The following is a 57,671-nucleotide window of genomic DNA, read 5'->3' on the forward strand; positions in this document are numbered from 1 at the left end:
CGCTTTTCCTGCCGAGCAATCGGCAGGAAGAAACTTTCTAATACTTTTTATTTTCTTTATCTCAGTATGTTAAGATAGTATGTAACTGATGTTTATAAGATATAAACAACATTACAATAATTGCCCAAAGCAATTATAACCTCTTAAGGTGGTTATTGCGGCGGGGCTCACCTCTTCCCATCCCGAACAGAGTAGTTAAGCCCGCCTGCGCAGATGGTACTGCAGTTATGTGGGAGAGTATGTCGTCGCCTTTCTTTATTTGAACCCCAGTCTGAAAAGACTGGGGTTCTTTTGTTTATAGATACCACGTGTTCGCCATGCGGGCTCGGTTCGTCGCCTTTCTTTAAAAACCCCAGTCTGAAAAGACTGGGGTTCTAAAAACTCTTTAACGAGTGATCCTTACGATCAAACCCAAAATCATGCTAACCGTCATAAACTCAAAGCTACCCATGCGCAACAAAGCGATTACACGGGATTTCTATGTGAACCACTTGGGTTTTCAAGAATTGGGTAGTGCTGACTTTGACGGGTATTTGATGGTGTAAAAAGACACGATTGAAATTCATTTTTTTGAGTTTATAACCTATCTAAATTTAAATATGCATCTGTCTTAAAGGAGATTAATACAAGTATAAGTTTAATAGAAGAGAATACCAAGACGAACTAGGGGATCAATCCCAAAACCTGTGGAGCGATAAAAATTAAGCATAAATATTTGTTAGTCTAAAAAGGAAAAATTCTATATTTCTAACCGCTCTGAATTGAGATCTAAACGCTTTTATTTTAGCATTGAATGACTTAGCCGATGAATTTGTGCTTCTATTATCAAAATAGTTTAATATTGTTTGGTAGTGATTCATTATTGATCTTGAGATTGTATTGAAAGATTTAAAGGTTTAAACCCTGATTGATTTACTTTTTCATGCCATCTAGCGAGCCTTGAAAGACCAATAATTTTATTGGTTGTTCTCTCAAAGATAGTTCTTAAATCTTGAGCTAAGTCATAGGCTTTTTCAATATAGGGATACAATTCAAACAACAACTTGGCACGTTCTGCTTGATTTTCGGACCATTTTGATTTGTTTTTATATAAGAAATAGCGACTTCTTGCCAATAATTGTTTGGCAGTATCATCATTTGCTAATAGTATAGGGTTGTATTTTTTCTTTGATGATTTTGCTTTTTCTATAGCTTTATTCTGGAGGTCAATTGCTTGCCAACGATACTAGATTCTGATTTCTTGTAAAGCTTCTTAAGCTAACTTTTGAACATGAATTTAGCGAAGCGGTATCTCGAATTCCAAAATTTCAATGAAAATATATGAGTAAACCGGTCGGTTATCCTTGTGGCATTTGGAAAGCACATCTTGGCAATTAATGCCATATTTGCTGCCATGTACAATGTAATTTCCGAGACTTGATTGCGTTGTTTTAGAGAGATTTTTTTGATAATTGCAATAACAGTATTGGCTTTAGTTCCGGCAATCATTGCAACTATAGTTCCGTTCTTTCCTTTTGCTGCTTTATTGGTTAAGATAGTATAGAATTCTGCGTTGGAGAGAGAAGTTTCATCAATCGATAAACGTTTGCCTAAGTTTTTTGGAAAAATAAGCCATTGTTTGGCGTGTGATAGTTCATCCCACGTTTTGAAATCACTTAGGAAATCTTTGTATTGATGTTGCAGATTTTTGATACTAACTCCATAGAAAGAAGTAATGGCTTTACAATCATTAGGCTTCGAATCTATTGATCTCTTTTAAAAAATACGCAAACTTTTTACTGATGACGCTGCTAAACAAATTCACGAAAATAGATACGGTGGGCAAATAGCTTGAGGTGATTATGATATTGATATGATTAGTAGTGTAACTAGTGGCACTTTTGGAGTTAGTAAGGAAATAGACGCTTATAATACACAGTATTAATTTGAGGGTAATATTGAATATTGTACTTGCTAACTTTACCCGCATAAAAGTTAAGAATAAAAGCCTTAATTTTAAATTATGAAAAAGAAAAGGAAAATTTATTTTAATCAACAGTAATAAGTGCCAAAAAATTGAAGTTATTATCTAAAACAGAATGTTACGCCAATAAAAAACACTTCTTATTAAAAATAGTTGCTAATTTGAATTTATAAAACCAATCAAACGCTTATTTTTGCGCTATGGCAAAGAAAAATACAGACAAAGTTGTCTTTCATCAAATAAAAGTCCTTGATGCTGGTGCAAAAGGCGTATCGGTAGCAAAGGCTCCCGATGGTAAAGTAGTTTTTATCCCGAATGTGGTTCCGGGTGACGTGGTTGATGTGCAAACTTTTAAGAAGCGCAAGGCGTATTACGAGGGAAAAGCAGTTCATTTTCATGAATATTCGGAGCATCGTGTTGCACCTATTTGCGAGCATTTTGGTGTTTGTGGCGGTTGTAAATGGCAGAATATGAAATACAGCCAACAATTGCATTACAAACAAAACGAAGTAAAAAATCATTTGCAACGCATTGGAAAAATAGAACTTCCTGAATTTGAGTCAATTCTTGGTTCGGAAAAACAGTTTTTCTACAGAAACAAAATGGAATTTTCATTTTCGAACAGCCGTTGGTTGACCGAAGCGGAAATTGGCAGCACCGAAGATCTAGGAAATAGAAACGCACTTGGTTTTCATATTCCGAAAATGTGGGATAAAATTCTGGACATCAACAAATGTCATTTGCAAGAAGATCCATCGAATGCCATTAGAAACGAAGTAAGAGACTTTGCCAATGCGCATGGACTGACTTTTTTTAATCCAAGAGCACATGAAGGTTTGCTTAGAACGCTGATGTTGAGAACCGCTTCTACTGGTGAAATCATGGTTTTGATCCAGTTTTTCGAAAACGATAAAACCAACAGAGAATTACTTCTGGATCATCTTCACAAGAAATTCCCACAAATCACTTCGTTGCAATACGTTATCAATAATAAAGCCAACGATACTTTATACGACACCGATATTAAATTATATAAAGGAAGAGATTACATCTTGGAAGAAATGGAAGGATTGAAATTCAGTATTAACGCCAAATCTTTTTATCAAACTAATTCTGATCAAGCCTATGAATTGTATAAAATAACGCGCGATTTTGCCGGACTTACCGGAAACGAAATCGTGTACGATTTATACACCGGAACTGGAACAATTGCACAGTTTGTATCTAAGAATGCCAAAAAAGTTATTGGAGTTGAAAGTGTTCCTGAAGCTATTAAAGATGCCAAATTAAATGCGGAACGCAATGAAATTACTAATTGTGAGTTCTTTGTAGGTGATATGAAAGTGGTTTTCAACGATAGTTTTATAGCACAAAATGGACATCCTGATGTGATTATTACTGATCCGCCAAGAGACGGAATGCATAAAGACGTAATTGAACAAATCATGAAGATTGCGCCTGATAAAGTAGTTTATGTCAGTTGTAATTCGGCAACACAAGCGCGTGATTTGGCGTTGATGGATGAGAAATACAAAGTGACCCGGGTACGTCCTGTGGATATGTTTCCACAAACACATCATGTAGAGAATGTTGTACTTTTAGAAAGAAGAAAATAGTGGTCAGTTTTTAGTATTCAGAACTTAAATTACGGAACACTAAAAACGGAACACTAAAAACGGAACACTAAAAACGGCACACTGAACACTGAATAGTATTATATGAAAAAAACATTTTTATTGTTATTGTTTTTCGTTTTCGCTTTCTCCAGTTGTGAGAAAGATGATATTTGTGATGCAAATACCCAAACTACACCAAGATTAGTGATAGAGTTTTATGATTTTTCAAATCCTTCTGTTCTAAAAAATGTAACAAATCTAAAAGTAGTTGGTGAAGGAATGACGGATGGAATTGTTTTTAATGGTCTCCAAACTACCAGTGCAAATAAGATTTCGATTCCATTGAAAACAGCCAAAAGTAGTACCAGTTATAGTTTTACGCTGAACTCTGGAAATCCTAATTCGGCATTGGTTGATGAAGATAATATACAATTTAAGTATACTACACAGGAACTTTTTGTCTCCAGAGCCTGTGGCTACAAAACAATATTCACATTGGATCCAACAAATCCATATACCCATACTGATGCAACAACGGCAAATCAAAAATGGATACAATTTATATCGGTTGAAAGAAGTAACATCGAAAATGAAAATGAAATACACATTAAGATCTTTTTTTAGTTTTGGTCTCCTGTTGTCGTTGACTTTGATGCAAGCGCAAGAGAAAACACCTGTGAAAGAGAGCACGAAAACTACCCAAACAGATGAAATCATTCCCGAAACTCCATTGCAGCGGGTTGGAATCAATACGGAACCAAAAAATAACGATTCGATTCCCATAAAAACAGATCGCTATGGGATACGTGTAGGAGTTGATTTATTCAAACTGACGCGAGCTTTGTATGACCAAAATTATAAGGGAATTGAATTTGTAGCCGACTATCGGTTGACTAAAAAGTATTTTTTAGCGGCCGAAATTGGTAATGAAAATAAAACTACAGCTGATGATCGCGTCAATTTTACCACCAAAGGTTCCTACATAAAAGCCGGTTTTGATTATAATGCTTATGAAAACTGGCTGGATATGGAAAATGTGATTTCTATAGGAATGCGCTACGGTTTTAGCACATTTAATCAGGAATTAAACAGCTATCGCATCTACAATGCAAACCCTTATTTTGGTGAAGTCCCGGAAATTGTATCCGGCAAAAAGTTCAATGGACTATCCGCCAGCTGGATTGAAGTGGTGGCTGGAATAAAAGCTAAAGTATTTGACAACGTATTTATGGGATTCAGCCTTCGATTGAACCGATTAGTAACCAATAAACAACCGGAAAATTTTTCCAACTTATATATTCCTGGATTCAACAGAACTTATGATGGCAGTTTTGGAGTAGGATTCAATTATACGGTGACGTATTTTGTCCCTATTTATAAGAAAAAAGTAGCACCTTTTGCAGTCCCAAAAAAGTAGATAAAAAAATAACCGCTAATTCGCTAATTTTTATTTAGTGCAAAAAATTGGCAAATTAGCGGTCACTATTTTAAAAATAGAATGTCTTAGGATTTCTAAACTATCCTATTTCCTTAATTCCTTTCATCAAAATCCACTTCATGAATAATTTCTCTCCGTCTTTGGTTTTTATCGCATGGAATTTTGGTGATAAAAGTGTTCCTATGACAAATGCGGTTAACGGAATCCATAATCCGGTTAAATTCGTGTAATGTTCCACTACATATCTCGCAGAAATAAATAAGATTGCAAAACATCCCAATTGATATAAGAATGCTCGTATTTGTAATTTAGTCATTTTTTAAGTTTTAAAATTTTTAATTCAAAGGTCGAAAGTAAAAACAGAATACTAGTTTATTCAGCAGTATCAGTTGTTACCTGAAACTTTGTTCTTTTACTGCCTTCATACATTTCGTATTTTACCAAACGGGCTTCTAAGCCGGCATTGAAAAGTTTAATTTTTCTGGAAGGTTTTAGCCCTACATATTTCAAAGCTTCCAAGTTTGCTGTAATCATCCAAGCATTCGTACCAGGATAGTTTTTCTTTAAAGTATCGCCAATGTTTTTATAGAATTCTTCCATGTGAATATCCAATCGCTCATCATACGGCGGATTGAAAACAATATGAAGTTTCCCTTCGGAAGACTTCTCGGTATCAAAAAAGTTTTGTTCGTCAATAGAAATATACTCCTCCAGATTGGTGTTCTTGATATTGTCTTTGGCTTTTTGAACGGCACTTGGTGCTTTATCATAGCCTTTTATGGTGTAATGAAACTCCCTAACGCGTTTTAATAAACTGTCTGAAATACTATCAAACAAATCATTGTCCCAATCGTTCCATTTTTCGAAAGCAAATTCCTTACGGTTGATATTTGCCGGAATATTACAGGCAATCATTGCTGCTTCAGCCAGAAATGTTCCGGAACCACACATTGGATCTAAAAAATCCGTTTGACCGTCCCAACCAGAAAGCAGTAGAATTCCTGCAGCCAAAACCTCGTTTATAGGAGCAATATTGGTAGCAGTTCTATATCCACGTTGGTTCAACGGATTACCTGATGTATCCAGTGCTACTGAAACCTGGTCTTTATCAATATGAATATTGATTCTCAAATCAGGATGTACTTTATCAATGCTAGGTCGTTGCCCAGTTCTCTCTCTGAACTGATCTACAATTGCATCTTTACATTTTTGAGAAACAAATTCCGTGTGATTAAAATATTCTGAATGCACGGTGGTATCAATCACAAAAGTCTGATTAGCACCAATCAATTTAGACCAATTGACTCCCGAAATTCCTTTGTATAAAGCCTGTTCATTATTAGCCTTGAAAAAATAAATTGGCTTTAGGATTTTCAAAGCCGTGCGCAAAGATAAATTCGCTTTGTACATGAACCCTTTATCGCCTTTAAAACTTACCATTCTCACACCTTGCTCTACGTTTTGTGCACCAAGGATTTGCAATTCTTTTGCTAATATTTCTTCAAAACCAAAAAAGGTTTTGGCAATCATTTTATAATTATTTTCCATTTGCGCCCTTTACCCCTCAAAGGGGAAATTGTTATCGTTATATTCGGCAAAAATACACTAAATTTGCATCAATCGAATTAATTGAAAAAGAATAAATGTCTGCAGCACAAAATCCGCCAACTGAAAACCAACTGAAATCAACTGAAAACTGGTATACTTCCTGGTTTGACACTCCGTATTATCACATTCTGTACAAAGACCGAAACTATAGAGAAGCACAGATTTTCATGGATAATTTGACGCATTATCTCAACTTGCCTGAAAAAGCTAATGTATTGGATTTAGCCTGTGGCAAAGGCAGACACTCTATTTATTTGAATCAATTAGGTTTTACGGTTTTGGGTGCGGATTTATCAGAAAACAGCATTGCCGAAGCTACTAAAAATGCAAATGAAACCCTTCATTTCAAAGTACATGATATGCGGGAACCTTTTGATGAAAAATACGATGCCATTTTTAATTTATTTACTAGTTTTGGTTATTTCGAAAATGACCAAGATAACCTGACTACGCTAATCGCAATCAAAGAAAGCCTATCGGAATATGGATTTGCTGTGATTGACTTTATGAACGTCACCCAAGTTATCGAAACACTGGTTCCCGAAGAAACTAAAACGGTCGAAGGAATCGATTTTCACATGAACCGTTATCTGAAAGAAGGATATCTGTATAAAGAAATTAAATTTGAAGACAAAGGACAAAAGTTTCACTTTACCGAAAAAGTTAAAGCATTAAACCTAAAAGATTTTGAGATGTTAATGGAAGAAGCCGGTATTTATTTGTTAGATATTTTTGGCGATTACAAATTAAAAAAATTCCATAAAACAGATAGTGAACGACTAATCATGATTTTCAAATAGTTGTTGGGTTAATTGGTTAATCGTTTATAAGGTTAATCAAAAAAATAAACCGGAAGAAAATCAACAAATAAACGATTCAACAAAGAATATGAATTACCTTTTACCTTTACTTTCCGTACTTATAGGATATAGTATCGCCTTGGTTTTAAAACCAAAAAATAAAACCAATCTAAAATTACTATTGGCCTTTAGTGGTTCGTTTCTGCTTTCCTTGACCGTAATGCATTTGTTGCCAGAAGTTTATGAAAGTGTAAATCCAACTATCGGACTCTTTATTATGCTTGGAATATTGTTCCAAATTATATTGGAATTTTTCTCAAAAGGTGCTGAGCACGGACACGTACACGGATATGAAACCATGACCCAAATCCCGTGGTTATTGTTTATCAGTCTTTGCATTCATGCCTTTCTGGAAGGATTCCCGGTAAGCCATCATCATGATTTAGCGGTAGGAATTGCCATTCATCATTTGCCTATAGCCATTATTTTGACTACTTTTTTCATCAATTCAAACCTGAATAAAAAGGCTATCTTTTTCTTCATGATCACTTTTGCAGTCATGACGCCGTTGGGAACTGTTCTGTCGGATTATTTGCCCATATTAAACGATTATTATACTGAAATCACAGCCATTGTAATTGGGATATTATTCCATATCTCTTCCACCATTATTTTTGAAAGTAGTGAAGGACACAAGTTTAACATCGCCAAAGTTTCCATGATCGTGATAGGAATTGCGCTGGCGTATTTTATATAATTTTACAATTTGGGCGTGACCGCAAGGGTCGGGCTATATGTTGCAATCTTTTTTATTCCGCTGTCGCTACATAAAAAAGGATTTCCACTTCTATCCCTCACGCAAGAAATAAATGTACGGGCACCTCGCGAGTTGTCCCTTCAAAAAAAATAAATATGGAATTCAAAAAAACCACCGAGCAATCCTCAAAATACGATCATTTAGAAAAAATGTCGGTTCAGGAATTGCTTTCTAATATCAATCAGGAAGACAAAACCGTTCCGCTTGCCGTAGAAAAAGCCTTGCCACAAATAGAAACTTTAGTGACTGAAATTGTTACCAAAATGAAACTCGGCGGACGATTATTCTACATTGGCGCAGGAACATCCGGTCGTATCGGGATTCTTGATGCATCGGAATGTCCACCAACTTTTGGAGTTCCTTTCAATTTAGTAATCGGGATTATTGCTGGTGGAGATACCGCAATCCGCAAAGCCGTAGAAAATGCCGAAGACAACACAACTCAGGCTTGGATAGACTTAAAAGCTTTCGAGCTAAATGAAGATGATGTAGTTATAGGAATAGCAGCTTCCGGAACAACACCTTATGTTATTGGAGGATTGCAAACTTGCAACGAAAATAATATTACTACAGGAAGTATTTCTTGCAATGCAGGAAGTCCGCTTTCGCAAACCGCAAAATTCCCTATAGAAGTAGTTGTTGGGCCCGAATTTGTAACTGGAAGTTCCCGTATGAAAGCAGGTACGGCACAGAAACTGGTACTCAACATGATCTCAACAGCCACTATGATTCAGCTGGGAAAAGTAAAAGGCAACAAAATGGTCGACATGCAACTGAGCAACAGCAAACTCATAGATCGTGGCATAAAAATGATACTGGGAGAAATTTCTGTTTCCTATAAAGAAGCTGCCGAATTATTAAAAAAACACGGAAGTGTGCGAAAAGCAGTTGATAATTACAAAAAGTAACACTTGTTTTTCAACATATCGATTACCTTTGAAGAGTAAACCTATAAACAAGAAAAATGGCAACCAACAAAGAACTTTTATCTAAAGGAATTAAATATTTGGCAGGTGCTTTGCCTTTGCTGTTTATTGGTCCAATTGTCATTACTAATGCTTTTATGAATCAACACAATGTTTGGCACTATTTAGTTTTAGCAATAGGTATCATTACCTGCATCAGTGCAATGTATTTGATGTATTTGGGACTAAAAACAATTATGAAAAGTTTATTTAATGACTAATGGAAAACCTAATTCACGTTCAAAAAACATTCGAAAAAGTTATTTACGTCGATAAAAAAGTGAATAACAGAGAATTTGAGGATTGCGTTTTTAGAAACTGCGATTTATCCAATAGTGATTTTTCTTATAGCAGTTTCATGGATTGCGAGTTTATTGATTGTAATCTGGCTATGACTAAATTATCCGGAGCAAGCTTAAAAGGGATACAATTCAAAAACTGTAAATTACTTGGAATTCAATTTGAAGAATGTGATGATTTCTTGTTTAATGTCAGTTTTCAGGAATGTGTTTTGGATTATTCTTCGTTTGCCAATAAAAAAATGCCAAAGACAAAATTCATTTCCTGTTCGTTAAGAGAAGTAGGTTTTGTTGGGACCAATCTTACGAGTTCCGTTTTTGACAATAGCAATCTGGATGGTGCTGTTTTTAATAATACGCAATTAGCTGGAGCCGATTTTTCAAAAGCAACTGATTTTAAAATTGATCCCGAATTCAATCCGATGAAAAAAGCAAAATTTTCGACACAAGGGATTATTGGTCTTTTGGATAAATACGATATTAAAATACAATAATCTACTACCCCAGATGGAAGTGGAAACCCCGAAAGGCTTAAAGCTACTTTTTCATGGATAAAAAGAGCGACTAAAGGAAGCTCCTTTTTTGTCAATAGAAAAAAAGATTTTAGACTTAGGAGTTGCAACGCACAGCTGGATTAGGTACTAAAAAAATTAAATAATTTTAAAATGAAAAAAATAATATTCCTTCTTCCAATGCTATTGCTTTTGTCTTGTTATGATAAAGAGCGCAACTGTAAAGATTTCAAAACCGGAAAATTCAAATTTGAATATGACGTAGACGGTGTTACGAAAACGGCTTTTTTTGAGCGCAACGACAGTATTGAAATTGAGACTTTTGAAGGAAAAACGGATACAGCTTCCATTCGTTGGATCAGTGATTGCGAATATGTACTGCAAAAACTGCATCCTAAAAACATGGCTGAAGAAAAAGCTATTGGTATGAAAATTTTGACTACATCAAAAAAATCGTATACCTTTGAGTTTGGAATGGTTGGTTCTGATGCCAAACAAAGAGGAACAGTAACAAAGATTTCGGATTAAATATTTTAAATCAAACAATTATAACTACATAAAATGGAAGTATTTTTAAATCCTGATGCTTGGGTAGCACTGTTAACATTGACGTTTCTAGAAATCATACTGGGTATTGATAATATCATCTTTATCTCGATTGTTACAGGAAAATTACCCGTTGAAAAACGAAAAAAAGCGACGCAAATTGGTTTGTTTCTAGCCATGTTCATGCGAATTGCGCTGTTATTTGGGATTACACTTCTTATTGCAATGAAAGAACCGTGGTTTAGTGTGGATTGGGGTTGGTTCTCTGCTCATTTTAACGGGCAAGCGATGATATTATTGGCCGGTGGTATATTTCTGATTTACAAAAGTACCAAGGAAATTCACGAAAAAGTAGACCATAAAGGAGAAGAAGAAAAAAATTTAAAAACTTCGGCGGCAAAATCATTTGCTAACGTTATTGTCCAGATTTTGTTGATTGACCTTATTTTCTCCGTAGACAGTATTTTGACTGCTGTAGGCATGACTAACGGACTGGAAGGTGCATTGTATATTATGATTACGGCTGTTTTAATTTCTGTTGGGGTTATGATGCTGTTTGCGGTGCCGGTTGGAACGTTTGTAAACAACAATCCATCTATACAGATTTTAGGTTTGGCATTTTTAATTCTGATTGGTTTTATGCTGATCACGGAGAGTATGCACTTATCCGAAGCAGTATTGGTAGGCCAATCTGTAGGAGTGGTTCCTAAAGCTTATTTGTATTTTGCAATTGCCTTTTCATTGGCTGTCGAGTTTCTAAACATGAAAATGAGAAAGAAAAAATAATTATTTATAAAAAAAAATGCTCCAAATCGGAGCATTTTTTTTATTCTAAACTTAATATTATCTGACCGTCATCATCGCGCTGTATGCCTGAATCGTCAGCATTAGTTTCCCCTTTTACTTCCAATTCTTCCGCAATAATTTCCTCCGGTGCTTCATAAGGCAAAGAGTCCAGCAGGTTTACTTGTTTTAACTTATCAGCGGTTAATTGATTCCCTAGTGCTTTAAATCCTTTGAGTGCAATAAACGACTCTATATCTACAGTTATATTTTCTTTTTGAACGCCTTTCACTTTTGTGAAAACTAATTCAGCTACTGGACGATACTCTGTTGATACAATTTCAAGATGTGAATTAGCATGTTCTGTAATAAAACTTTCCTCTTTGTTTTCGGTTTCCACCAAAAAGCGTTTGATGTAGTAACGTTCTTTTTCACCATCATAATAAATGGCTGAAATTGGTTTTTTTGGAATCCATTTTTCTAAAACGATCATATCTTCATCGAAATGTGTAGATAATTCTGGTGTAATTACCTTTACTTTTCCGGATTGCGAAAGGATCAAAATTTTATCATTAGGTCTAAATTCGCCTAACAGTTCTCCTCTTCCATCCACATTAAGTCTTTGTACGGTTTCATCAAACCATACTTTTCGAGGCAATAATGTTGAAATTCCTTTTTCTTTTAATTCAATTTTCTTGATTGGATATTTAGTGACTAAATTTCCTTTCGAACCTCTTCCTTTTATAGCTAAACTCGCAAAATCAATGTCGAATTTTAGTTTTTTGACAGTTCCCACCTGACGCAACATAATGGTAATTACTTCTGCCTCTCCGTTTGGATTACAGGAGAAATACACCACTTGTGATCCTGTACTTTCATTCGTCAGATCATACGCTTTGTCTCTAGTCACACCTGAAACATTGAATCGTTTTATATAAGAAGGTCCTGATTTTCCGTCACGGTAAATCGTATTGTAAATGGTCCGTTTATCACTTTTGTCAAAAATGGCAATATGAATGATATCTTTTCCCACAAAGGTTTTCGCATCTACCTTGGTAATTATCATTTTTCCGTCACGCAGAAAAACAATTACATCGTCAATATCAGAACAGTCTGTAACATATTCGTCTTTTTTTAAACTCGTTCCTACAAAACCTTCTTCTCTGTTTACGTACAATTTAGTATTTCTAAGGACTACCTTCGTGGCTTCGATATCATCAAAAACACGAAGCTCAGTTTGGCGTTCTCTCCCTTTACCATATTTCTCTTTTAATCGTGTGAAATAGGCTATAGCAAAATCAATCAGATGTTCTAAATCGTGTTTCACTTGTTCAATATCTCCTTCCAGCGCTTGAATTTTATCTTGAGCCTTGTTGCTGTCAAATTTAGAAATACGCATGATTCGGATGTCCAATAAACGCAGAATATCGTCTTCGGTAACGGCGCGCTTCAGGTGTTTAATGTAGGGTTTCAGTCCATCATCTACCGCTTTAATGACGCCTTCCTTAGTGGTCTGTTCTTCAATATCACGATAAATTTTATTTTCGATAAATATACGTTCCAAAGAAAGAAAATGCCATTGCTCCTCTAATTCACTCAACTGGATTTCGAGTTCGCTTTTCAGTAATTGGACCGTTCTGTTGGTCGAAATTTTCAACATCGCAGAGACTCCAATAAACAGCGGTTTGTTGTCTTCAATCACACAGCCTAATGGTGCCACCGAAGTTTCACAGGCCGTAAAGGCAAACAATGCATCAATGGTTTTATCAGGAGAAACACCCGGAAAAAGATGAATTAATATTTCGACCTCAGCAGCGGTGTTATCTTCAATTTTCTTGATTTTGATTTTCCCTTTTTCATTGGCTTTCAAAATACTGTCAATCAAAGTCGTCGTATTGGTCGAAAACGGAATCTGGGTAATTACCAAAGTATTTTTATCTAGCTGACTAATTCTGGCTCGCACACGGATACGTCCACCACGCAATCCATCGTTATAATTGGATACATCTGCAATTCCCTGTGTCAAGAAATCAGGATATAAAGTAAACGGTTTTCCCTTTAATATTTTTATCGATGAATCGATTAATTCATTAAAATTATGAGGCAATACTTTCGTAGAAAGACCTACTGCGATTCCCTCGGCTCCGGAAGCTAATAATAATGGGAATTTAACTGGCAGGTTATTGGGTTCTGCCCGTCTTCCGTCATAGGACACACCCCAATCGGTAATTTTTGGAGAGTACAACACTTCTAAAGCAAATTTAGACAAACGTGCTTCAATGTAACGCGAAGCCGCAGCACCATCACCTGTCAGAATATTTCCCCAGTTACCTTGACAATCAATCAGTAATTCTTTTTGCCCTATTTGCACCATCGCATCACCGATACTCTGATCTCCGTGAGGATGATATTGCATGGTGTGCCCAACAACATTGGCCACTTTATTGTAACGACCATCATCCAGCTCCTTCAAAGAGTGCATGATACGGCGTTGCACCGGTTTAAAACCATCTTCAATAGCCGGTACGGCACGCTCTAATATTACATACGAGGCATAATCCAGAAACCAGTCCTTATACATTCCCGTAACTTTGGTAATGGTATCGTTGCCGTCTTCTTGATTGTCGTAAAAATGCTGGCCTTTCGAGGTTTTTTCTTCAGATTGATTTTCATTAATCGAATTATCTTCTTCCTGACCTTCTGGTAATATGTTATCGTCTTCTTCGTCTTTCATTATCTTGATTCCGAAATTAATTGTATTAAATCTTATCTGCTTAGCAGAATTGTTTTGTATTTGCTAGCAAAAATTTGCTCATTCTTTTCAGGTAAAGTATATTCTAAAACCAAATCACTTTTGTTTTGGCACAGTACAATTCCTATGGTTTTATTTTCATCTTCAAAACGCATTTCTCGGTCATCTTAATTGACATACATTTGCATTTGTCACAAATCTTGGTGTTTTAATTCTCCTATTTTTAAATCAATCAGTATAAAACATTTAAGAATCCTGAAATTTTTTGATAATTTAATTTATTTAAATCTACAGACACTGTCTGCGCTTTTTGAGATTTGAATTCCGCAGTCAGTGATTGCGAATTTCGAATTTCTAAAATCCGGGTCAATGAATCGGATTTTGAATAAGTTATGTAAAATTGTTTTATTTGTTCTAAATTCCGAATCGAAAACCCTTTTCCAAACTGAATAGTCAACTGTTCAGAAAGTCCTTTTAGTAGTTGCTTTCCGCATTCAGCTCGTTCTTTTCCGCTTTGCTCTTCTTCAACAATCATTCTTCCCATTTCAAAATAGGTGTAAACCATTGTTGAATTTACGGTACGTAAAACCTGTTGACGGGTATTTTGCAACAGCGTGACCACTTGAGAAAATAAAATTTTATTTTGAGAATTATTTGGAATTGTATTTTCTTCGTCTTTCATTAAATATATTCTATTGAATAGTAGTTAATTATATTTTTTGTCTTAAAATGCTAAAACGAATATTTTTCTTTACAAATATGCTCTTCTTTTGTGACACTATTTCCATTTTTATCCAACTCTTTTTTTACAACTGTTTCACATTCCTTGTGATCATTGCTCTTTATAATAAAAAAAGTAGCTGAAAAACTGATCACAAATAGTAGGGCAATAAGAATAAGTATTCTTTTTGTAGGCATTTTATAATTATTTAAATTTTCTCAATCACATCTAATTCCACCTTCAAATTCTTGATGATAAATTCCTGTCTGTCCGGCGTATTCTTGCCCATATAGAACGACAATAATTGCTCAATCGAAGTGTTTTTATCCATCATAATGGGTTCTAAACGAATGCTTTCGCCTATGAAATTTTTGAACTCATCCGGTGAAATTTCACCTAGTCCTTTGAATCGGGTAATTTCTGGTTTTGGTTTTAATTTTTCAATAGCATTTCTTCGTTCCTCATCAGAGTAACAATAAATGGTTTCTTTCTTGTTTCTAACCCTGAAAAGTGGCGTTTGCAAAATGTATAAATGCCCTTCTTTTATCAATTCAGGGAAAAACTGCAGGAAAAAAGTAATCAATAACAAGCGAATATGCATTCCATCAACATCCGCATCTGTAGCAATTACGATGTTGTTATACCGCAATTTTTCTAAGCCATCTTCAATATCCAGTGCCGCTTGCAGCAAATTGAACTCTTCATTTTCATATACAATTTTCTTGCTCATTCCATAGGAATTCAAAGGCTTACCACGCAAACTAAAAACGGCTTGCGTATTTACATTGCGCGATTTAGTAATGGATCCGGATGCAGAATCTCCTTCGGTAATAAAAAGCGTGCTTTCCAGATTTTTAGGGTTTTTAGTATCTGGGAGATGCGCCCTACAATCTCTTAATTTTTTATTGTGCAGATTTGCTTTTTTGGCACGATCTGTCGCTAATTTTCGTATTCCGGACAATTCTTTGCGCTCTCTTTCGGCTTGAATAATTTTTCGTAATAATGCTTCTGCGGTTGGTGGATTTTTATGCAAGTAATTGTCCAATTTGGTTTTCACAAAATCGTTTACAAAAGTACGCACGGAAGGCATTCCCGGTTCGGATCCCATGTCAGTTGAACCCAATTTAGTTTTGGTTTGCGACTCAAAAACCGGCTCCATTACTTTGATGCTGATCGCTGTAACGATTGATTTTCGAACATCAGAAGCTTCAAAACTCTTGTTGTAAAACTCCCTGATGGTTTTAACAATTGCTTCCCGGTAGGCTGCTAAATGTGTTCCGCCTTGAGTCGTGTTTTGTCCGTTTACAAACGAATGGTATTCTTCGCTGTATTGGGTTTTGCTGTGCGTCAAAGCAATTTCGATATCCTCACCCTTCAAGTGAATGATAGGATATTCTAAATCCTCAGCATGAATAGTTTCTTCTAATAAATCTTTCAGACCATTTTCTGAAAAATATTTTTCACCGTTGAAAAGAATTGTCAAACCATTGTTTAAGTAACAATAATTTTTGAGCATTTTGATTACATATTCATACCGATATTTGTAATTTTTGAAAATTGCTTCATCTGGAATAAAAGTAACTTTGGTTCCTTTTCGCTTGGTGGTTTCGATAATATCTTCTTCAAGGACAAGGTTTCCTGCTGAGAATTCTGCTGCTTTTTGTTTTTCATCCCTAACGGATTCTACTCTAAAATAATTGGACAACGCATTGACTGCTTTTGTCCCTACTCCGTTCAGACCAACTGATTTTTTAAACGCAAGTGAATCATATTTTCCGCCGGTATTCATTTTGGAAACTACATCAATCACTTTTCCCAAAGGAATTCCACGTCCATAATCCCTGACCGTAACGGTTTTATCTTTGATAGTGACCTCGATTGTTTTTCCAGCACCCATAACAAATTCATCGATACAGTTATCGAGTACTTCTTTCAGCAGAATATAAATTCCGTCATCTGAAGAGGAGCCGTCGCCTAATTTTCCGATGTACATTCCGGGACGCATGCGAATATGTTCTTTCCAGTCGAGTGACCGAATGTTGTCTTCGGTATATTGATTTTGATCGGACATTGTAGGTTTTGTGGATTTGGTGCTAATGTAGTGTAATTCGATAAAATTTAAAACAGGAAGTCATCAAAGTTATTAAGAATGATATTGACAACCGATTTAGAATTAACGATTTTAGATTGCAGATTTCAAATTGAAATTGATTTTTGATATTCGAATTTAAAAAATCTTGATAATCTCTTTCAACTGATTGTCTAATTCAGCATTAGAAATCTTATTATTTATCACATCAAAATTAGCCTCAAAACTAGGCAATGAAAAAGTCGCTTTTATGTTTCCGCCATAAAAGGGGAAAGCGTTATTTGCAATTCCCAAAACGCTTGCTCCGCCTCTGGCTCCGGGAGAAGTAGCCATCAATAACATGGGTTTTTCCTGAAAAACCTTCGCATTTATTCTGGTACACCAGTCAAAAACATTTTTGAAAGCGGCAGAATAATTTCCGTTATTTTCCGCCATGGATACCACTAGAATATCAGCAGTGGCAATTTTAGCCAGAAATGATTTTGCTAATTCATGCTGACCAATTTCTTTTTCTATATCGACGGTAAATATCGGCATTTGGAAATCATTTAAATCCAGCACCTCAACTACTGCATTTTCAAAAAGATTCGCTGCGTAAGTCGCTAATTTTTTGTTGATCGAGTTTTTGCTGGGGCTTGCGCCAAAAGCGATTATTTTCATGATACTTTATTTTGACTAAAAGTACTAAAAATTGGTTCAGCTCCAAAATAATTAGCCACAGATTGACCCATTTTGAAAACAAAGATGAAACTATGAAATATGATATTTGCAAAATCAATTTTACCCCAGAGTGAAATGGAAAGCATTTTTCTGATCAATCTCATTTTTTTCTTGACAAAAAGAGTAACCAGCGGAAGCTCCTTTTTTTGTCTTAGAAAAAAGAGATTGTTGGAGAAATATTACTTCATTAAACTTTTATTTTAATTGGAGTTCAGTGAACTTCGTTTGAAGTGGAAAGCTGGATTGGGTACAAAAAAGTCGAAAGCTAATACTAACTTTCGACTTTATGACTTTGGACATTATGACTTATTTACACGTTGAATCTAAAATGCATCACATCACCATCTTTTACGATGTATTCTTTTCCTTCTACTTTGAATTTCCCGGCTTCTTTACATTTAGCTTCGGAACCGTAATGTACAAAATCCTCGTATGCAATCACTTCGGCGCGGATAAATCCTTTTTCGAAATCAGTGTGAATTACTCCTGCAGCTTGTGGCGCAGTTGCCCCAACATCTATAGTCCAAGCCCGAACTTCCTTAACGCCTGCGGTAAAATAAGTTTGTTGCTTCAATAATTTATAAGCTGCACGTATCAAGACTGAGGCTCCGGGTTCGCTTAAACCCATATCTTCCAGAAAAACCTGACGCTCTTCGTAGCTTTCTAATTCGGTAATATCAGCTTCAGCACCAACCGAAAGAATAATTACTTCCGCATCTTCATCTTTGACCAATTCCCGAACCTGATCCACATATTTGTTTCCATTTACTGCTGAGTTTTCATCAACATTACAGACGTATAAAACTGGTTTTGCTGTAATTAACTGAAACGCTTCCATCAAAACCTCTTCATCATTGTTTTGAGGAATTACTATTCTTGCTGATTTTGCCTGAAGCAATGTTTCTTTGATTCGGTCTAAAAGAGCTTTTTCGGTTTGTGCTTCTTTATTTCCCGTTTTAGCGGCACGATTTACTTTTTCTAAGCGTTTTTCAACATTCTCCAAATCCTTCAATTGCAGCTCGATGTCTATGGTTTCTTTGTCGCGGATAGGATTTACATTTCCGTCAACGTGAACAATGTTATCGTTATCAAAACAACGCAAAACATGGATGATCGCATTACATTCTCTAATGTTTCCAAGGAATTGATTTCCTAAACCTTCCCCTTTACTAGCTCCTTTTACTAATCCTGCAATATCAACGATATCGACAGTTGCCATTTGCACGCGTTCTGGTTTTACTAATTCTTCCAGTTTTTCCATTCTGGAATCCGGAACATTTACAACACCTATATTGGGTTCGATGGTGCAAAAAGGAAAGTTGGCACTTTGCGCTTTTGCATTGGATAAACAATTGAATAATGTTGATTTTCCAACATTTGGTAATCCTACAATTCCTGCTTTCATATGTAGATAATATTTATTTTTAATGGAGTATAGTATCGTCATTTTTGCTGTTTTTGAACAGATTTCATCACGATTTTGTAATGCTTTTTTTGAATGACACGCTAAACGTAAAATTTAGTAGCTACCGCTAAAAGTATGCAAAGATAAGATTTTAAAAATGTTTAAATAAGTAAAATTTCAGATTAAACGTATCTGAAATATTTTTTATAAAAAAACGAAAAATTTACTAATATTTTGTTAAAAAAAATTATATTGCGATCGATTTAAAACCAAACCAAAAATCAAACAAAACTTATTATGAGAAAATTTGCATTATTATTATTTCTATTAAACATCTCGTTTCTTTTTGCACAAAAAGAAGTCTCGGGTGTTGTAAAAGAAAACACCGGGAATGCTTTGCCTGGTGTAAACATTGTTGAAAAGGGAACTCAAAATGGGGTTTCTACTGATATGAATGGAGCATACAAGATAAAAGTTAAAGACGGGGCTACTTTAGTTTTTAGCTATGTAGGTTTTGCTAAATTAGAAAAAGCAGTTACAAGTGCTGTGCTGAATGTTGTCTTATCAGAAGAAGGCGGACAAAATCTAAATGAAGTTGTAGTTACTGGAAGCAGAACTGCGCCAAGAAGTAATACCACATCAGCATTACCTATTGATGTTATTTCTGCAAAGGATTTAGCCTCAACAGGGCAAGCTTCTTTTGACAAAGCTTTACAATACAAGATTCCATCGTTCAACACCGTTCAGACTCCGGTAAATGATGCAACTTCATTATTAGATCCTTATGAGATTAGAAACATGGGACCGAGTAGAACGTTAATCCTTATCAACGGGAAACGTAAAAATTTAAGTTCTTTACTTTATGTACAAACCTCTCCGGGACGTGGTGAAACAGGTGCTGACATCTCTGCTATTCCTACTGATGCAATCGAAAGAGTGGAAATACTTCGTGATGGTGCATCGGCTCAATACGGTTCTGATGCAATTGCTGGGGTAATGAATATTATCTTAAAAAAAGGAACACGTGACGGATCAGTAACAGTAAGAAGTGGAATGACTTCTGCTGGTGACGGCGAAATGCTAGGTGTAAGTTTAAATAATGGAACAACGGTAGGAGAAAAAGGATTTATAAATTATACTATTGATTTTTCGAAAGTTAATTTATCTAACAGACCAGGGACTGTAGATGCCGCTGGTGAAGCAGCAGATTTTGGGGCTTCTCTATCAGACGTTCAGGCATTTTTAGCTAAAAAACCAGATGCAGGGAATATTAATGGTTCACCTGAAACTGCTGCTGCAAAATTCTTAGTAAATGGTGGAAGTGAATTAAGCGAAACATCTCAATTGTATTACAATGCCGCTTATGTTTACAAAAAAGTAAATTCATTTGCTAACTACAGAACTCCATATTGGAGAACATTAGCATCTGCACCTTATTTGAAAGACTTATTTGGTGACGGTACTGCAGCTTCTTACCAAGGATATGTTCCTACTTTTGAAGGGGATTTAAATGACTATAACGGAACATTAGGTTACAAATCAACTAAAAATGACTGGAATACTGACGCGAGTATTACTGTAGGTGGTAACACCCAATCATATTCTGTAAACAACTCACAGAATAGATCTAACATTGTAGATGGAAATGGTGCTCAAGTTTACAGAGAAAACAGCCCAATATCATTCAAACCAGGAGGGACTGCTTTCAATCATATTGTAGGAAACTTAGATGTCTCTAAAATATTATCTGACAAAGTTAGTATTGGTTTTGGATCTGAGATGAGAACAGAAACTTTCGAAGTAATTGAAGGGGATAAAGCATCTTGGGACGGAATTGGAGCTGACTCATTTGCAGGTAATCGACCTGAAAATTCAGGATCATGGAATCGTTATAATTTAGGAGCTTATTTTGACCTTGCTTATGATGTGACCAAAGATTTCTTAATCAATGGTACTGTTCGTTATGAAGATTATAGCGATTTCGGTGGTGCAACAGTTTGGAAATTAAGTTCTAGATATAAATTTTTAGATGACAAAATTACATTAAGAGGGTCTATTTCTACTGGATTTAGAGCACCTACATTACACCAAATTTACACGCAAAAATCACAATACTCATTCGTTGCGGGACAAGGAATTCAAGTTAGTGGAATTATAAATAACGTTTCACCACAAGCACGTAAATTAGGAATTGATCCGCTAGATGCTGAGAAATCAACAAATATCACTATCGGAATTGGAGCAAAACCAACGAAAAATTTTAATTTCACATTAGATTACTATAACATTAAAGTAGAAGATAGAATTGTTTTAGGAGACAGACAGGATACTGAATTTGGTAATGTAGCTTGGTTTGAGAATTCATTTGACTCTAGAACTTCAGGTTTAGATGTAGTTTCTAATTACAATAACATTATATTAGGATCTGGTAAACTTGGATTCAATTTATCTGGAAACGTAACTTTTCAAAATGAGCGAATTTCTCCAGTTGCTAGTAATAACTTTGGAGCAACGTTAGATGCATTAACGTTTACTTCAAGACCAAATACAAAATGGATCTTAGGAGCGAATTACGAAGTTGGAAAATTTGGTTTCTCCCTTAATAACACTTACTTTGGGAAATCTATTTTCAAACAAGATGGTATGGACGCTAACTTAAGAACTGAATTTACTCCAAAAATCGTTACTGATTTAGGTATTAATTTCACAGCGACTGATAAATTAACTTTATCTTTAAACGTGAATAACTTATTAAACGTGCTTCCTGAATGGAATTTCAAAGCAGAAAACGCTGCAGGAAGAGCTATTTTAAACGATCCAGCTCAAGTAAAAAATCAGTCTAATTTGGTTACTTTCAACCAACGTTACTCTCAAATGACGTATGATGGATACCACTTTAGCCAATTAGGAACAATGTTTAATTTATCATTAAACTATAAATTCTAATTTAAGTATTTAATTAATTATAAAGGGCTGTCAATCGACAGCCCTTTTTGGTACTAATAATTAATAGAACAAAGGATTATTTTTGTTTTATTAAATTGATTTTTAGGTATTTAATTCACGTTTATGTAGTTGCACGATAGCTCAAAAAAATCAATTTTAGGGCCTTTCATCAAGTGAAAAATATTTTTTTGTCTGCTCCTTAAAAAGAGGTAGTTCCACAGGGTTCTCCTTTTTGAAATATAAACAAAAAAGGCTACTCATGTATCCGATTTAGAAAGATTAGAGAAACTATTTTCTTTGACAATCATTGCTTTTGTATGGTGTTATAAAATTGGTGACTATTTAGATGAAAACATCCAAATAATAATAAAAAAACATGGAAGAAGAGTAGTAAACGTTTTTAAATATGGATTTGATTACTTGTCAAAATTTATTTTAACAGGATTTAAGTTTTTAGAAAACAATCTGTTTTACTTTTTGTCATGTACTTAACTAAATGATCCTAAAAAAACGGCGTTTAAAGGAACTGTAAACGCCGTTTGATTTTATATAAAAGAGATTAGTTATCGAATTGCGTTTATATATTCCTCGATTTTACCGGTACCATTTTCAGTTAAATGCTGAATGAAAGCGCTTCCTATAATTGCTCCTTTGGCAAATTGAGTGGCTTGATTAAAGGTTTCCTTGTTATTGATGCCAAAACCTATTACTTGAGGGTTTTTCAGATTCATCTTGGCAATGCGTTTGAAATAGTCTTCTTGAACGCTTCCAAAACCGGATTGTGATCCTGTAACGCTCGCGGAACTTACCATGTAAATAAATGCATCAGATACACTGTCAATAAAGTTGATGCGCTCGTCAGAAGTTTGTGGTGTAATTAAGAATATATTTTTCAATCCGTATTTCTCGAAAGTTAATTTATATTCATCTGCATATACGTCAACGGGAAGATCGGGAATGATTAACCCGTCAATGCCAATCTCCGCACATTTCTGGCAGAAATTCTCGATTCCGTATTGCAACATTGGGTTGAAATATCCCATAATCACTAAAGGAATAGATACTGTTTTACGAATGTCTTTTAATTGGTCAAACAAAACTTGTGTCGTCATTCCGTTGTGCAATGCTTGTGTGGAACTGGCTTGAATCGTTGGTCCATCAGCCAATGGATCACTGAACGGCAATCCTATTTCAATCATATCCACCCCGCTTTTTTCTAAATCCTGGATGATTTGTACGGTATCGTTAAGGTTGGGATATCCTGCCGAGAAATAGATGGAAAGGATCTTCTTAGTGTCTTGTAGTTTTTGATTTATTCGGTTCATTGTCGTATTTTTTTATTCTATTTTAGGATCTTTTTTACCTTGGAGTTTTAATTGGAATGTTTAGATAGCGGCGCTGTACGCCCAAGCTTTTTGGTCGGATTGCAAATGCACTTCAACACGTTTGTAATGCAATCCTTCGTACAAATCCGTTTGGCGAAGTTCTTGTGAAGAAACGGAATACACCATTCCGTTGATGGTGTCTTCCGGTTTTTGGGTTTCGGTAATAATGGGGTAGTGCACTAATCCAAATTCTTCTTCAATTTGGATTTCTTTTATGATGTAACCAATTAGTGTTTGAGGAGTTCCCTCAAGAATACGCCCAAAAAGATCTTTTTGTATGTCCACATTTTGTAAGCTGCTGTAAGCGAATAATTTTTCCATAGTTTCTATTTTTAAAATGTGAATTGAACGTCATTTTTATGTTGTTGGGTTTGCGTTAAGGATTACTTCACTAAACTCTTATTTTTTATTGAAGTTCAGTGAACTTCGTTTGCAGTGAAAATCCTTTTTCGTCTCGTTTTTTAACGAGATAAAAAAGAGTGCAACGAAAATCCTGACCTCGCAGTAACGTTAGTGGAAGCGAGGGAACGCCCCGAAATAATTTCGGGATAAACCCTAAAAAAATGAGGGTCAAATCAACTATAATTTAAAATAATCAATATAAGTATTCAAATCCTTATCGCCACGACCGGAAAGATTGATGACAACAATATCATCTGCTTTGAATTTCATTTGGTCGAGAACGGCAAAGGCATGCGCACTTTCGATAGCGGGGATCAGTCCTTCCATTTGGGATAATTTTAACCCCCATTGCATGGCTTGATCATCCGTTATGGAGATGAATTGTGCTCTGCCAGTAGCGAATAAATTAGCGTGCATAGGACCTACGCCTGGATAATCCAATCCTGCCGAGATGGAATATGGCTCGGTGATTTGACCATCAGGAGTTTGCATCAACAAGGTTTTACTACCGTGAATAACGCCTACTTTCCCTAATGCCGATGTAGCAGCACTTTCGCCTGAATCGACTCCTAATCCTGCTGCTTCGACCGCAATAATAGTCACGTCTTCATTATCCAGAAAATGATAATAGGCTCCGGCAGCATTGCTACCACCACCTACACAGGCAATCACATAGTCAGGGTTTTCACGACCTTCTTTTTCCAATAATTGTTCTTTAATTTCCTTAGAAATAACACTTTGGAAACGCGCCACCATATCCGGATAAGGGTGTGGTCCTACGACGGATCCAATGATATAATAGGTGTCTACAGGATTGTTAATCCAGTCGCGAATGGCTTCGTTTGTGGCATCTTTTAAGGTTTTTGATCCTGAAAGCGCCGGACGCACTTCGGCACCCAACATTTTCATACGAGCTACATTTGGCGCTTGACGTTTGATGTCAATTTCACCCATATACACGATGCATTCCAGTCCCATTAACGCACAAACAGTTGCTGTTGCTACGCCATGTTGCCCGGCACCGGTTTCGGCAATGATACGTTTTTTACCCAAACGTTTGGCTAATAAAATTTGTCCAATGGTGTTGTTCACTTTATGCGCGCCAGTATGACATAAATCTTCTCTTTTTAGGTAGATTTTAGTGTTGTATTGTTCTGATAACCGTTTTGCAAAATAAAGAGGCGTAGGGCGACCAACATACTCTTTAAGCAAGGCATCAAATTCAGCCTGAAATTCAGGCTCAGCTGTAATTTTTAAATAATTTTGACGTAATTCTTCCACATTTGGATATAACATTTCAGGAATGAAGGCGCCTCCAAATTCTCCGTAATAGCCTTTTTCGTTAACGTTGTATGACATAGTTTTATTTTTTTATTTTATTATCTGTAGAGACGTACTGCAGTGCGTCTTTACACAATTGTATGTTTTTTAAACCGGGTTCTATCTCAAATTTACTGTTTACATCAATGGTGTAAAGCGGTAAATTGGTTTTCGAAATTTCATTTATAGCGCTCATTTCATCAATTCCGATTCCACCACTCAAGAAAAACGGTTTGCTTGAGGGATACTTTTCTAATACTTTCCAATTGAATGTGGTTCCGTTGCCTCCGGGTAATTTTCCTTTGGTATCAAAAAGAAAATAATCACAAACGGTTTCAAACGGTTTTAGTTCCTCAAAATCAAAAGAATCATCAACAGAGAATACTTTTATAATATCAATTTTACGATCAATTTTATTTTTTAATTCCTGGCAAAAGGCAACGGATTCGTGACCGTGCAATTGAATGGCCTGCAAATCGTGTTTATTGGTTTTCGCCAAAATAACTTCGGTCCTTTCATTGACAAAAACGCCTACTTTTTTAATTGATTTTGGTAAATTTGGAATCACACCATCAAAATATCGAGCCGATTTCTCCCAGAATATAAATCCCATATAATCGGGTAGAAGCGACCCTATTTCGATTATATTATCGGGATATTTCATGCCGCAAATTTTTATCCCCACCCCAGCCCACCTCGAAGAGGAGGGAGCCGAAGCGTCTTGATGGTCTGTTTGTTTTTTCATTTCCAGTTTTTTTTTTAATTCAATCCTTTTAGAGTTTTGAACCTTAACAGGGTTGTTTTATAGTTGGCTGATAAATTCGGTTGCAGCTTTACCTGCATTAGCAGTTTTCATAAAGTTTTCTCCAATCAGGAATCCTTTATATCCGAATGGTTTTAATTCCTTAATCGCTTCAACTGATGAAATCCCACTTTCGGAAATTTTTACAAAATCATTTGGGATTTGCGCTGCTAATTGCTTGCTGAAATCCAAACTCACTTCGAATGTTTTTAGATTGCGATTGTTTACACCAATCATATCTAAGGTAGGCATAATCGATTTTTCCAGTTCCTCTTGATTGTGTACCTCCAGTAAAACTTCTAGTCCTAAACTTTTGGCAAATTCAGACAAGGATTTGATTTCTTCTCTGGTTAAAATTGCTGCGATAAGTAGAATTAAATCGGCTCCGTATGCTTTGGCTTCCAATATTTGATAGTCATCAACAATGAATTCTTTTCTCAATAATGGTATATTTACTGTGGCTCTTGCCAAAAGTAAATCGTCTAAAGAACCACCAAAATATTTTCCATCTGTCAATACTGAAATTCCGCAAGCCCCAGCATTTTCATAGCCTTTGGTTACTTCTTCAACAGTAAAACTATAATTTATTGCTGCTTTGGAAGGCGAACGGCGTTTGTGCTCCGCAATAATTCCGGATGTACTGTTTCGTAAATTATCACTCAAAGAAATAGTTTTTTTTTCAAAGAAAACGGAAGCTTCCAATTGTGTAACAGGTATGATAGATTTCTTGAGAATGACTTCTCTTTTTTTGTCAACTATGATTTTATCTAAAATATTCATTTATTTTTTTGTTTAAAGTTTTCTTTGTTCAAGGTTTAAAGTTGTTCGAAATGCAAACAACTTTAAACCTTGAACTTCAAACTATTTTTATTTACTTAAATCTTTCAATTTCTTCAAAGCTACAAGTCCTTTACCGGATAATAAACTTTCTTTCGCTATTTGAAATCCTTCTAAAGGAGAACATTTTGTAACAGTCGCAATTGCCATGGCCGCATTGGCACAAATCACATTATTTTGTGCTTCAGTTCCTTTTCCGGAAATGATATCAGTAAACATTTGAGCAGATTGCTCTATAGTTTTCCCTCCTTCGATTTCGCTTTGCAGCAAAAGGCGAACACCAAAATCTTCCGGATTTATCATGCCTTCCATGGAGCTGGTAATCGTTTTTGTAGGTCCCGTCAAGGACACTTCATCATAGCCGTCAAGCGAATGCAGGATGGTAAAGTTCACATCAGTATTTTGATATAAATACGCATACATTCTGGCCATTTCTAAATTGAAAACACCAACCAATTGATTTTTTGGGAACGATGGATTTACCATTGGTCCTAACATATTGAAAAAAGTTTTTACCCCTAATTCTTTTCGAATAGGTCCCACATTTTTCATAGCGGGGTGAAATAAGGGCGCATGTAATATACAAATCCCTGCTTTATCGATGCATTTTTCCAGAAAATCAGCATCGTTGCTGAATTTGATTCCCAGTTTTTCCATAACATTACTCGAGCCAGAAATAGAGGATACTCCGTAATTACCATGTTTAGCTACTCTTATTCCGGCTCCGGCAACTACAAAAGAAGCCAGAGTTGAAATATTGAATGTGTCTTTCCCGTCACCACCAGTGCCACATAAATCAATGGTATTGTAGGCGGATAAATCCACACGAATGCACAGTTCTAATAATGCTTCACGAAAACCGGCTAACTCTTCAATGCTGATGCTTCGCATCATATACACGGTAAGGAAAGCAGCTATCTGACTGGTGTTGTAACTTCCGTAGGAGATATTAACTAATACGTTTTTTGCTTCTTCTTTCGAAAGCATTTCGTGGTTGATTAATCGGTTTAATATATTTTTCATTTTTATATATGTCTTAAAGTTTAAAGTCTTAAAGTCTTAAAGTCTTTCGACTTTGTGATATTTGACTTTATGACTAATTTTTAACCCAATTCTCCAATATCTTTTTCCCATTTGGAGTCAACACACTTTCGGGATGAAATTGTACACCACGGACATCGTATGTTTTGTGGCGCAATGACATTACCTGCCCGTTTTCATCAAAGGAAGTTGCCTCTAGAACATCCGGTAAATTGGCATTAACTACCCAAGAATGGTACCGCCCTACTTCAAATTCCTTTCCTAACCCTTCAAATAAAAGCTCATCATCAACAACAGTTTTTACATTAGTGGCCACACCGTGGTAGACTTTTTCTAAATTAGAAAGTGACCCACCGTAGACTTCACCTATTGCTTGTTGGCCTAAACATACCCCAAAAATACTTTTTGTAGGGCCATATTTTTGAATCACTGCTTTGAGTAACCCCGCTTCATCCGGAATTCCGGGTCCCGGCGAAAGAAGAATTTTATCGAAAACGGCAATTTCATCAATATCAAATTCATCGTTTCTATAAACGGTTACTTCGCAATCTAAATCTTCCAGATAATGCACTAAATTGTAAGTGAAACTATCGTAATTATCTATAACTAGTATTTTTTTCATTTTCCTCCCCCAACCCCTCCGAAGGAGGGGAGTACCTATTGGGGTAAATAGGTTTTTTAATTGTTATTTTTATTTACAACTTCATAAGTTGCTAATTTTTTTACATTTGGCTCCCTTTCCTTCCCTTCCCTTCGGGGAGGGTTGGGGAGGGGATTTATATTGTTTCTGCTAAATCCAAAGCGGCATTTAAGGCCCTCAATTTATTATATACTTCCTGCATTTCGCTTTCTTCATCTGAACTGGCTACAATTCCGGCGCCGGCTTGAGAATGCAATTGATGGTTTTTACTAAGGAAAGTCCGAATCATAATCGCATGATTAAAATTGCCTTCAAAATCCATAAAACCTATAGCACCACCATAAAAATTACGATTTGTTTTTTCATACTCCTCAATCAGTTGCATGGCTCTGTGTTTGGGAGCGCCACTCAATGTTCCAGCTGGAAAAGTATCGGCTACAACCTGCATTGTAGAAGCTTTTTCATGTAAATGTCCGGTTACTTTTGAAACTAAGTGAATGACATGTGAGAAAAACTGCACCTCCCTGTATTTCTCTACATTCACATTATGACCGTTGCGGCTCAAATCATTTCGGGCTAAATCCACCAACATCACATGTTCACTATTTTCTTTTTTATCAATGGATAGCTCTTTGGCAAGAATGGCATCTTTTTCATCATCTCCCGTTCTTTTAAAAGTTCCTGCAATAGGATGAATTTCAGCTTTACGGTCTTTAACAATAATTTGGGCTTCGGGCGAAGAACCAAATATTTTGAAATCACCGTAATCAAAAAAGAATAAATAAGGCGAAGGATTAATGCTTCTCAATGCTCTATATACATTGAATTCATCGCCCTTGAACCCTTGTGTAAATCGTCTGGACAAAACCAATTGGAACACATCACCTCTAAAGCAATGTTTTTTGGCTAAAGCCACATTATGTTTGAATTCTTCGTCGGTTAAATTTGAAAATCCGTCTCCTTGTTTCGAAAATTTATAAGAAGCAATATTTCGGGATTGTAATAATTGTTCAATTTCTGAAATGTTGTTTTTACCATCTAAACTATGACAAAAAATATAGGCCTCATTCTTGAAATGATTAATAGCAATTATGTTTTGGTACACGGCATAATACACATCAGGAATGGTATTGCTATTTTCTTTTTTGGCAATAGACACTTTTTCAAAGTAACGAACAGCATCGTACGAAATATATCCAAAAAGTCCATTATTGATGAATTTAAAATCGTTTTTCTCGGATTTGAATTGACCTGAAAATTCTTGAATTACTTGCGGGATATTGGTGTTGGCATCAATTTCAATTTTCTCAAAACTCCCATCAGGAAATGTTTTGTAGATGATTTCATTTTCTATTTTTATGGAAGCAATCGGATTACAACAAATATAGGAGAAACTGTTGTCATTACCATGATAGTCGCTGCTTTCCAGTAGTAAACTATTTGGGAATTTATCACGAATTTTGAGATATACGCTGACAGGAGTTATCGTATCTGCCAGGATTTGTTTGTATTTGGTATTTAATATCAAAGTTTTCATTATGTTTTTATTATTTGATAGCAACAGGATGTATCCTGTGCGTTCTAATTTATAATTTGAAACAAAAAAAGGCCTGTCGTGATGACAAGCCTTTTATATTTATAGTTTTAATAATACTATAGGAGCTTAGTTCACGACGACTGACGTAAATTGTACCACCACCAAGTATTGTTTAAAATTGTTTTCATGTTACAAAGATAGAAATGAAATTTGATTTTTCAAAAACATTAGGCGTTAAATAAGTTGAAAGGTAAAGTTTTTTTGTTAAATAAATATGCAGGCTAGAATTATTAAAAATAAAACCCCAACAATTGCTTGTTGGGGTTTGAAAACAAAATGTACTGAAATTTAGAATTTCAAAGCAACAGCTAAAGTAAATTCGTCTGAGATTGCTTTGTCTCCAAGGTTGTCAAAGAAACTTCCGGAACCGTATTTGATATCATATTTTGTTCTATCAATTATTACAGTACTTGAAGCTGTATTTGCGGTTGTGGTTAAATCAAAAGTAACTGGTTTCGTAATTCCTTTAATTGTTAAATCTCCAGTTACTGTATACACATTAGGCGCTTTAGTTACTAGTTTTTTGAATACTAGAGTTGCTGTTGCAAATTTTTCAGTTCCAAAAAAATCTTCTGATTTCAAGTGGCCTTCTAATTTTTCTTTGCCTTGACCTGCTTTTAAATCTGTTGCCAAAAGTGAGCTCATGTCTACGTTGAAGGTACCGCCAACTAATTTTTTTCCTTTAAAAACTAATGCGCCATCTTTCAGGTTGATTGTTCCTTCATGTTGTCCCGTTACTTTTTTTCCTGTCCAGTTGATGGTGCTTTTTGCAACATCAACTTTTTTAGTTTGGGCTGTTACAGATACCGCAGATAAAACTACTACTAATGCTAATGCGATTGATTTGAATTTTTTCATGTGTTTGAGTGTTTAAATTTGAATTTGATTAATAATTATAATGTGATAAATAATTCTTCGTTTGATTTTCTAACTTTTTTGTTGTGTTGTGTTGCATCTTCCTCGTGTCTGTAGCCAATAGTTGCTATTAAAGTGGCATTTAATCCTAATTTGTCCAGACCTAATATTTCATTAACCTCGGCGGGAACAAAACCTTCCATAGGTGTAGCATCAATTTTAAGTTCAGCAGCGGCGTTCAATAAATTTCCTAAAGCTAAATACGTTTGTTTTGCCGTCCAGATATTTCGCATTTCTTCGGAAAGAGACGTAATGTTTTTGATTACCAGCTCTTGATATCCCTTCATACTTTCTAAAGGAATTTGTCTGGTTTCACTGGTGTTTTTAAAATAATTATCGATTCCAGTTGTGCCAAAGTTAATTTCATTAGCAAAGATAATTAAGTGTGATGCCTCTACAATTTGTGATTGTCCCCAGGCCGATGGTCTAATTTTAGCTCTTAATTCAGGATTTTCAACAATTATGACTTTGTAAGGTTGCAATCCGTAGGAAGAAGAACTTAAACGGATTGCTTCTTTTAGAATGTTTAAATCTTCATTGGATATTTTCTTGGTGGCGTCAAATTTTTTGGTGGCGTATCTCCAATTTTGGTGATCTAAAAAGGTGTTCATATTGTATATACTATTTATTGGTTTCTGTATTTTTCTAATAATTGATTTAATTGAATGATTTCCTCTGCACTCAAATTTTTTGAGAAAAACCGTTCGTGCGCTATAACTTTAGGATCTAATACTGCTAGAACATCTAATCCTTTTTGTGTAATCAGAACTTCTATTTTACGTCTGTTTTCAGGACACACTTTTCGAGTGACAAACTCTTTCAATAGTAGTTTGTCAACTAATCGGGTGGTGTTGCTGGTCTTGGCTAACATTCGCTCCTGAATAGCCCACATATTTGCAGGATTTCCTTTTTGCCCTCTTAATATTCGAAGTACATTGTATTGTTCTCCTGATATTTCGTGAGGTTTTAATAATTCATTAAAGTTTTCTGTAATTACATTTTGTGTGTACAACACATTAAGGATAATTTTTTTTGAATTATCCATTGGTATAGTTGTTTTTAAAATTTCTTCAATTTTCATATTTGTATATATGTAATTTGTTGGTACAAATGTAACACTTTTTATAGTTGTATATACAAATGTTGATTTTTTTTGTTAATTATTTTTTAAGTGCTATACAGGATACTGGTTTGTGCAAATAAAAATAAGGCAAACACTAGCCGCACCCAGCGCATAATATGCCAATTTGTAAATAATGTTTTCATTTTTTGTCTCTAAAAAAGGAATCTGAATTTAGTTCTTTATTTTTTTGATAGCGTACTTTTCGTCATAAGCAGTCACTTCCTGTAATGTTTCGGTTGTAATTTCCTTTTTACTCACAAGTAGTACATCGGCAAAATTACTGCTGATGCTTACATTTAAAACACCGTTAATTGCCAGTAGTTTTTCTATAAGTTTTTCCATACAGTCGCTATCTGTAATGCCTTCCAGCTCATATAAATTCACAACAACCTGACTGTTTTTTTTTAATTCGATAAACAACTCTGAATTTGCTCTTGGTGCAATTGAATCTTTAGACACATCTATTTTCAAAAAGTCAAAAGCACCTTTGAAAATCAGTTCATATTCTTCTTTGTTTCCGCCAAAAGGAGGTCCGGATTCAAACGTTCTATTGAATAATAATCCCGCCAGAATTCCTTCTTCAGCCAAGAGTTGATGCATTTTCCAAACGTATTTCTGGCGCATTGTAGGAGGCAAAGCGCAGAAAAAAGTTTGCTCAATAATCAAATCATACTTTCCCTGATATGCAAAGAAATCGCCTAAAACAATCTTAATAGAAGGGTTGTTTTTAAATTTTTCTTTTAAAGCTCTAACAGGTGTTGGAGCAATATCAATAACGGTAACATTTGTAAATCCATGCTCCAGAAGATATTCCGCTTCGTAGCTGTTGCCACAACCGGGAATCAAAACACGACTGTTTTTAGTAGTTATAGTATTGATATACCTTTGTAAGGGCGGAGATACTTGGCCTAAATCCCAACCGGTTGTTTTGGTTTTGTATTGTGTTTCCCAATAGGCTTGGTCCAGCGGTTCGTTGTTAGAAATGACACAACATTTTAGATGCTCCATAATTTTTTTTTTTTGAAATAGCCATTACTTTGAAACAGCCGTTGTCATTGAAATTATTTTTATTTCAAAATTTTGCTTTGGCAAACGAAATCTGTTTTAGGAGCAGTCGTTTTTGCAATAGCATTAAAACCGCCTTCAATTTCAGTAAAATTTCTAAAACCCCGCGCTTCCAGTATTGAAGCCGCAATCATACTGCGGTATCCACCGGCACAATGCAGGTAAAAATGGGCTTTAGGATTTATGTCTTTGATCCATTCATTAATAGCTGCTAATGGCTTGCTGTAGGACTCCTCAACATGCTCTGCGGAGTATTCACTTTCTTTCCGAATGTCGATTACTTTGCTTTGGCCAATTTTTACTTCCTTGGCAAATTGTTCTGCAGTAATTCTATGTACGGTATCCATTTCTTTTCCTGCTTTTGCCCAGGTATCAAAACCACCAGCCAGATGCCCCATTAAGTTGTCAAAACCCACACGGCTCAAACGCGTAACGGTTTCTTCCTCTTGTCCCGGTTCACAAACAATCAGGATGGGTTGTTGCACATTGGCAATTAAAGTGCCTACCCAAGGAGCAAAATCACCATCGATACCAATGTTTATGGATTGCGGAATAAATCCTTTGGCAAATTCCCCATTTTTCCGAGTGTCCAATAATAAAGCTCCGGTTTCTTCAGCGGCTACTTCAAATTCAGAAGGGGAAAGCGCACGCATTCCCAGATTCAAAACGTTTTCAAAACTTTCATATCCTTTTTTGTTCATTGCCACATTCATACCAAAATAAGCTGGCGGAGGCAATAAACCTTCCGTGACTTCATGAACAAATTCAGCTTCCGTCATATTCGCACGCAACGCATAATTGGTCGCTTTTTGGTCGCCAATGGTCGAAACGGTTTCCTTGCTCATGTTTTTTCCACAGGCACTTCCTGCACCGTGAGCAGGATATACGATGACGTCGTCTGCCAAGGTCATAATCTTTGTTCGTAAAGAATGAAATAAAGTTGTGGCCAGCTGTTCCTGGGTCATGTGTGCCGCTTTTTGGGCTAAATCCGGTCTTCCCACATCACCAATGAACAAGGTGTCACCGGAGAAAATGGCATGGTTTTTTCCGTTTTCGTTTATCAATAAAAAAGTGGTGCTTTCCATGGTATGTCCCGGCGTGTGTAGTACTTTTATTTTGATGTTTCCAATGCTGAATTCCTGTCCGTCATTTGCAGAAATGCATTCAAATTCACATGTTGCATTTGGGCCATAAACAATAGGAGCACCAGTTTGACGGCTTAAATCTATGTGACCGGAAACAAAATCAGCGTGAAAATGAGTTTCAAAAATGTATTTTAATTGCACACCATCTCGTTCTAATCGATCCAGATAGGGCTGGGTTTCCCGTAACGGGTCAATAATGGCTGCTTCTCCATTTGATGTGATATAATAGGCGCCTTGTGCTAAACATCCGGTATATATTTGTTCGATTTGCATGATTGCGTTTTTTTAATTTATGGTATAAATGTACTTCTGTTTTTTAGGATAAACGGTAACAATTGCTACATTCTGTTTATTTAATTCAGGAGAAATTCTTTGATAATAATATACATTCCCATAGCTAACACAAACCAACCAAAAGCCGGTTTTAGTTTTGCGCCATCGATTTTTTTAGATAAATAGGTACCAATGAACAGTCCCAGGATGGCAATTGCCGAAATGGTAAAAAGTAGTCTGAAATTGATGCTGATACCGTTTAACACATCGCCGCCAAAACCAATTAACGAAGTAATAAAGATAATCAATAAAGAGGTGCCAATAGCTTGTTTCATAGGTAAATTTGCAAAGAAAAGCAATGCTGGAATAATCAAAAAACCACCACCGGCACCTAGAAAACCAGTGAGAAAACCTACTAATAGTCCAATGAGGGCTATCTTGCTGAAATTGTCTTTTTGAAGAGTTTTTTTTGGTATTGCCTTTTTGATCATCGATACGGATGTGGCTATCATAAGACACGCAAACACAATGAGAATCAAAAGATTTTTTGACACTTCAAAATGGTGTAGTGTAAAAATAACGGACGGAATTTTTGGTAACACAATTTCTCGTACAAAAAGTAAAGAGAGGAGAGAAGGAATCGCAAAGGCAAGTGCTGGTTTTATTTTTAAATTACCAAGTTTGTACTGGCTGTAGCTCCCAATCATAGCTGTTATTCCGACTATAAATAACGAATAACTGGTGGCTAGTTCCGGATTGATATTAAAGAGATATACCAGTATGGGAACGGCAAGTATGGATCCGCCACCGCCAATTAAACCCAAAGAAAGACCAATAATAATAGAAGCAAAATAGCCTAAATATTCCATCGTAACATTTTTTTGAAGCTCTGATTTTAAAAATAGTTGCACAAAAGCACCGCTTCAGGGCGTAAATTTTATTTTAACAGTTCAATGTTATTGCGGTGTAAGGCCACAATGCCGCGTTGCTCCATTTTTTTTAACAAACGCGAAATTACTTCTCTTGAGGTATTGAGCTCTGATGCGATTTCCTGATGGGAGAGTTTCAATTCTTTACAACCACACACATCGGCATGGCGTTTTAGATAAAATTCCAATCGCTCATCCATCGCCCGGAAAGCAATGCTGTCAATGACTTCGAGAATCTCCTCAAAACGACTTCTGTAGGTATCAATTACAAATTCATACCAGCTGCGGTGTTGCATCATCCACTTGTCCATCAAGAGTAAGGGCAAGAGGATTAGTTCGACATCTTCAACGACTTTAGCCATGATTTGGCTTTTTTCATTTTTGGTGGCACATATCATGGAAATGGCACAAGCCTGACCGGGTTGCAAATAATACATGAAAAACTCTCCTCCATTTTCATCTTCGCGATAGACCTTAATTTTTCCACGGATTACCAATACAGTATTTTTTATGTACTGTCCGGTGCGCATGATGACATCACCAGTTTTGAAGGATTGGATCGCAGCATTTGCATCCACATCTTTGACTAGTTCAGTAGAAAAGGAAGGAAATATTTTTTTTATGGAATCAAGCATTTTTATTTTTTTTCTATATTCTGCCTTGTAAAAGTAGTGTAAATAACTCAAAAAACAGACCGTTTTTCAGACTATAACAGTGTACAAATCTTTGATTTATGGCTTGTTGTCTATGGATTTAATAGACTATTTTTAATAAGAATTCAAGCCTTGGTTTTAGTTTATTGATGTTTAATGTTTTGCGAAAACGATTTTTCAATAAAAATATCTAATTAACAATTGTTACGTTTATTGTTTGGTAAAAACGTTGTATTTTTACAAAAAACATCATTATGAATTTAACACAAGAAGATTGGATTTCTCAATTTGAAGCGGATGAAAATGCAGTAATTCTAGACGTGAGAACCGAAGATGAATTTAGCGAAGGCTATATTGCCAATGCCATCAATATTGACATTCACAGCGGCCAGGATTTTGTAACTGAAATAGAAGCTTTGGACAAAAACAAAAAGTATTATGTGTATTGTCGATCCGGAATGCGAAGTGCAAAAGCATGCGAAATAATGAATCAGCTTGGTTTTGAAAATGCCTACAACTTAATAGGCGGAATTATAGAATGGGATGGAGAAGTAGTAGCTCCATAAAACGCAAAGAGGGTAATACCTCTTTTTAGTATTTAAATTACAGGTTTTACTACTTTTTGTGTGGGTTTAATTAGAAATCACACTACTTAGGGAATCCCTTTTTTGCCATTAAGCTTAATTAACGTAATGTTTTAATGCTGGTATTATTAAGTCTTTATTTTGCAAATCAGTATAGAGTGCAATGCATACCGATTTCGTGGCAGAGCCAAATTATAAATATAATATCTATTTTTATGAATGTAATACCAGAAGAATTTCAAATTAGCACTTTATTAAATCAAGATACGTACTTAATTGATGGAGAATTAAAAAAATGGAACGGTCAGACAACTCCTGTTTTTTCAACAATTTCGTCTACGGATGAATATGGTCCAACTATTTTAGGCTCTATCCCGTCTATGGGGGGAACGGAAGCTCTAGAAGCGGTAAATGCAGCCAATGCAGCGTATAATAACGGTCAAGGATTATGGCCTACGATGAAAGTGGCGGATCGGATAAAGTGTATGGAAAACTTTGTTACTCAAATGAAAACGACCCGAAAAGAAGTAGTTAAACTATTGATGTGGGAAATAGGAAAATCATTGAGTGATTCTGAAAAAGAATTTGACAGAACTGTAGAATATATATATGATACTATTGACAGTTTAAAAGAATTGAACAGCCGTAGTGCTCATTTTTCTAAAGTTCAGGGAGTAAACGCTATGGTTCGTAGAGGACCGCTTGGAGTTGTTTTATGCCTTGGGCCTTATAATTATCCGTTGAATGAGACTTTTTCGTTACTCATTCCGGCATTGATCATGGGGAACCCGGTAATTTTTAAACCGGCAAAACATGGTGTGCTGTTGATCTCCCCTTTATTAGAAGCTTTTAGAAGCAGTTTCCCAAAAGGAGCCATCAATATTGTATACGGTCGCGGACGTGAAGTGGCTTCGCCAATAATGAAATCCGGTAAAGTAGCTATTTTGGCTTTGATAGGAAACAGTACCTCAGCGATTGCATTACAAGACCAGCATCCTAATAAAAACAGATTGCGTTTGATCCTAGGTTTAGAGGCGAAAAACCCTGCGATAGTTCTTCCGGATGCTGATTTAGACTTGGCCATCCAAGAGTGTATTGCCGGTTCTTTATCGTTCAATGGACAGCGTTGTACGGCTTTGAAAGTATTGTATGTGCATGAGTCTATTGCTGAGGAGTTCAATACGCGTTTTGCTGCCAAAGTGGATGCCTTAGTTTTTGGAAATCCGTGGGATGCCTCCGTGTTTCTGACGCCTTTACCAGAAAAAGAAAAACCAGCTTATATTCAGGAATTGATTGATGATGCTACTAGTAAAGGAGCTGCTATAATTAATGAAAAGGGAGGACAACATTATTCTAATTACATCTTTCCAGCGGTTTTATTTCCAGTAAATAAAGAAATGCGTGTGTATCACGAAGAGCAATTTGGTCCTGTGGTGCCTATTATTTCTTTCAAAGACATTCAGGAACCTTTGAATGATATGGCCGAATCGAATTATGGGCAACAAGTAAGTTTGTTTGGAAAAGACATTAAAACTATTGCACCACTTATTGATGCTTTGGTGAATTTAGTGTGCAGAGTAAACCTGAATAGTTCTTGCCAAAGAGGTCCGGATGTTCTCCCGTTTACAGGACGAAAAGATTCAGCAGTAGGAACATTGAGTATTCATGATGCGCTGCGCTCGTTCTCAATTAGAACCTTTGTAGCATCTAAAGACAATGCCTATAACAATGCTATTTTACAGGAATTATTGAGCAGTAAAGAATCTAATTTTATTAATACCGATTATATTTTATAATCTTTTATAATCAAAAAAAGCCGTTTTTTTTTGGACTTAACATTCCTCTTTGAAATATATTTTAGAATTTTAAACGACATATTTCAAAACATCGCGTGCTAATAGCGCCATAAAATAGTAGAGTCTATAGAATTAATACCCGATGGACAAATCCTTATTTAGGTGAAATTATCTAAAAAGTTTAAAAAGAAACTTTATCTTTATACTCTTGTTGAGGTGTAATTATTAACTAAATATTTACTTACATGAAAAATCTAATCCTTTTTTGTTTACTGTTAGCTTGCTTTGGGTTCGAAAGTTGTAAAAAAAATAAAAATCTGAACGCTACAGATGCTGCCCGAACCCAAGCTGAAAAGCCAATAAATGTTCAGTGTTATAAAGCTTTGTTTGAAAAAGATACCATTGATTTAGAAATCAGCACTTTGCAAAACGGAAAAATTACAGGAAACATGGTGATGAAGATTTTTAACATGCCCAAAAAAACTGGAAAAATCAACGGCGAATTCCGAGGCGATACATTATTTGCTGACTACTCGTTTATTCAAGGAACTTATGATAAAATAACGTATAAAAATCCATTGGCAATGTTAAAGAAAGGGAACGAACTCATTTTAGGTAATGGAAAAATCGAAACTTATTTAGGAGCTTCTTATTTTGTGAAAGGAGTACCTATAGATTTTGATAATGTGAAATATAAATTTATAAGTGTTGATTGTGTTGGTGAAAAATAATTAATTCAACAGCGTAAAAAGTATTTCTTGAAATATCAAAAGGGCAATTCCTGCAAACAAGATTTAAATAATATAAGTATCTCTTAATCAAAGTGGTAAAGAGATACTTATGTTATGTTATTTTTGTAAGGATATAAGTTTTTCGGCAATTTTTAGAAGATCTGTTTCGTTTATTTCAGGTAATGGTGCCAAAGGATACAATTGTTGTCCGGGACGTGCCGTAAAGGCTCCTCTCCAACCTGCCCAAATTGCACCTGCAATATCCCAACCATGAGCTGCAACCATCAAACATTCGTTGGGTTTAACTCCCATTTTTTGCGCTGCCCAATTATACACAGCAGTATCTGGTTTGTATTTGCCTACTTCTTCAACACTTAAAATTTGATCAAAAAATGCCGTTAAGCCCGCATTTTTAAATTGAGTTTCAACGCCTTTGGTTGATGAATTTGTTAAGGCAACTAATGTATAACCAGCATTTCTTAATGCTGCTAACGCTTCTTTTACTTCGGGATGAGGTGGTAAAGAGGTTATACTGCTTACGGCTACTTTAGCTTCCGCTTCTGTTAAAAGAATACCTTGATTCGCAGCTACCATTCTTAAAGCAGCAGCTCCAATAGTACCAAAATCTGTATACTGACCACCAACTGTTGTTACTAAAGAATAGTGCAACATGGTAGTAAACCAAAGGGCAGTTAAATCTTCTCGATTTCCTAAGGCTTGACCAATACTTTTTTTTATGGCTCCTAAATCCAATAAGGTTTCATTTACATCAAAGAATACTACTTTTGGTGCTGTCATAATTTTTAATTTAGTTTTATATGGGCTTTCATTTTGTTCGATAATAAAAGAAGCCAAATGGATCACTTTTTAATCGAAATTATATTTTTTTGTCGGGTTTTATCTGATCAATAGTAAGTAACAATCATTGTGTAATGGCATGTTTTAAAATTAGACAAAAGGAAGTAATAAATTGATTTTAAAATACTATTTTTAAGTATTTCTTTGAGAGATCTTTTGTTTTAGTTCTTCTTTTTTGAACCACTTATGATTCTAGAAATCAATCCTTGTTGGTTCGTGAATTCAGAAAAGAAAATACTCGCCAAGTGAATTACGATGAAGGTCAATAAATAATAAATGGATAGGACATGTATATCTTCCATTGATTCCTTTCTGTTTTCTGGACCCAAAACAATGATTAAACCGGTGATTAGTGAAATTGCCACGCAAGCATAAAAAACTAAATACGTCCAATAGTGAATTTTTTCTTTAAATGCTAATCCTTTGGAAAAGGGATTGGAGAATTTCATCTGTCCAAAAAAGGGAAGCGCCAATCGGATGCTGTACAGCCCTACTAACGCATAACCAATATATATGTGCCAATCCCACATGGGTTTTCTTATTTTTTTAGCAAGCAAAATAAGCTGATCCTGGGATAGGGATTGATCTGTGGTTGAAAGATATTCTTGCATGATCAGTGCGACATTATTTTTGTTCATCCAGGTCATTCTAAGAAATATAGTAATAAGCATTAGCGTCATGCAAATGGCTATTGACCAGTGCATGATTCGGTAAATGGTGGAGTAATTTCTGGATTTCATGATTTATCAGAATTGGGTTGTTATGGTTTAGGAGTCAGTTTTAATTGCGATACAATTTCAGAAAGAATTTAGTTTAAATTAATTCAGAGTACACGGATATAATGAAAGGCGATGAAGAATGGTTTTAGAAAAACAGCAACGATACTATCCTATTTTTACCAGCCAATAAATCGTTCTTTCTTTAAAGTGCTGTAAAATGATCACTTTTAGGAAAAATACTCAAGGCTTCAATCGCAATTTCTGGAGTAGGAGAGGCTAGTTTGCGAAGTTTGAGATCCATCCAAGCGCCATCAACTGTTATAGTTGCACATAATTTGTTGTCCTCATTTATAAACTCATGCACAATGGACCAACGGGAAGCATCCGCATTTACTTTTGAAGTTTTGGTGCGCAAAAAAATTTTGTCAGAAAGCTTTATTTCTTTTCTAAAAACACATTCTTCCCTAAAAAGAATAGGGCCAAAGCCTTGCAACTGCATCACCTTAATGGTCAAACCAAGACTTTCCAGAATTTCGATACGATGTTGTGCGCCAAAGTCATAATAGGCACTGTGCCGTACATGAAAATTAGGGTCAAGATCTGACCAGCGAAAAGATAATTCTTTACTAAATGAAGTCATTGTTTTTTTTTATAGATGTTTCCAAGATTTGATACCAAGGAAGTACTGTGTTTTTTTGAAACTCAAAAGTACGACAAAAAGCAAGTAGGAAGCTAATGAAATTATAAATTAGATCCATTTGTTGGAGTATATTTTTAGCACTACTAAAAATATTGAATAGCGAAGCCTAATTTATAAAGAATTCTATTAAATAAAAAAGCCCTTCAGAAAATCCAAAGGGCTGATGCTTGCTGCGTAATTTATTTTTTTGATTCTTCTACAGAAACTTTTCTAAACTCTTTTAATAGTTTTTCTAGTTCCAAAGTTGATTTACGAGCTCTTGGTCCAGCAGCTTTGACACCTTTCTCAGTTAGTGACTCAGATTCTGTTTTGAATGTTTCGAATTCAGCGTTGATTTTTGCAACTAAATCTTTCATAATAGTACTGTATTAAATTAAGGCGCTAAAATAGAATTTTGATTTTTAGATTGGGATGTTTTGAGTTTTAAATTAACATTAGAAAACCATTATTTTATTGTATGTGTCAGAAATATCTTTTTTTATAAATACTGAATAAAATTACGTCCGCTTTTTTTAATTATTCAATAAATAAGAAGTGAAATCTCAGTATTCCTGAGATCAAGAATGACAACTTCGGTTATAATGACAACTTCTCTGTGATGTCATATTGTCAGATTTTTTTACGCCAATTTTAACATAAACTGACAATTCATTAGTCCCTTTTGTATTGGCACAAAGATTGACTTATCGACTTCGAGTCATTAAAACTAGTATACAATAAAATTAAATATATTTAAAATGGGTAAAATAATCGGAATTGATTTAGGTACGACCAACTCTTGTGTTTCTGTAATGGAAGGTAATGAAGCTGTTGTTATTCCTAATGCAGAAGGAAAAAGAACAACACCATCTATCATCGCTTTTGTTGAAGGTGGAGAGATTAAAGTAGGAGATCCTGCTAAAAGACAAGCGGTAACTAATCCAACTAAGACTATTGCTTCTATCAAACGTTTCATGGGACATTCTTTCGGCGAAATTACAGCTGAAGCAAAAAGAGTTTCGTACAAAGTAGTAAAAGGAGACAACAATACACCACGTGTGGATATTGATGGCCGTTTATACTCTGCACAAGAATTGTCAGCAATGACACTTCAAAAAATGAAAAAAACAGCAGAAGACTATTTAGGTCAAACTGTTACTGAAGCAGTTATTACTGTTCCTGCTTACTTTAATGATGCACAACGTCAAGCTACGAAAGAAGCGGGTGAAATTGCAGGTCTTAAAGTAATGCGTATCATTAACGAACCTACAGCTGCAGCTCTTGCTTACGGTTTGGATAAAAAAGGTAAAGATCAAAAAATTGCTGTTTACGATTTAGGTGGTGGTACTTTTGATATTTCGGTTCTTGAATTAGGAGACGGAGTTTTTGAAGTATTGTCTACAAATGGAGATACTCACTTAGGTGGAGACGATTTTGACCACGAAATTATTGACTGGTTAGCTGCTGATTTCTTAACGGAAGAAGGGATTGACTTACGTCTTGACCCAATGTCATTACAACGTTTGAAAGAAGCTGCGGAGAAAGCAAAAATTGAATTGTCTTCTTCTGCTGAAACTGAAATCAACTTGCCTTACGTAACCGCTACAGCTTCAGGACCAAAACACTTAGTGAAAAAATTGACAAGAGCTAAATTTGAGCAATTGACTGATTCATTAGTAAAACGTTCTATGGCACCAGTGGCTAAAGCGCTAAAAGATGCAGGTTTATCTGTTTCTGATATTGACGAAGTGATTCTTGTAGGAGGTTCTACTCGTATGCCAAGAATTGCTGAAGAGGTTGAAAAATTCTTTGGTAAAAAAGCGTCTAAAGGAGTTAACCCTGATGAAGTTGTAGCCATTGGAGCAGCTATTCAAGGTGGAGTTCTTTCTGGAGATGTAAAAGATGTATTGTTACTTGACGTTACACCTTTGTCTTTAGGTATCGAAACTATGGGTGGTGTTATGACAACTCTTATTGAGTCTAATACAACTATCCCAACTAAAAAATCTCAAGTTTTCTCTACAGCAGCAGATTCTCAACCAACAGTTGAACTACACGTTCTTCAAGGAGCAAGAGCTATGGCTGCTGATAACAAAACGATTGGTCGTTTTAACTTAGACGGTATTCCACCAGCACCGAGAGGGGTTCCACAAATTGAAGTAACTTTTGATATTGATGCTAATGGTATCATCAAAGTTTCTGCAACGGACAAAGGAACAGGAAAATCTCACGATATTCGTATCGAAGCTTCTTCTGGATTAACATCTGAAGAAATCGAAAGAATGAAACAAGATGCTGAAGCTAACGCAGAATCTGACAAAATCGCTAGATCAAGAGCTGAAAAATTGAACGAAGCAGATGGAATGATTTTTCAAACTGAAACACAATTGAAAGAACTTGGTGCTAAATTATCTGATGATAATAAAGTAGCTGTAGAATACGCATTGACTGAATTGAGAATGGCGCACCAATCTCAAGATATTCCTGCAATTCAAACGGCTCTTGACAATATCAATGCGGCATGGAAAAAAGCAACTGAAGCAATGTATGCTGAAGGAGAACAAGGTCAAGCAGCATCTAAACCAGAAGGTGAAGCAGCTCAAGGTGACAATGTTGAAGACGTTGAATTTGAAGAAGTAAAATAATTATTTCTCGTAGAGACGCGATTTATTGCGTCTCTATTATTGATTTAGAAAACCGTTCGCCTTTGGTGAACGGTTTTTTTATGGACATTGATTTTAATTTTATTCTCCTTTTTACCACGAAACATTCTTGTGATAACTAAAGTATGAGGAAATGTTATGGCAGCCAAAAAAGAAAAAAATAAAGTATTGAATAGTTGTTCTTCTTTAAATGTAAAATACAAAAGTGCCATTTCTACTAGTGAAACCAACCAATAAACGCCTGCTACAGGGCAATATGCAATAAAATTGCTTACGAAACAAGAACCATTTGAAAACTTTATTTGGTTAATTATAGAAGGAATACTGTGCCACAAGACAAAATAAATGGCAAAACCCCAGATCAGACTCGAGAATTTAAAAAGGATAGCAAATAGTACTAAATAAAAGAGTTCTAGGCGTTTTTTTTGATTTCCAATACAAATAAACACTGATAGCTATAAATAAGGAACCTGAAATCTGTAAGGATAGCCAAATGTATAGAATAGGAATACTGATTTTTGTGATGTTTAATATAATGTTTTGTACCTCCTCAGAGTGAAAAGTAAACAGCAACACTAAAATAAAGAATCCATAAGAGAATTGGAATAGTACTTTGGCGAGGTTGTATTTACCGATTGTGTAGCGCTATGGGACTTCATTTTCGGACTTGCTTATTTTGAATTGTGTATGAAATCAGGTTAGGAGAAGCTTCAAAATTAGCTGTTGCTACAGGTGGAGAAATTCAAAAAGCACACAGAATATTGTGCTGGTTTGTACTTGTAGGCTGGTCAATATATCCATTAGGATACATGAAACAAAAAACCCGACCTATTTTTTAAATAAGTCGGGTATTTAATTCTATCATTATTGTTATTTATCACGTATAGACGTACTGCCGTGCGTTTCTACAAGATACATTACATTAAAGTCACATTTAACAAAAAAAGGGAAAATGTTGTTTGAATATTTTCCCTTTTTAATTTATTATTTAGGATCTAAAGCTTCTCCTATTCTGGAAATTAAATCGAGAACATGGTATTTGCTCATTCGATCTGACATTCTAGAAGTAGATAATTTCAATTCATTTTTTAAACTATTCAGTTGACCTCTAGCAATAGATGGTAAATCCGTTTGCGCCAGATTGACTTTTCTGGTGGTGAAACCATAAGTAACTCCTACCGGAACAGATCTAACGCTTGCCGTACCTGGTTTTAGTAATTCAATCATCTTGTCTACATACAATTTTTGGATGTTTCTGCGGTAGATGTCAATAGAATTTTTATTTTTCAGTTCAGAGAAAATTCCTTTGTTCAAATCGGTTATTAATTCATCTACAGAATAGTTGTCTTTACTCACCGAGGAGGTTTCTAAAAGGCGTACCATTCGGTCTCCGGCTAATAAGCTGTTTAAGGTGGCATCCTGCATTCCTTTGATTGCTTCGACACCATTTTCCGGGTTAATTTTTGAAAGAATATCTTGATTCAACAACCATTTTGGCGTGGTGAATAACTGGGTATTCAAGAATGCTACAGCATCTTTCTGGATGCTTTTTGGTACTACTTCAAATTGATTGCCAGTCATGTCATACGTTTTTGGACTATCATATATTCCACCTACATTTTTAGTTACATGACCCATATACCTTCTAAACTGACCGGTAAGTGCGCCATAAAGTTCGTCCAGTTCAGTATAACTTTCACCATCTTCTTTAGACCATTCTAGTAAATTGGGTAAAATTCTTTTTAGATTTTTAATACCATATTCAGAGGCTCTCATAGCATTGTCACCAATATCTTCCGTTTGATATCTTGGATCATAGGGACTGGTTTCAGACCCAAACCATAAACGACGGTTCTTGTAGGCTTCCTTAGTCATTTCATTCAAAAAAGCTTTCTCTTCTGCTTCCGTTTTCGTGTCTTCAAAGTAAGAGTATCCCCACTTAATAGCCCATTTGTCATAGTCTCCAATTCTAGGAAATAAACTAGTCACACCATCTTCTGGTTGTGCAACATAATTAAAACGCGCATAATCCATTATAGATGAAGTATGTCCGTTTTGCTCTTGGTAGTCTTTATCTCTTAGTTTTTCAACAGGAGTGGCAGAGCTGGCTCCCATATTGTGGCGCAAGCCTAATGTATGTCCTACTTCATGCGAAGACACGAAACGAATGAGTTCTCCCATTAATTTATCGTCAAATTTCTTAGCTCTAGCCGCCGGATCTACAGCCGCAGTTTGAATCAAATACCAATTTCTCAAAAGACTCATGATATTGTGGTACCAACCAATGTGGCTCTCCAGAATCTCACCACTTCTTGGATCATGAACATTTGGTCCATACGCGTTTTGAATTTCAGCAGCGAAATATCTCAATACAGAAAAACGAGCATCTTCTAAACTCATAGTTGGATCGTTCTCTGGCCAATATTCTCCACGAATGGCATTTTTCCAACCTGCATTTTCAAAGGCAATTTGCCAATCATCAATTCCTTGTTTGATGAATTTTTTCCATTTTTCTGGTGTAGCCGGGTCAATGTAATATACAATAGGTTTCAAAGGCTCTATCAATTCTCCATTTTTTTGTTTTTGAGCATCTTCGGCAGATTTAGGTTCTAAACGCCATCTGACAGCAAATACTTTGGTGTCGGACTTTTGGGATTCTTCCTCAAAAACACCGTATTGATTGGCAAAATATCCTACACGTGCATCAAATTCTCTTTTGCGCATGGGAGTTTTTGGCAATAAAATCATGGATGTATTTATTTCCACAGTGAGTACACCAGCATCTAGAGCCGAAGGTAAATCAACTCCAATTTTTGGCGTTGGTGTTGTATTGATTTTTGGTGGTGTAGTGGTAAATGTTTTTACACTTCTTATTTCAGTATTGATAGGAAAACTACTTATTTTTGAAATAAATGATTTGTCTTTTTGAAATGTTTGAATGTTTAATAATTGTTTCTTAATTGGATCTAATGAAAAAGTTTGAACATCAGCATCGAATGTTGTAGATAAATCGACAACATAGCCCGTTATTTTTCCGGAATCATCTTTTTTGTATGCAAGTACATCATAATTACCAATAATTGGATCCGAAGTGGAGTTTTTAACTGCTTTAGCCATTGGTTTGTCTTCATCTGGAGACATAATGACATAAGTGATTGATCTCAACAATATATTGTTGTTCAGTCCTTTTTCCCAACGAACGACTTGTCTGTTGATTTCTTCTCCGCCAAAAATTCCTCCTCCGGCAGGAGTCTTAGAATATCGGGTTATGGTCATCATTTCACTCCCTAATAGAGAATCAGGAATTTCAAAAAGATACTTATTGTCTATTTTATGAACATCAATTAATCCTTTTTGAGTAACGGCACTAGTATCAATTACTTTTTTATAGGGTTTAGGTTCTTTTTTGGCATCAGCTACTTTGGTGTCAACTGCTGTAACGGCATTTTTATCTGCTTTTTTCTTTTTCTTACTTTGGGCAAATGTTCCCTGGACGGAAAAAAACAGCAGACATACAATAATTAGGGTTAGTTTTTTTTTTAGCATTTAGTTAAATGTTTTATAAAGGTTAAGGATTAGCTTTTGTAAATAAGTAGTTTTTTTTTCTTTTTTACAATCGAAATCCAAATCTATTGATATATTTTTAAAAACAGACCAATAATGTACAAAAATCGAATAATTAACATTTATTAAATAATAAGATTTTTTAATATCACAATATGTTTTTTCTCATGAATGGATGTGTTTTTTCGCCTTATCTTTGTTTTATAATGAATAAATCAAAAATATTTTTTTCCTTTTCAGCAGCTGTAAAAGTAGTGAGGAGTGATTTTTTTTTAAAATATTTTCGTAATATTACGATACAAATGACGCTGTATGAGAAAAATTAAATATAAGAAAAGTAGAAAACTACAACCCAACAATTTAGAATATACCGGGATTCATAAGGACTATAAATCGGAAATACAATTGTTTGTTTATGATGATTTAATGCTGTCAGAGTATGATGATTTCAAAGTTTCGGATTTTGATAAATATATTGATCTGCAAAAAAATAATTGGCTTAATCTACACGGTCTAAGTAATATTGAATACATAAAATCTATTGGGAATTATTTCAAAATAGATACCTTCATTTTAGCTGATATTTTAAATACTACACGAAGAACTAAAGTTGAAGAATTGTCAGATGTTTTGTTTTTTAATATAAAATCATTACTTCCGACAGGAAATTCTGATAATATAAGTGTAGAGCAGATTAGTTTTTTGATCAAAGATGGGATCTTAATTTCCTTTCAGGAAAAGCGTAGTGACTTTTTTACGCATATTCGCGAACGTCTTCGGACGCATTCCGGCATTGTAAGAAGCAAAAGAACGGATTACTTGTTGTACATTCTTTTAGATGCCATTATGGAAAATTTTTACATCACCATAGAAAACGAAGAAGATAAAGTAGAGGAACTCATCAACCTTTCAAAACAAAGTACCAACCCAATTATCTTAGAAAAAATTGAAAAACACAGGGATAATTTCAATTTTTTGAAGCGCTCTATAGTTCCGCTTCGAGATTCTTTGTACAATATAAAGAGCATCAAAGATGATAATGTATTTAATGCGATAGAAAAAGAGAATTTTAGCTTTTTTGCACGATTGCATCAAAAGAGCCTGGAACTTTTAGAACAAATAGAATCGGATATGGGGTCATTAGAAAGTGCTTCTAATTTTTTTTTCTCGGCACAAACACATAAGATGAATGAGATTATGAAAACACTGACTATTGTTTCAGCAATCTTTATTCCGCTTACATTTATTGTAGGTGTGTATGGAATGAATTTTGAAAATTTACCGGAACTTAAATACCAATATGGCTATCATACCGTTATGGGAGCTATGTTTTTGATCGTAATAGGGATGATTATATATTTTAAAAAACGCCAGTGGTTTTAATATAAAAAGGGTATTACAAAAAAATATTAAATAACAATATGACCTCCAATTTGTTTTGGAATGAATACAAATATCAAAAAATGAGTAAAGCCATTTATATTGCAACAACGGAACAAAATAGCGGGAAGTAAATTATAACTTTGGGCTTGATGAGCATATTGATTGGTAAAACTGCAAAAGGGGGTTGTTTCAGGCCATTGTTGAGGATTTCGAAGAAGGTGGATTGACAATCACATAGAAACAGTCATTGGCCAATCAGGTATTTGAATTATTGAAGAATTAAGAAAATTCGCCGTTCACAAAAAAGTGTCTGTATTCAGACGCTTTTTTTATGCCTTTTATTTAAGAAATCTATCTATATTTGGAGATAAAAATGCCGCGTTTTGAAAGTAAAAATTACAATAATAATCCTTTTATCTTTAATTTCATCCCAACTTTTTGCTCAGGAGCTACTTCCTTTTGTGGAAAATTATAACAAATCAGATTATAAAGGCGACAACCAGATTTGGAATGTAGCCCAAGGAAATGATGACGCAATGTACTTTGCTAATAATTATTATTTGTTGCGATATGATGGTGTGAAATGGGAGAAATACACACTGCCCAACAAAACGATTATCCGTTCGATACTGGTAGATGGTGACAGGATTTATTCGGGTTCTTATAAAGAATTCGGGTATTGGTACAGAAAAAAAGGGAAGATGTTGTATGTCTCACTTTCTGATAAAACGAAGGTTTTCGAAGATAGTGATAATGAAGAAATTTGGAAGATATTTAAGTTCAAAGGAAAAATTTATTTTCAATCATTTAATGGGATTTTTCTGTATGATGGAAAAGCAATCAAGAAGGAAAAGTTCTCTTTTTTGATTTCTTATTGTTTCGTAGTAGACGATCAGTTGCTCGTTGCTTCAGTAGAAAACGGAATCTATAAAATGAATAATTCCACTTTTGAAAAAATTCAAAGATGGTCTATATTAGAAAATAATGTGATTCATGCTATAGGAAAGTTCCAAAACAAAACCTATATTTTTACTAAAAAAAATGGGGTTTACATTGATGATAAAGGCGTTTTGAGTACTTGGAAAAACCCTTTAAACACTATTTTGAAAACGGCTAATATCAATGCAGCTGCGTTTATAAAAAACAATAAATTAGTTATTGGAACTGCCAGTAAAGGGGTTTATCTGTTTGATTTAAAAACCAATTCCTATAAAAACATTAATAGAAATAATGTCCTGATGAACAACTCGATTTTGAGTATGGGGTTGGACAAAGAAAATGATTTATGGCTTGGCTTGGATAATGGAATTGCCCATGTTGAGGTCAATTCGCCAATATCTATTTTCTATGATAACTCGGGCGTTTTAGGCTCTGTATATTCTGTCGCTACTATAGACAAAGGTTATCTGATGGCGTCCAATCATGGTATTTTTAAATTAGAAGGCAATCAATTTTCTATAGTTCCCAATACTGAAGGGCAGGCATGGAATATCAGTAAAATTAATAACAAATACCTGATAGGTCACAACGAAGGCACTTTTGTTTACGAGAAAGGATTGTTCTATAAATTAAGTGCTGTACACGGGGGGTGGAATGTAGCAAAAAGCAGTATCAATAATTCGTATTTGCAAGCAACATATAGCGGCGTAATTATTTATAATGATATTGATGATTTGAATCAAAAGAAAAGTATAAAAGGATTAGTAAAACCAATTAAATATGTAGCTCAAAATAGGAAAAATGAAATATGGGCAGCCGATAACAACAGAGGTTTGTACCGCATTCTGTATAATGATGCCTATGAAACTACTGCGATTGAAAATGTTACCCAACGCAGCAAAATTAGTAATGATTTTGGCGTGAAAATATTTGAATTCCGAAATGAAATTCTTTTTCTGATAAATAAGTCTTGGTATACCTATAATTCAATCACGAATCAACTCGAGAAAGATAAATTATTCAATTCTAATTTCAAAAATATTTCTAATATTGCCACTATTGACGAAAATCATTTTATAGTACTTCAGAGTGGTCTTTTGTATCATATTTATGCCAATGCAAATAAATTTGTCTGGAATGTTATTCAGGAAAAATATTACTCAGGAAAGATTATCAATGACAATTTGAAAATTTTTAAAAATAAAGAAAGTTATTTATTAAATCTTGACGATGGTTTTATTTCACTTCAGTTAAAACAAGAAAAAAAACAAAATACGAATATAAAAATAGAAGCTTTTAGTGAAGATAGTTTGATTCACAATAAATCGCGGATAAATTATAATTCAGAGTTGAAGATACATGTAATATCTGGAAAATTTGGAGCGGCAAAGCCAAATTTATTTTATAAAACCACTAACACGTCTCGTTTTATACCTATCAAGGAGGGATTGATTGTTTTGAATAACCTTAGTAGTGGCGACCATAGTGTTACTATTTACGGGAATGATGGACTGAATTATACTACAATTTCTAATTTTCAATTCATTGTGGCTAAGCCTTGGTATTTTTCTTTTTGGATGATCTCGTTGTATCTTATTGTGATAAGCACAATATTATACCTATATTATAAGTGGAATAAAATACGATATGTTCAAAAATTAGAGTTTCGTGATGAGGAGTTAAAACATCAAAATAAAATTCTGGAAATGGAATTAAAAGCCCAAAACAAGTTGAATATTCAAGAATATGAAAAGCACATTTTGGAACTTGAATTGCAAACAAAGTCATCTGAGGTTGCCGGTAAGTCACTTTCTATAGCAAAGCAAAGTGAAATGATAGAACGTATTCAAGGTATTTTAGACTCTGAATCGGACTTTAATAAACTAAAAAGTGACATCAAAAAAGCCATAAAAATAAATGCCGTGAATAAACATGAATGGGAGACTTTTGAGAACAACCTAAATCAGATTCACAATGAATTTATTGTCAAGCTAGCAAAGAAATATCCCAACCTTACCTCTAAGGATATTAAACTTTGTATTTACTTAAAAATGAATCTTTCTTCTAAAGAAATTGCTCCAATGATGAACATTTCATTTAGAGGAGTTGAGTTGCAACGGTATCGCCTAAGAAAAAAATTAAATCTTAATCAGGAAGAAAACCTTTCTAAATTTTTGTTAAACATATAAATACCTTCTATTTTTATAGATACTATATTTAATGTATTGTTTTTTTAGAAACCACAATACATCATTACTACATCATATACATCTATTGCAATACCCGTTTTCCTTATTAACAGCTTTCAATCATTGATTTGTTTCGCTACTTTTATTTTTTGATGTATTTATGTAGTAACTCTGTTGTACTAACTATAACGTTGTAATTATCTAATTTGGCTCAACTAACTTTAACAAATTATTAATATATGAGAAATATTATTTTTAGCTTTTTAGCACTTATTTTACTACCGGCATACATGTCTGGACAAGTAATTAAGGGAAAAGTAGCAGATAAAAATGGCATCGGAATTCCAGGTGGTATTATAGTTGCAGTTGATTCTAAAACGAATGCAATTACTGATTTTGATGGGAATTTTGAAATTAGAGCTGTAATAGGTGAAATTTTACAAATTTCTATGTTAGGTTTTGAACCAACTTCTACTGTAGCTACATCAAACCTGATGCGTATTGTACTTCAAGAAGATCAGGATACACAATTAGATGAAGTCGTTGTTATAGGGTACGGAACTCGAAAAATTATTGATAATACTTCCTCAATAATTTCGCTGAAAGCAGAAGAAATTTCTAAAACTAAAGTACTCAATGCTTCACAAGCAATTCAAGGTAAAGCTGCGGGTGTTCAGGTAATTTCTTCTGATTTACCGGGAAGCACTCCTTCCGTAATTATTAGGGGTTTGGGTACTGCATTAGGCGGACGTACTCCTTTATATCTTGTAGATGGTATGCCTACGGAGAATATCAATAACATTAATACGAATGACATTACCTCATACGAAATTTTAAAAGATGCTTCTGCATTAGCAATTTATGGAACTAGAGCTGCAAACGGTGTAATCATTATTACAACCAAAAAAGGCAAAGGAGACAAAGTTACAGTAGAATTTGAAAGCTTCACAGGTTTTAGAGAGCCTTTGAAAAAAGTAAAAATGGCAGGAAGTAATAAGTACTCTCATTTTTCGAATTCTGCTTTGCAAACCACTACTTTTTCACAAGATCAACCCATTAACACCGATTGGTTTGATGCGATTACCAGAACAGGTTCATATACTCAAAATAACGTTTCGGTTTCTGGTGCAACGGAGAATATTAAATACTTCTTCAGTTTAGGAAATTATCAGGAAAAAGCAATTCTTAACGGATTGGATTACAGTCGGACCACTTTTAGAAACAATAATGAAATTAAAATTTCTAAAAAAGTAACTTTAAATCAAAATTTTAGTTTTGGTTCAGCAAATTCTACTCCAAAACCATTAAGCGCTTTTACTAACGCTTACAAACAATCACCAATCGTTCCAGTTCGTTTTTCAAATGGTCAATATGGAGTTTCTTATGTTGGTACTAACGGCTTTGCCGGGACTGCCGGTTCTTCTTTTAATAACGTAGGAAATCCTGTAGCACAATTAAACTATTTTGATGAAGAGCAAAGAAGCATAACCTTACAAGGGGGTTTGAAATTAGATTATGATATTTTGAAATCATTAAAATTTACTTCTCAATTTAACGGGGAATATTATTCTTGGAAAAATTACAATTTCGAAGACACTAAAACAATTTGGCAATCCAATAATAATCCGGGACAATTAAGCAGTATTACTTATCCAGCGGATAAAAATATTAATTTATTGACTAAAGGTAGAAATCAATATTTCAATTGGAATCTGTCTAACTACCTGACTTACAATAAAGTTTTTGCAGAAATTCATGATATTGAACTAACAGCTGGTATCGAGACCTCGGTTAGGGGTGCTAGAGAGCAATTGACTGTTGCCAGAAAAAATGTAAATGCAAATTCAAATTACTGGTCACTAGCGGGTGTTGATTATGTAGGAACAGTTGTTAATTACAGAGATGAGGTTTTTAATGAAAATAAAATAGCTTCTTATTTTGGTCGTTTTCAATACAAATTAATGGATAAATACCTATTTTCAGGTACAATCAGACGGGATGGTTCATCAAATTTTGGTAAAGATTACCGTTGGGGAACCTTTCCAGCCTTTGGTTTAGGATGGGTTATTACCAAAGAGGAATTTATGGCCAATGCAACAGGAATAGACTTATTGAAATTAAGAGGTGGTTGGGGTAAATTAGGAAACCAAAATGTTCCTCTTAACAACCAAGCATATAGTTCTGGTCTTACTTATTATTTAGGAGGTTCCCTATTGAATGAAGGAACTACTATCAATTCACAAGTAGATCCAAGTTTATCATGGGAAATCACCGAAGAAACTTCTGCAGGATTAGATTTTGAATTATTGACTAACAGATTGAAAGGATCATTTGATGTGTACGATAAAACGACTACAAATGTAATTTTAAACACAAGACCTTATATTACTTCTGGAATCAGCAATTCTTCACCGGCACATGTGGGAGAAGTTTCTAATAAAGGATATGAGATTGCTTTGCGTTGGGACGATAAACTAACGGATAATTTGAGTTACTGGGTTGGAGGAAATTTTTCTAACAACAAAAATGAATTGACAGGTTTAAAAGATGCTACACTTGCCCCAATTACAGGTGGAGATTTAGGAAATGGACAATGGACAAAACTATTAGACAATACTTCTGTAGGAAAACCATTGGGTAGTTTTTATATTTATGAATATGCGGGTTTTGATGCTACAAATGGTAAAATGTTATACTACACTGCAGCAGGAGCCAAAGTGACTCAAGATGCTTTAAATGCTAATGCAGATAAAAAGTACGTTGGTTCTATTTTACCTAATTCAACATACGGAGTTACTTTAGGGATGAACTATAAAAACTTTGATTTCTCAGTGGACGGATACGGTACCTCTGGAGCAAAAGTGTATAACGGTAAAAAAGCACAACGTTTTACAGGAGAAAATATCGAAGATTCACTGGCAACAGATTTTTGGACAGTAAACAATACTACTGCCTCAAATCCTGGACCGTTTAATCAAGTTCCGGTAGCGTCAACTTATTATTTAGAATCGGGGGATTTCTTTAGAATCAATAATATTACTCTAGGATACAAAATTCCTTTGAAAGGAGAATTTTTAACTTCTTGTAGAGTATATGTAAATGCAATAAATCCACTTATTACTCAAAAATTCTCAGGTTTCTCCCCTGAATTAAATGGTAATGGAGATCCTTATGGAACGCAAGGTATTGAGTTGGATGCATATCCAACATTAAGATCAGTAGTTATTGGTGCTAATTTAAAATTTTAATACAATGAAAAAGATATATATATCAATTTTTGCGCTATCCGCATACTTTTTCTCGGGATGTTCAAACGACTATTTAGAGGTAGATCAAACAGAATCTATTTCTACAAAAGACATAGAATTATTCAATAATGATGCAGGAGCTGCCACTTTTGTAACTGCCATCTACAGTAAGTTTTTAGATTGGAACATGACTTCCTTTTCTTGGATTGGGTTGTCAAGTATTGCCTCTGATGATGCTGACAAAGGATCGTCTCCAGGAGATACTGGTTCCGATAAAGATTTAATGGATGCCTTAACCTATAATGCCTCAACGCCATCAACAAGTGAGGTTTTTGCAGCTAATTATGAAGGAATTAACAGATGCAATCAAGCATTAAGTATTATTCCTCAATTAGACAAAGCTAATCCTGCTTTACGTACCAGATTAATGGGAGAAGCAAAGTTTTTGAGAGCCTTTATGTATTTCACTTTAGTGAAAACCTATGGAGGTGTTCCAATTATTGATCATTTGCCAAACCCTTCTTCTGATGAAGATAGAATTATGCAATTAACACGAAAATCTAGAGCAGAAGTGTATGCTTATATTGAAAGTGATTTGAATGATGCTATTGTGGCATTGCCAAACAAATCCGAATATGCGGCTGCTGAAAAAGGAAGAGCTTCAAAAGGAGCTGCTTACGCTTTATTGGCAAAAATAAATTTGTACCAAAAAAACTGGCAGAAAGTAGTGGACAACTGTAATTTGATTACAGGATATGCTATTGTTCCAAATTATGCTTCTATGTTTAGATTAGCTGGAGAAAATGATGCTGAATCTATTTTTGAAATTCAAGGCACAGGTTCAGTTCCTGCCAAAGGAATCTCAGGATATTCCAATACGCAAGGAGCTCGTGGTAATGGTGGATGGGGTTGGGGCTTCAATACACCATCCCAAAGTTTAGTAAATGCTTATGAAACAGGCGATAGTAGAAAAAATGCAACAATCATTTTTAGAGGTACCACTTTATATGATGGTAGAGTTGTACCAGTTACTGTTGAAAATGAAAGATACAACTACAAAGCGTATTCATCTGCTTTCACAGATGGTTGGGAAACCGATGTGAATATTAAATATTTGAGATATGCCGAAGTTATATTAATGAAAGCCGAAGCGCTAAATGAATTGAATCAAACTCTTGCAGCGATTTCTTTGTTGAACCAAATTAGAGCAAGAGCTGGATTAAGCAACACAATTGCTCTATCTCAAAGTGATGTGAGAACTGCAATTTGGAAAGAAAGAAGAGTTGAAATGGCATTTGAACACGATAGATTTTTTGATTTAGTTCGTACGGGACAAGCAGTAACCGCATTTGCTATTCATGGAAAAACATTCGTTGCAGGTAAACATGAATTGTTTCCATTGCCACAAGCTTTTATTATACAATCAGGCGGATTGTCAACACAAAACCCAGGGTATTAATTTTAAAGAACTGTAAAATGAAAAAAAATAAATATATTTTCTTATTTGCTTCTGTTTTGGCTTCACAATTTTTTGTGAGCTGTAACGAGGATAGTATAGATAAAGTCAATACACCAATTGCTTACGAGGCAATTGGTGGATATGAAAATTCAGATAACGTTGCTGCCGCTAATTTAGTTACCAAATTTAGTTTTGAGAACAGTATTACAGATTCAAAAAATGGAATAACAGGCGGGGTAGGGAAAAATGTGACCTATGGAAACGGAATCAAAGGAAAGGCATATCAAGGATCTTCAAATTCTTTTATTGCTTACAGCGCAGTGGCAAGTTCTTTGGTGGATTTAAAAAGTATTACTGTTTCTATGTGGATCAATACAAATCCACACTCCGGAGGAGCACAATCATTATTTATGTTGCCAAAAACAACAGATTTTTGGGGGAACATTTTCTCATTAATAGAAGGTACTGGTCCGGCAACTACTATGTTAATGAAAAATCATCTTCAAAAAGATGTGACACCCAGTATTGCATGGTCTGGGCAGTTTATAGAGCATGGTGGTGCTAATGTTCTAACAAATATGTTTGGAACATGGAAACATGTTGTATGGGCTTACAGTGGAGTTAGTTCTACTTACAGTATGTACATTGATGGACAAAAACTGAATTTACCTGCTTCAATTGCCAAGCGATATGCAAGTGATCCTCTTAGCGGGGGTGTTGGCTATGGTGATCTTGCCAGTTCGAATGTTTCA

54 protein-coding genes, 1 rRNA gene and 1 pseudogene (1 of these 56 running past the window's edge) are annotated in these 57,671 nt (G+C 35.0%); 23 read left to right on the top strand and 33 right to left on the bottom strand.

Annotated elements, in window-relative coordinates:
* Positions 1-144: 144 nt before the first annotated feature.
* A 5S ribosomal RNA gene (rrf, locus tag EKL95_RS10565) occupies positions 145-254 on the top strand.
* 165 nt (positions 255-419) lie between these two features.
* Entirely contained in the window at positions 420-545 is a 126-nt protein-coding gene (locus EKL95_RS15220; RefSeq protein ID WP_317125163.1) for a hypothetical protein, read from the top strand.
* Positions 546-701: 156 nt separating this feature from the next.
* Here the strand turns inward: EKL95_RS15220 and EKL95_RS15445 are convergent, their stop codons facing one another.
* From EKL95_RS15445 to EKL95_RS15455, 3 genes are read right to left on the bottom strand one after another with little or no spacing between them, the layout of a single operon-like run.
* Positions 702-860, bottom strand: coding sequence for a transposase (locus tag EKL95_RS15445; protein ID WP_199734583.1), 159 nt, complete (start codon positions 858-860; stop codon positions 702-704).
* Positions 860-1,210 (bottom strand): transposase, encoded by a 351-nt coding sequence (locus EKL95_RS15450; protein WP_410503657.1) that lies wholly within the window; start codon positions 1,208-1,210, stop codon positions 860-862. Before EKL95_RS15450 ends, EKL95_RS15445 begins: the two co-directional genes overlap by 1 nt.
* A 47-nt stretch (positions 1,211-1,257) precedes the next feature.
* The gene (locus tag EKL95_RS15455; RefSeq protein ID WP_410503658.1) at positions 1,258-1,746 is read right to left on the bottom strand and encodes a transposase; all 489 of its coding nucleotides are present in this window, start codon (positions 1,744-1,746) and stop codon (positions 1,258-1,260) included.
* A 417-nt stretch (positions 1,747-2,163) separates the two neighbouring features.
* On the opposite strand from EKL95_RS15455, the gene rlmD reads away from it, so the two are divergent.
* The 3 genes from rlmD to EKL95_RS10590 all read left to right on the top strand — a co-directional run bounded on the left by rlmD (position 2,164) and on the right by EKL95_RS10590 (position 4,996).
* On the top strand, positions 2,164-3,579 hold the full coding sequence (rlmD, locus tag EKL95_RS10580) for a 23S rRNA (uracil(1939)-C(5))-methyltransferase RlmD (protein WP_126463077.1): 1,416 nt from the start codon (positions 2,164-2,166) through the stop codon (positions 3,577-3,579).
* A gap of 102 nt (positions 3,580-3,681) precedes the next feature.
* Entirely contained in the window at positions 3,682-4,203 is a 522-nt protein-coding gene (locus tag EKL95_RS10585; protein WP_126562969.1) for a DUF6452 family protein, read from the top strand.
* A complete protein-coding gene (locus tag EKL95_RS10590) occupies positions 4,175-4,996 on the top strand; it encodes a DUF6048 family protein (RefSeq protein WP_126564207.1) in 822 nt (273 codons plus the stop codon). The genes EKL95_RS10585 and EKL95_RS10590 overlap by 29 nt, the downstream gene beginning before the upstream one ends.
* 100 nt (positions 4,997-5,096) lie before the next feature.
* On the opposite strand, the gene EKL95_RS10595 is transcribed toward EKL95_RS10590, so the two are convergent.
* A complete protein-coding gene (locus EKL95_RS10595; RefSeq protein ID WP_126463073.1) occupies positions 5,097-5,333 on the bottom strand; it encodes a hypothetical protein in 237 nt (78 codons plus the stop codon).
* A gap of 56 nt (positions 5,334-5,389) precedes the next feature.
* The gene (locus EKL95_RS10600) at positions 5,390-6,565 is read right to left on the bottom strand and encodes a class I SAM-dependent RNA methyltransferase (protein ID WP_126452595.1); all 1,176 of its coding nucleotides are present in this window, start codon (positions 6,563-6,565) and stop codon (positions 5,390-5,392) included.
* 95 nt (positions 6,566-6,660) lie between these two features.
* Between EKL95_RS10600 and EKL95_RS10605 the strand changes: the two genes are divergently transcribed.
* The 7 genes from EKL95_RS10605 to EKL95_RS10635 all read left to right on the top strand — a co-directional run bounded on the left by EKL95_RS10605 (position 6,661) and on the right by EKL95_RS10635 (position 11,350).
* Positions 6,661-7,425, top strand: a complete 765-nt coding sequence (locus EKL95_RS10605) for a class I SAM-dependent DNA methyltransferase (RefSeq protein ID WP_126463070.1) — start codon at positions 6,661-6,663, stop codon at positions 7,423-7,425.
* Between the two features lie 88 nt (positions 7,426-7,513).
* Positions 7,514-8,182, top strand: coding sequence for a ZIP family metal transporter (locus EKL95_RS10610; protein ID WP_126463068.1), 669 nt, complete (start codon positions 7,514-7,516; stop codon positions 8,180-8,182).
* A gap of 155 nt (positions 8,183-8,337) precedes the next feature.
* Entirely contained in the window at positions 8,338-9,150 is an 813-nt protein-coding gene (gene murQ, locus EKL95_RS10615; protein ID WP_126553539.1) for an N-acetylmuramic acid 6-phosphate etherase, read from the top strand.
* A 56-nt stretch (positions 9,151-9,206) separates the two neighbouring features.
* On the top strand, positions 9,207-9,428 hold the full coding sequence (locus tag EKL95_RS10620; protein ID WP_126463064.1) for a DUF6095 family protein: 222 nt from the start codon (positions 9,207-9,209) through the stop codon (positions 9,426-9,428).
* Positions 9,428-10,000, top strand: a complete 573-nt coding sequence (locus tag EKL95_RS10625; RefSeq protein ID WP_126553541.1) for a pentapeptide repeat-containing protein — start codon at positions 9,428-9,430, stop codon at positions 9,998-10,000. Before EKL95_RS10620 ends, EKL95_RS10625 begins: the two co-directional genes overlap by 1 nt.
* A gap of 171 nt (positions 10,001-10,171) precedes the next feature.
* On the top strand, positions 10,172-10,546 hold the full coding sequence (locus tag EKL95_RS10630; protein WP_126553543.1) for a DNA topoisomerase IV: 375 nt from the start codon (positions 10,172-10,174) through the stop codon (positions 10,544-10,546).
* A gap of 33 nt (positions 10,547-10,579) precedes the next feature.
* Positions 10,580-11,350, top strand: a complete 771-nt coding sequence (locus tag EKL95_RS10635) for a TerC family protein (protein WP_126463058.1) — start codon at positions 10,580-10,582, stop codon at positions 11,348-11,350.
* Between the two features lie 40 nt (positions 11,351-11,390).
* Here EKL95_RS10635 and EKL95_RS10640 read toward each other — a convergent pair whose 3' ends face one another.
* The 7 genes from EKL95_RS10640 to ychF form a co-directional block, all read right to left on the bottom strand.
* Positions 11,391-14,081, bottom strand: coding sequence for a DNA gyrase/topoisomerase IV subunit A (locus EKL95_RS10640; RefSeq protein ID WP_126463056.1), 2,691 nt, complete (start codon positions 14,079-14,081; stop codon positions 11,391-11,393).
* Positions 14,082-14,113: 32 nt separating this feature from the next.
* Positions 14,114-14,254, bottom strand: coding sequence for a PDDEXK nuclease domain-containing protein (locus tag EKL95_RS15225; RefSeq protein ID WP_231507362.1), 141 nt, complete (start codon positions 14,252-14,254; stop codon positions 14,114-14,116).
* Positions 14,255-14,331: 77 nt separating this feature from the next.
* On the bottom strand, positions 14,332-14,781 hold the full coding sequence (locus EKL95_RS10650) for a DUF1016 N-terminal domain-containing protein (RefSeq protein ID WP_126553545.1): 450 nt from the start codon (positions 14,779-14,781) through the stop codon (positions 14,332-14,334).
* A gap of 50 nt (positions 14,782-14,831) precedes the next feature.
* Complete coding sequence (locus tag EKL95_RS10655; RefSeq protein ID WP_126553547.1) at positions 14,832-15,017, bottom strand: hypothetical protein; 186 nt, start codon at positions 15,015-15,017, stop codon at positions 14,832-14,834.
* A gap of 11 nt (positions 15,018-15,028) precedes the next feature.
* Positions 15,029-16,891 carry a DNA topoisomerase IV subunit B gene (locus EKL95_RS10660; RefSeq protein WP_126463051.1) on the bottom strand — a complete coding sequence of 621 codons (1,863 nt, stop codon included), beginning with the start codon at positions 16,889-16,891 and terminating at the stop codon, positions 15,029-15,031.
* Positions 16,892-17,047: 156 nt separating this feature from the next.
* Entirely contained in the window at positions 17,048-17,569 is a 522-nt protein-coding gene (locus EKL95_RS10665; protein WP_126553549.1) for an NADPH-dependent FMN reductase, read from the bottom strand.
* Between the two features lie 370 nt (positions 17,570-17,939).
* Entirely contained in the window at positions 17,940-19,034 is a 1,095-nt protein-coding gene (gene ychF, locus EKL95_RS10670) for a redox-regulated ATPase YchF (RefSeq protein WP_126564257.1), read from the bottom strand.
* A gap of 297 nt (positions 19,035-19,331) precedes the next feature.
* On the opposite strand from ychF, the gene EKL95_RS10675 reads away from it, so the two are divergent.
* On the top strand, positions 19,332-21,980 hold the full coding sequence (locus tag EKL95_RS10675) for a TonB-dependent receptor (protein ID WP_126553551.1): 2,649 nt from the start codon (positions 19,332-19,334) through the stop codon (positions 21,978-21,980).
* 563 nt (positions 21,981-22,543) lie between these two features.
* Here the strand turns inward: EKL95_RS10675 and trpA are convergent.
* From trpA to EKL95_RS10750, 15 genes are all read right to left on the bottom strand, one after another.
* The gene (gene trpA / locus EKL95_RS10680) at positions 22,544-23,305 is read right to left on the bottom strand and encodes a tryptophan synthase subunit alpha (protein WP_126553553.1); all 762 of its coding nucleotides are present in this window, start codon (positions 23,303-23,305) and stop codon (positions 22,544-22,546) included.
* 60 nt (positions 23,306-23,365) lie between these two features.
* Entirely contained in the window at positions 23,366-23,686 is a 321-nt protein-coding gene (locus EKL95_RS10685) for a gamma-glutamylcyclotransferase family protein (protein WP_126463040.1), read from the bottom strand.
* A 258-nt stretch (positions 23,687-23,944) separates the two neighbouring features.
* Complete coding sequence (gene trpB, locus EKL95_RS10690; protein ID WP_126463038.1) at positions 23,945-25,126, bottom strand: tryptophan synthase subunit beta; 1,182 nt, start codon at positions 25,124-25,126, stop codon at positions 23,945-23,947.
* 4 nt (positions 25,127-25,130) lie between these two features.
* Complete coding sequence (locus EKL95_RS10695) at positions 25,131-25,832, bottom strand: phosphoribosylanthranilate isomerase (protein ID WP_410503656.1); 702 nt, start codon at positions 25,830-25,832, stop codon at positions 25,131-25,133.
* Between the two features lie 57 nt (positions 25,833-25,889).
* Positions 25,890-26,669 carry an indole-3-glycerol phosphate synthase TrpC gene (trpC, locus tag EKL95_RS10700; protein ID WP_126564208.1) on the bottom strand — a complete coding sequence of 260 codons (780 nt, stop codon included), beginning with the start codon at positions 26,667-26,669 and terminating at the stop codon, positions 25,890-25,892.
* An 87-nt stretch (positions 26,670-26,756) separates the two neighbouring features.
* Positions 26,757-27,749, bottom strand: a complete 993-nt coding sequence (trpD, locus tag EKL95_RS10705) for an anthranilate phosphoribosyltransferase (RefSeq protein ID WP_126463034.1) — start codon at positions 27,747-27,749, stop codon at positions 26,757-26,759.
* A 73-nt stretch (positions 27,750-27,822) separates the two neighbouring features.
* A complete protein-coding gene (locus EKL95_RS10710; protein WP_126463032.1) occupies positions 27,823-28,389 on the bottom strand; it encodes an anthranilate synthase component II in 567 nt (188 codons plus the stop codon).
* Positions 28,390-28,543: 154 nt separating this feature from the next.
* Positions 28,544-29,944, bottom strand: coding sequence for an anthranilate synthase component I family protein (locus EKL95_RS10715; protein WP_126452555.1), 1,401 nt, complete (start codon positions 29,942-29,944; stop codon positions 28,544-28,546).
* Positions 29,945-30,292: 348 nt separating this feature from the next.
* The gene (locus EKL95_RS10720) at positions 30,293-30,862 is read right to left on the bottom strand and encodes a YceI family protein (RefSeq protein WP_126564209.1); all 570 of its coding nucleotides are present in this window, start codon (positions 30,860-30,862) and stop codon (positions 30,293-30,295) included.
* A gap of 35 nt (positions 30,863-30,897) precedes the next feature.
* Complete coding sequence (locus EKL95_RS10725; protein ID WP_126553562.1) at positions 30,898-31,530, bottom strand: NAD(P)H-dependent oxidoreductase; 633 nt, start codon at positions 31,528-31,530, stop codon at positions 30,898-30,900.
* A 14-nt stretch (positions 31,531-31,544) separates the two neighbouring features.
* Complete coding sequence (locus EKL95_RS10730; protein WP_126463024.1) at positions 31,545-32,000, bottom strand: MarR family winged helix-turn-helix transcriptional regulator; 456 nt, start codon at positions 31,998-32,000, stop codon at positions 31,545-31,547.
* Between the two features lie 213 nt (positions 32,001-32,213).
* Positions 32,214-33,050 carry a methyltransferase domain-containing protein gene (locus EKL95_RS10735; protein ID WP_126553565.1) on the bottom strand — a complete coding sequence of 279 codons (837 nt, stop codon included), beginning with the start codon at positions 33,048-33,050 and terminating at the stop codon, positions 32,214-32,216.
* Positions 33,051-33,109: 59 nt separating this feature from the next.
* The gene (locus EKL95_RS10740) at positions 33,110-34,525 is read right to left on the bottom strand and encodes an MBL fold metallo-hydrolase (protein WP_126463020.1); all 1,416 of its coding nucleotides are present in this window, start codon (positions 34,523-34,525) and stop codon (positions 33,110-33,112) included.
* An 80-nt stretch (positions 34,526-34,605) separates the two neighbouring features.
* The gene (locus EKL95_RS10745; RefSeq protein ID WP_126463018.1) at positions 34,606-35,394 is read right to left on the bottom strand and encodes a sulfite exporter TauE/SafE family protein; all 789 of its coding nucleotides are present in this window, start codon (positions 35,392-35,394) and stop codon (positions 34,606-34,608) included.
* Between the two features lie 68 nt (positions 35,395-35,462).
* Positions 35,463-36,089 (bottom strand): Crp/Fnr family transcriptional regulator, encoded by a 627-nt coding sequence (locus EKL95_RS10750; RefSeq protein ID WP_126463016.1) that lies wholly within the window; start codon positions 36,087-36,089, stop codon positions 35,463-35,465.
* A gap of 272 nt (positions 36,090-36,361) precedes the next feature.
* Between EKL95_RS10750 and EKL95_RS10755 the strand changes: the two genes are divergently transcribed.
* The 3 genes from EKL95_RS10755 to EKL95_RS10765 all read left to right on the top strand — a co-directional run bounded on the left by EKL95_RS10755 (position 36,362) and on the right by EKL95_RS10765 (position 39,218).
* Positions 36,362-36,673 (top strand): rhodanese-like domain-containing protein, encoded by a 312-nt coding sequence (locus EKL95_RS10755; protein WP_126463014.1) that lies wholly within the window; start codon positions 36,362-36,364, stop codon positions 36,671-36,673.
* A 233-nt stretch (positions 36,674-36,906) separates the two neighbouring features.
* Positions 36,907-38,487: an NADP-dependent glyceraldehyde-3-phosphate dehydrogenase gene (locus tag EKL95_RS10760; RefSeq protein ID WP_126564210.1), complete on the top strand. Its 1,581-nt coding sequence runs from the start codon at positions 36,907-36,909 to the stop codon at positions 38,485-38,487.
* A 245-nt stretch (positions 38,488-38,732) separates the two neighbouring features.
* The gene (locus EKL95_RS10765; RefSeq protein WP_126564211.1) at positions 38,733-39,218 is read left to right on the top strand and encodes a hypothetical protein; all 486 of its coding nucleotides are present in this window, start codon (positions 38,733-38,735) and stop codon (positions 39,216-39,218) included.
* Between the two features lie 117 nt (positions 39,219-39,335).
* Here the strand turns inward: EKL95_RS10765 and EKL95_RS10770 are convergent, their stop codons facing one another.
* The 4 genes from EKL95_RS10770 to EKL95_RS10785 form a co-directional block, all read right to left on the bottom strand.
* Positions 39,336-40,016, bottom strand: coding sequence for a haloacid dehalogenase type II (locus tag EKL95_RS10770; RefSeq protein ID WP_126463008.1), 681 nt, complete (start codon positions 40,014-40,016; stop codon positions 39,336-39,338).
* Between the two features lie 221 nt (positions 40,017-40,237).
* On the bottom strand, positions 40,238-40,816 hold the full coding sequence (locus EKL95_RS10775; protein WP_126562957.1) for a cytochrome b/b6 domain-containing protein: 579 nt from the start codon (positions 40,814-40,816) through the stop codon (positions 40,238-40,240).
* A 181-nt stretch (positions 40,817-40,997) separates the two neighbouring features.
* Positions 40,998-41,435 (bottom strand): acyl-CoA thioesterase, encoded by a 438-nt coding sequence (locus EKL95_RS10780; protein ID WP_126463004.1) that lies wholly within the window; start codon positions 41,433-41,435, stop codon positions 40,998-41,000.
* 239 nt (positions 41,436-41,674) lie between these two features.
* The gene (locus tag EKL95_RS10785; protein WP_126452532.1) at positions 41,675-41,851 is read right to left on the bottom strand and encodes a histone H1; all 177 of its coding nucleotides are present in this window, start codon (positions 41,849-41,851) and stop codon (positions 41,675-41,677) included.
* 381 nt (positions 41,852-42,232) lie between these two features.
* On the opposite strand from EKL95_RS10785, the gene dnaK reads away from it, so the two are divergent.
* On the top strand, positions 42,233-44,119 hold the full coding sequence (gene dnaK, locus EKL95_RS10790; protein ID WP_126452530.1) for a molecular chaperone DnaK: 1,887 nt from the start codon (positions 42,233-42,235) through the stop codon (positions 44,117-44,119).
* 44 nt (positions 44,120-44,163) lie between these two features.
* Here the strand turns inward: dnaK and EKL95_RS15460 are convergent, their stop codons facing one another.
* Positions 44,164-44,586: a Brp/Blh family beta-carotene 15,15'-dioxygenase gene (locus tag EKL95_RS15460; protein WP_126564212.1), complete on the bottom strand. Its 423-nt coding sequence runs from the start codon at positions 44,584-44,586 to the stop codon at positions 44,164-44,166.
* Between the two features lie 160 nt (positions 44,587-44,746).
* Here EKL95_RS15460 and EKL95_RS10800 point away from each other — a divergent pair.
* Positions 44,747-44,949: pseudogene (locus EKL95_RS10800) on the top strand (rhodopsin); the annotation flags it as partial.
* Between the two features lie 172 nt (positions 44,950-45,121).
* Here the strand turns inward: EKL95_RS10800 and EKL95_RS10805 are convergent.
* Entirely contained in the window at positions 45,122-47,683 is a 2,562-nt protein-coding gene (locus EKL95_RS10805; protein WP_197037198.1) for a zinc-dependent metalloprotease, read from the bottom strand.
* A gap of 330 nt (positions 47,684-48,013) precedes the next feature.
* Between EKL95_RS10805 and corA the strand changes: the two genes are divergently transcribed.
* The 5 genes from corA to EKL95_RS10830 form a co-directional block, all read left to right on the top strand.
* Positions 48,014-49,084, top strand: a complete 1,071-nt coding sequence (gene corA, locus EKL95_RS10810; RefSeq protein WP_126562956.1) for a magnesium/cobalt transporter CorA — start codon at positions 48,014-48,016, stop codon at positions 49,082-49,084.
* A gap of 383 nt (positions 49,085-49,467) precedes the next feature.
* The gene (locus EKL95_RS10815) at positions 49,468-52,212 is read left to right on the top strand and encodes a histidine kinase (protein ID WP_126562458.1); all 2,745 of its coding nucleotides are present in this window, start codon (positions 49,468-49,470) and stop codon (positions 52,210-52,212) included.
* Between the two features lie 239 nt (positions 52,213-52,451).
* Positions 52,452-55,460, top strand: a complete 3,009-nt coding sequence (locus EKL95_RS10820; RefSeq protein ID WP_126562456.1) for a SusC/RagA family TonB-linked outer membrane protein — start codon at positions 52,452-52,454, stop codon at positions 55,458-55,460.
* Between the two features lie 4 nt (positions 55,461-55,464).
* A complete protein-coding gene (locus EKL95_RS10825) occupies positions 55,465-56,919 on the top strand; it encodes a RagB/SusD family nutrient uptake outer membrane protein (RefSeq protein ID WP_126462995.1) in 1,455 nt (484 codons plus the stop codon).
* A 17-nt stretch (positions 56,920-56,936) separates the two neighbouring features.
* On the top strand, positions 56,937-57,671 hold the 5' portion of the coding sequence (locus EKL95_RS10830; RefSeq protein WP_126462993.1) for a LamG-like jellyroll fold domain-containing protein. 168 nt of this gene lie beyond the right edge of the window; only the first 735 of its 903 coding nucleotides appear in the window; its start codon is at positions 56,937-56,939; its stop codon lies off the right edge, out of view.

The organism is Flavobacterium sp. LB2P53, assembly GCF_003970305.1.
Classification (GTDB): Bacteria; Bacteroidota; Bacteroidia; order Flavobacteriales; family Flavobacteriaceae; genus Flavobacterium.

Bases quoted from the DNA above. Each gene is read 5' to 3' on its own strand.
- EKL95_RS15220 (WP_317125163.1), top strand. From the start codon at position 420: ATGCTAACCGTCATAAACTCAAAGCTACCCATGCGCAACAAAGCGATT.
- EKL95_RS15445 (WP_199734583.1), bottom strand. From the start codon at position 860: ATGAATCACTACCAAACAATATTAAACTATTTTGATAATAGAAGCACA.
- rlmD (WP_126463077.1), top strand. From the start codon at position 2,164: ATGGCAAAGAAAAATACAGACAAAGTTGTCTTTCATCAAATAAAAGTC.
- EKL95_RS10585 (WP_126562969.1), top strand. From the start codon at position 3,682: ATGAAAAAAACATTTTTATTGTTATTGTTTTTCGTTTTCGCTTTCTCC.
- EKL95_RS10590 (WP_126564207.1), top strand. From the start codon at position 4,175: ATGAAATACACATTAAGATCTTTTTTTAGTTTTGGTCTCCTGTTGTCG.
- EKL95_RS10595 (WP_126463073.1), bottom strand. From the start codon at position 5,333: ATGACTAAATTACAAATACGAGCATTCTTATATCAATTGGGATGTTTT.
- EKL95_RS10600 (WP_126452595.1), bottom strand. From the start codon at position 6,565: ATGGAAAATAATTATAAAATGATTGCCAAAACCTTTTTTGGTTTTGAA.
- EKL95_RS10605 (WP_126463070.1), top strand. From the start codon at position 6,661: ATGTCTGCAGCACAAAATCCGCCAACTGAAAACCAACTGAAATCAACT.
- EKL95_RS10610 (WP_126463068.1), top strand. From the start codon at position 7,514: ATGAATTACCTTTTACCTTTACTTTCCGTACTTATAGGATATAGTATC.
- murQ (WP_126553539.1), top strand. From the start codon at position 8,338: ATGGAATTCAAAAAAACCACCGAGCAATCCTCAAAATACGATCATTTA.
- EKL95_RS10620 (WP_126463064.1), top strand. From the start codon at position 9,207: ATGGCAACCAACAAAGAACTTTTATCTAAAGGAATTAAATATTTGGCA.
- EKL95_RS10625 (WP_126553541.1), top strand. From the start codon at position 9,428: ATGGAAAACCTAATTCACGTTCAAAAAACATTCGAAAAAGTTATTTAC.
- EKL95_RS10630 (WP_126553543.1), top strand. From the start codon at position 10,172: ATGAAAAAAATAATATTCCTTCTTCCAATGCTATTGCTTTTGTCTTGT.
- EKL95_RS10635 (WP_126463058.1), top strand. From the start codon at position 10,580: ATGGAAGTATTTTTAAATCCTGATGCTTGGGTAGCACTGTTAACATTG.
- EKL95_RS10640 (WP_126463056.1), bottom strand. From the start codon at position 14,081: ATGAAAGACGAAGAAGACGATAACATATTACCAGAAGGTCAGGAAGAA.
- EKL95_RS15225 (WP_231507362.1), bottom strand. From the start codon at position 14,254: ATGCGTTTTGAAGATGAAAATAAAACCATAGGAATTGTACTGTGCCAA.
- EKL95_RS10650 (WP_126553545.1), bottom strand. From the start codon at position 14,781: ATGAAAGACGAAGAAAATACAATTCCAAATAATTCTCAAAATAAAATT.
- EKL95_RS10655 (WP_126553547.1), bottom strand. From the start codon at position 15,017: ATGCCTACAAAAAGAATACTTATTCTTATTGCCCTACTATTTGTGATC.
- EKL95_RS10660 (WP_126463051.1), bottom strand. From the start codon at position 16,891: ATGTCCGATCAAAATCAATATACCGAAGACAACATTCGGTCACTCGAC.
- EKL95_RS10665 (WP_126553549.1), bottom strand. From the start codon at position 17,569: ATGAAAATAATCGCTTTTGGCGCAAGCCCCAGCAAAAACTCGATCAAC.
- ychF (WP_126564257.1), bottom strand. From the start codon at position 19,034: ATGAAAGCAGGAATTGTAGGATTACCAAATGTTGGAAAATCAACATTA.
- EKL95_RS10675 (WP_126553551.1), top strand. From the start codon at position 19,332: ATGAGAAAATTTGCATTATTATTATTTCTATTAAACATCTCGTTTCTT.
- trpA (WP_126553553.1), bottom strand. From the start codon at position 23,305: ATGAACCGAATAAATCAAAAACTACAAGACACTAAGAAGATCCTTTCC.
- EKL95_RS10685 (WP_126463040.1), bottom strand. From the start codon at position 23,686: ATGGAAAAATTATTCGCTTACAGCAGCTTACAAAATGTGGACATACAA.
- trpB (WP_126463038.1), bottom strand. From the start codon at position 25,126: ATGTCATACAACGTTAACGAAAAAGGCTATTACGGAGAATTTGGAGGC.
- EKL95_RS10695 (WP_410503656.1), bottom strand. From the start codon at position 25,832: ATGAAAAAACAAACAGACCATCAAGACGCTTCGGCTCCCTCCTCTTCG.
- trpC (WP_126564208.1), bottom strand. From the start codon at position 26,669: ATGAATATTTTAGATAAAATCATAGTTGACAAAAAAAGAGAAGTCATT.
- trpD (WP_126463034.1), bottom strand. From the start codon at position 27,749: ATGAAAAATATATTAAACCGATTAATCAACCACGAAATGCTTTCGAAA.
- EKL95_RS10710 (WP_126463032.1), bottom strand. From the start codon at position 28,389: ATGAAAAAAATACTAGTTATAGATAATTACGATAGTTTCACTTACAAT.
- EKL95_RS10715 (WP_126452555.1), bottom strand. From the start codon at position 29,944: ATGAAAACTTTGATATTAAATACCAAATACAAACAAATCCTGGCAGAT.
- EKL95_RS10720 (WP_126564209.1), bottom strand. From the start codon at position 30,862: ATGAAAAAATTCAAATCAATCGCATTAGCATTAGTAGTAGTTTTATCT.
- EKL95_RS10725 (WP_126553562.1), bottom strand. From the start codon at position 31,530: ATGAACACCTTTTTAGATCACCAAAATTGGAGATACGCCACCAAAAAA.
- EKL95_RS10730 (WP_126463024.1), bottom strand. From the start codon at position 32,000: ATGAAAATTGAAGAAATTTTAAAAACAACTATACCAATGGATAATTCA.
- EKL95_RS10735 (WP_126553565.1), bottom strand. From the start codon at position 33,050: ATGGAGCATCTAAAATGTTGTGTCATTTCTAACAACGAACCGCTGGAC.
- EKL95_RS10740 (WP_126463020.1), bottom strand. From the start codon at position 34,525: ATGCAAATCGAACAAATATATACCGGATGTTTAGCACAAGGCGCCTAT.
- EKL95_RS10745 (WP_126463018.1), bottom strand. From the start codon at position 35,394: ATGGAATATTTAGGCTATTTTGCTTCTATTATTATTGGTCTTTCTTTG.
- EKL95_RS10750 (WP_126463016.1), bottom strand. From the start codon at position 36,089: ATGCTTGATTCCATAAAAAAAATATTTCCTTCCTTTTCTACTGAACTA.
- EKL95_RS10755 (WP_126463014.1), top strand. From the start codon at position 36,362: ATGAATTTAACACAAGAAGATTGGATTTCTCAATTTGAAGCGGATGAA.
- EKL95_RS10760 (WP_126564210.1), top strand. From the start codon at position 36,907: ATGAATGTAATACCAGAAGAATTTCAAATTAGCACTTTATTAAATCAA.
- EKL95_RS10765 (WP_126564211.1), top strand. From the start codon at position 38,733: ATGAAAAATCTAATCCTTTTTTGTTTACTGTTAGCTTGCTTTGGGTTC.
- EKL95_RS10770 (WP_126463008.1), bottom strand. From the start codon at position 40,016: ATGACAGCACCAAAAGTAGTATTCTTTGATGTAAATGAAACCTTATTG.
- EKL95_RS10775 (WP_126562957.1), bottom strand. From the start codon at position 40,816: ATGAAATCCAGAAATTACTCCACCATTTACCGAATCATGCACTGGTCA.
- EKL95_RS10780 (WP_126463004.1), bottom strand. From the start codon at position 41,435: ATGACTTCATTTAGTAAAGAATTATCTTTTCGCTGGTCAGATCTTGAC.
- EKL95_RS10785 (WP_126452532.1), bottom strand. From the start codon at position 41,851: ATGAAAGATTTAGTTGCAAAAATCAACGCTGAATTCGAAACATTCAAA.
- dnaK (WP_126452530.1), top strand. From the start codon at position 42,233: ATGGGTAAAATAATCGGAATTGATTTAGGTACGACCAACTCTTGTGTT.
- EKL95_RS10805 (WP_197037198.1), bottom strand. From the start codon at position 47,683: ATGCTAAAAAAAAAACTAACCCTAATTATTGTATGTCTGCTGTTTTTT.
- corA (WP_126562956.1), top strand. From the start codon at position 48,014: ATGAGAAAAATTAAATATAAGAAAAGTAGAAAACTACAACCCAACAAT.
- EKL95_RS10820 (WP_126562456.1), top strand. From the start codon at position 52,452: ATGAGAAATATTATTTTTAGCTTTTTAGCACTTATTTTACTACCGGCA.
- EKL95_RS10825 (WP_126462995.1), top strand. From the start codon at position 55,465: ATGAAAAAGATATATATATCAATTTTTGCGCTATCCGCATACTTTTTC.